41 protein-coding genes, 1 tRNA gene and 2 pseudogenes (1 of these 44 running past the window's edge) are annotated in these 57,671 nt (G+C 69.8%); 29 read left to right on the top strand and 15 right to left on the bottom strand.

The features are described 5' to 3' along the window. Positions 1-136 (top strand): annotated as a pseudogene (locus FMP39_RS21100) (IS3 family transposase); the annotation flags it as partial. Here FMP39_RS21100 and FMP39_RS21105 read toward each other — a convergent pair. Beyond that, positions 135-1,529, bottom strand: coding sequence for an IS30 family transposase (locus FMP39_RS21105; RefSeq protein WP_141592103.1), 1,395 nt, complete (start codon positions 1,527-1,529; stop codon positions 135-137). The pseudogene FMP39_RS21100 and the gene FMP39_RS21105 sit on opposite strands and share 2 nt — an antisense overlap. 43 nt (positions 1,530-1,572) lie before the next feature. Here FMP39_RS21105 and FMP39_RS21110 point away from each other — a divergent pair. After that, positions 1,573-1,854, top strand: a pseudogene (locus FMP39_RS21110) (transposase); the annotation flags it as partial. A 580-nt stretch (positions 1,855-2,434) separates the two neighbouring features. On the opposite strand, the gene FMP39_RS21115 reads toward FMP39_RS21110, so the two are convergent. The 3 genes from FMP39_RS21115 to FMP39_RS21125 form a co-directional block, all read right to left on the bottom strand. After that, complete coding sequence (locus tag FMP39_RS21115) at positions 2,435-3,055, bottom strand: VapE domain-containing protein (RefSeq protein ID WP_141592140.1); 621 nt, start codon at positions 3,053-3,055, stop codon at positions 2,435-2,437. Positions 3,056-3,078: 23 nt separating this feature from the next. Next, positions 3,079-3,177, bottom strand: a tRNA-Sec gene (locus tag FMP39_RS21120). 51 nt (positions 3,178-3,228) lie between these two features. Then, a complete protein-coding gene (locus FMP39_RS21125) occupies positions 3,229-3,927 on the bottom strand; it encodes a TetR/AcrR family transcriptional regulator (RefSeq protein WP_141592104.1) in 699 nt (232 codons plus the stop codon). Between the two features lie 46 nt (positions 3,928-3,973). On the opposite strand from FMP39_RS21125, the gene FMP39_RS21130 reads away from it, so the two are divergent. Beyond that, complete coding sequence (locus FMP39_RS21130) at positions 3,974-4,951, top strand: NAD-dependent epimerase/dehydratase family protein (RefSeq protein ID WP_141592105.1); 978 nt, start codon at positions 3,974-3,976, stop codon at positions 4,949-4,951. On the opposite strand, the gene FMP39_RS21135 is transcribed toward FMP39_RS21130, so the two are convergent. Further along, a complete protein-coding gene (locus FMP39_RS21135; RefSeq protein WP_194858501.1) occupies positions 4,905-5,975 on the bottom strand; it encodes a metallopeptidase family protein in 1,071 nt (356 codons plus the stop codon). The two genes, FMP39_RS21130 and FMP39_RS21135, sit on opposite strands and share 47 nt — an antisense overlap. Positions 5,976-6,067: 92 nt before the next feature. Here FMP39_RS21135 and FMP39_RS21140 point away from each other — a divergent pair, with 92 nt between their 5' ends. Both FMP39_RS21140 and groL read left to right on the top strand, forming a co-directional pair. Further along, entirely contained in the window at positions 6,068-6,424 is a 357-nt protein-coding gene (locus FMP39_RS21140; protein ID WP_002639463.1) for a response regulator, read from the top strand. 168 nt (positions 6,425-6,592) lie between these two features. Further along, complete coding sequence (gene groL / locus FMP39_RS21145) at positions 6,593-8,236, top strand: chaperonin GroEL (RefSeq protein ID WP_141592107.1); 1,644 nt, start codon at positions 6,593-6,595, stop codon at positions 8,234-8,236. 121 nt (positions 8,237-8,357) lie between these two features. Here the strand turns inward: groL and sinM are convergent, their stop codons facing one another. Both sinM and sinK read right to left on the bottom strand, forming a co-directional pair. Further along, positions 8,358-9,461: a signal integration modulator SinM gene (gene sinM, locus FMP39_RS21150; protein WP_141592108.1), complete on the bottom strand. Its 1,104-nt coding sequence runs from the start codon at positions 9,459-9,461 to the stop codon at positions 8,358-8,360. After that, the gene (gene sinK / locus FMP39_RS21155; protein ID WP_153881176.1) at positions 9,458-10,975 is read right to left on the bottom strand and encodes a hybrid histidine protein kinase/response regulator SinK; all 1,518 of its coding nucleotides are present in this window, start codon (positions 10,973-10,975) and stop codon (positions 9,458-9,460) included. Before sinK ends, sinM begins: the two co-directional genes overlap by 4 nt. Before the next feature lie 149 nt (positions 10,976-11,124). Here sinK and encC point away from each other — a divergent pair, with 149 nt between their 5' ends. Then, the gene (gene encC / locus FMP39_RS21160; protein WP_020478352.1) at positions 11,125-11,517 is read left to right on the top strand and encodes an encapsulin nanocompartment cargo protein EncC; all 393 of its coding nucleotides are present in this window, start codon (positions 11,125-11,127) and stop codon (positions 11,515-11,517) included. Between the two features lie 3 nt (positions 11,518-11,520). Here encC and FMP39_RS21165 read toward each other — a convergent pair whose 3' ends face one another. After that, the gene (locus tag FMP39_RS21165) at positions 11,521-12,894 is read right to left on the bottom strand and encodes a diguanylate cyclase (RefSeq protein WP_141252812.1); all 1,374 of its coding nucleotides are present in this window, start codon (positions 12,892-12,894) and stop codon (positions 11,521-11,523) included. Positions 12,895-12,944: 50 nt separating this feature from the next. Here FMP39_RS21165 and FMP39_RS21170 point away from each other — a divergent pair, with 50 nt between their 5' ends. The 4 genes from FMP39_RS21170 to nadC all read left to right on the top strand — a co-directional run bounded on the left by FMP39_RS21170 (position 12,945) and on the right by nadC (position 20,053). After that, complete coding sequence (locus FMP39_RS21170) at positions 12,945-13,760, top strand: chemotaxis protein CheW (protein WP_141592110.1); 816 nt, start codon at positions 12,945-12,947, stop codon at positions 13,758-13,760. Between the two features lie 116 nt (positions 13,761-13,876). Then, positions 13,877-15,139: a motility regulator RomR gene (gene romR / locus FMP39_RS21175; protein WP_141592111.1), complete on the top strand. Its 1,263-nt coding sequence runs from the start codon at positions 13,877-13,879 to the stop codon at positions 15,137-15,139. A 64-nt stretch (positions 15,140-15,203) separates the two neighbouring features. After that, positions 15,204-19,157: a valine--tRNA ligase gene (locus FMP39_RS21180; RefSeq protein ID WP_141592112.1), complete on the top strand. Its 3,954-nt coding sequence runs from the start codon at positions 15,204-15,206 to the stop codon at positions 19,155-19,157. 11 nt (positions 19,158-19,168) lie between these two features. After that, positions 19,169-20,053: a carboxylating nicotinate-nucleotide diphosphorylase gene (gene nadC, locus FMP39_RS21185; RefSeq protein WP_090490856.1), complete on the top strand. Its 885-nt coding sequence runs from the start codon at positions 19,169-19,171 to the stop codon at positions 20,051-20,053. A gap of 153 nt (positions 20,054-20,206) precedes the next feature. Here the strand turns inward: nadC and FMP39_RS21190 are convergent, their stop codons facing one another. Continuing rightward, entirely contained in the window at positions 20,207-21,820 is a 1,614-nt protein-coding gene (locus FMP39_RS21190; RefSeq protein WP_194858502.1) for an alkaline phosphatase family protein, read from the bottom strand. Positions 21,821-21,918: 98 nt separating this feature from the next. On the opposite strand from FMP39_RS21190, the gene FMP39_RS21195 reads away from it, so the two are divergent. The 4 genes from FMP39_RS21195 (at position 21,919) to FMP39_RS37505 (ending at position 24,399) form a co-directional block, all read left to right on the top strand. Continuing rightward, positions 21,919-22,347, top strand: a complete 429-nt coding sequence (locus FMP39_RS21195) for a thioesterase family protein (RefSeq protein WP_011554454.1) — start codon at positions 21,919-21,921, stop codon at positions 22,345-22,347. 30 nt (positions 22,348-22,377) lie between these two features. Then, positions 22,378-23,343 carry a class II fructose-bisphosphatase gene (glpX, locus tag FMP39_RS21200; protein WP_090490853.1) on the top strand — a complete coding sequence of 322 codons (966 nt, stop codon included), beginning with the start codon at positions 22,378-22,380 and terminating at the stop codon, positions 23,341-23,343. A gap of 41 nt (positions 23,344-23,384) precedes the next feature. Next, a complete protein-coding gene (locus FMP39_RS21205; protein WP_090490852.1) occupies positions 23,385-23,810 on the top strand; it encodes a type II toxin-antitoxin system RatA family toxin in 426 nt (141 codons plus the stop codon). Between the two features lie 412 nt (positions 23,811-24,222). Then, a complete protein-coding gene (locus FMP39_RS37505) occupies positions 24,223-24,399 on the top strand; it encodes a hypothetical protein (protein ID WP_002639449.1) in 177 nt (58 codons plus the stop codon). A gap of 99 nt (positions 24,400-24,498) precedes the next feature. Here FMP39_RS37505 and FMP39_RS21210 read toward each other — a convergent pair whose 3' ends face one another. Beyond that, a complete protein-coding gene (locus tag FMP39_RS21210; RefSeq protein ID WP_194858503.1) occupies positions 24,499-25,569 on the bottom strand; it encodes an ADP-ribosylglycohydrolase family protein in 1,071 nt (356 codons plus the stop codon). A gap of 79 nt (positions 25,570-25,648) precedes the next feature. On the opposite strand from FMP39_RS21210, the gene eno reads away from it, so the two are divergent. The 5 genes from eno (at position 25,649) to FMP39_RS21235 (ending at position 31,020) form a co-directional block, all read left to right on the top strand. After that, positions 25,649-26,947 carry a phosphopyruvate hydratase gene (gene eno / locus FMP39_RS21215; RefSeq protein ID WP_141592114.1) on the top strand — a complete coding sequence of 433 codons (1,299 nt, stop codon included), beginning with the start codon at positions 25,649-25,651 and terminating at the stop codon, positions 26,945-26,947. 4 nt (positions 26,948-26,951) lie between these two features. After that, complete coding sequence (gene surE, locus FMP39_RS21220) at positions 26,952-27,740, top strand: 5'/3'-nucleotidase SurE (RefSeq protein ID WP_141592115.1); 789 nt, start codon at positions 26,952-26,954, stop codon at positions 27,738-27,740. Positions 27,741-27,742: 2 nt separating this feature from the next. Next, positions 27,743-28,678, top strand: a complete 936-nt coding sequence (locus tag FMP39_RS21225) for a M23 family metallopeptidase (RefSeq protein WP_141592116.1) — start codon at positions 27,743-27,745, stop codon at positions 28,676-28,678. Between the two features lie 62 nt (positions 28,679-28,740). Further along, a complete protein-coding gene (locus tag FMP39_RS21230; RefSeq protein ID WP_141592117.1) occupies positions 28,741-29,862 on the top strand; it encodes a hypothetical protein in 1,122 nt (373 codons plus the stop codon). Between the two features lie 15 nt (positions 29,863-29,877). After that, a complete protein-coding gene (locus FMP39_RS21235) occupies positions 29,878-31,020 on the top strand; it encodes a lipopolysaccharide assembly protein LapB (RefSeq protein ID WP_141592118.1) in 1,143 nt (380 codons plus the stop codon). Between the two features lie 43 nt (positions 31,021-31,063). On the opposite strand, the gene lexA is transcribed toward FMP39_RS21235, so the two are convergent. Then, the gene (gene lexA / locus FMP39_RS21240; RefSeq protein WP_011554445.1) at positions 31,064-31,732 is read right to left on the bottom strand and encodes a transcriptional repressor LexA; all 669 of its coding nucleotides are present in this window, start codon (positions 31,730-31,732) and stop codon (positions 31,064-31,066) included. Positions 31,733-31,928: 196 nt separating this feature from the next. Here lexA and FMP39_RS21245 point away from each other — a divergent pair, with 196 nt between their 5' ends. The 7 genes from FMP39_RS21245 to FMP39_RS21275 all read left to right on the top strand — a co-directional run bounded on the left by FMP39_RS21245 (position 31,929) and on the right by FMP39_RS21275 (position 48,650). Next, positions 31,929-35,258 (top strand): response regulator, encoded by a 3,330-nt coding sequence (locus FMP39_RS21245; RefSeq protein WP_141592119.1) that lies wholly within the window; start codon positions 31,929-31,931, stop codon positions 35,256-35,258. Further along, complete coding sequence (locus FMP39_RS21250; protein ID WP_141592120.1) at positions 35,255-37,102, top strand: sensor histidine kinase; 1,848 nt, start codon at positions 35,255-35,257, stop codon at positions 37,100-37,102. Before FMP39_RS21245 ends, FMP39_RS21250 begins: the two co-directional genes overlap by 4 nt. Before the next feature lie 39 nt (positions 37,103-37,141). Next, positions 37,142-38,104, top strand: coding sequence for a FecR domain-containing protein (locus FMP39_RS21255; RefSeq protein WP_141592121.1), 963 nt, complete (start codon positions 37,142-37,144; stop codon positions 38,102-38,104). 248 nt (positions 38,105-38,352) lie between these two features. After that, complete coding sequence (locus FMP39_RS21260) at positions 38,353-40,014, top strand: hypothetical protein (protein ID WP_228558188.1); 1,662 nt, start codon at positions 38,353-38,355, stop codon at positions 40,012-40,014. 36 nt (positions 40,015-40,050) lie between these two features. Beyond that, positions 40,051-41,952 (top strand): hypothetical protein, encoded by a 1,902-nt coding sequence (locus FMP39_RS21265; RefSeq protein ID WP_141592122.1) that lies wholly within the window; start codon positions 40,051-40,053, stop codon positions 41,950-41,952. Then, positions 41,949-45,545, top strand: a complete 3,597-nt coding sequence (locus FMP39_RS21270; RefSeq protein ID WP_141592123.1) for a flagellar motor protein — start codon at positions 41,949-41,951, stop codon at positions 45,543-45,545. Before FMP39_RS21265 ends, FMP39_RS21270 begins: the two co-directional genes overlap by 4 nt. 9 nt (positions 45,546-45,554) lie before the next feature. Further along, entirely contained in the window at positions 45,555-48,650 is a 3,096-nt protein-coding gene (locus FMP39_RS21275) for an MYXO-CTERM sorting domain-containing protein (RefSeq protein ID WP_141592124.1), read from the top strand. Between the two features lie 8 nt (positions 48,651-48,658). Here the strand turns inward: FMP39_RS21275 and FMP39_RS21280 are convergent, their stop codons facing one another. Further along, positions 48,659-50,047: a DUF4388 domain-containing protein gene (locus FMP39_RS21280; RefSeq protein WP_141592142.1), complete on the bottom strand. Its 1,389-nt coding sequence runs from the start codon at positions 50,045-50,047 to the stop codon at positions 48,659-48,661. 12 nt (positions 50,048-50,059) lie between these two features. On the opposite strand from FMP39_RS21280, the gene FMP39_RS21285 reads away from it, so the two are divergent. Both FMP39_RS21285 and FMP39_RS21290 read left to right on the top strand, forming a co-directional pair. Then, complete coding sequence (locus tag FMP39_RS21285; protein WP_141592125.1) at positions 50,060-50,446, top strand: VOC family protein; 387 nt, start codon at positions 50,060-50,062, stop codon at positions 50,444-50,446. A 65-nt stretch (positions 50,447-50,511) separates the two neighbouring features. Further along, positions 50,512-51,807, top strand: a complete 1,296-nt coding sequence (locus FMP39_RS21290) for a general secretion pathway protein GspE (protein WP_141592126.1) — start codon at positions 50,512-50,514, stop codon at positions 51,805-51,807. A 27-nt stretch (positions 51,808-51,834) separates the two neighbouring features. Here FMP39_RS21290 and FMP39_RS21295 read toward each other — a convergent pair whose 3' ends face one another. The 3 genes from FMP39_RS21295 to FMP39_RS21305 all read right to left on the bottom strand — a co-directional run bounded on the left by FMP39_RS21295 (position 51,835) and on the right by FMP39_RS21305 (position 56,792). Beyond that, positions 51,835-53,094, bottom strand: coding sequence for a trans-acting enoyl reductase family protein (locus tag FMP39_RS21295; protein WP_141592127.1), 1,260 nt, complete (start codon positions 53,092-53,094; stop codon positions 51,835-51,837). A gap of 84 nt (positions 53,095-53,178) precedes the next feature. Continuing rightward, a complete protein-coding gene (locus FMP39_RS21300) occupies positions 53,179-55,377 on the bottom strand; it encodes a PEGA domain-containing protein (protein ID WP_141592128.1) in 2,199 nt (732 codons plus the stop codon). Between the two features lie 68 nt (positions 55,378-55,445). Further along, positions 55,446-56,792: a trypsin-like peptidase domain-containing protein gene (locus FMP39_RS21305; protein WP_141592129.1), complete on the bottom strand. Its 1,347-nt coding sequence runs from the start codon at positions 56,790-56,792 to the stop codon at positions 55,446-55,448. Positions 56,793-57,035: 243 nt separating this feature from the next. Between FMP39_RS21305 and FMP39_RS21310 the strand changes: the two genes are divergently transcribed. After that, a protein-coding gene (locus FMP39_RS21310; RefSeq protein ID WP_141592130.1) for a response regulator crosses the window boundary here: on the top strand, positions 57,036-57,671 show its 5' portion. Its footprint extends 363 nt past the window's final position; only the first 636 of its 999 coding nucleotides appear in the window; it begins with the start codon at positions 57,036-57,038; the stop codon falls past the right edge of the window.

The following is a 57,671-nucleotide window of genomic DNA, read 5'->3' on the forward strand; positions in this document are numbered from 1 at the left end:
CCGTAAAGTCGTCGGCTGGGCCATGGCTGGCCACCTCAAGACGGAGCTCGTCGTGCAGGCACTCGACATGGCTGTGGGGCAGCGTCAGCCCCAAAGCGTCGTGCACCACAGCGACCAAGGGACGCAGCTCGGATTCAAGCGGTCGTCGCAACGCCGTCTGGTTGAATTAAGTATAGATAAGAACTGAGAGCCTCGGCAGGTGTTTTCCAGCCAAGCGTCTTGCGTGGCCGGCTGTTGAGGGCAAGGGCGACAGTGGCCAACTCCGCACGAGAGTAGCGGGACAGGTCCGTCCCTTTCGGGAAGTACTGACGGAGCAGTCCGTTGGTGTTCTCGTTCGTGCCTCGCTGCCATGGACTGTGCGGGTCACAGAAGTAGATGGCCAAGCCCGTGTCGGCGCGCAGGAGGGCATGCTGAGCCATCTCGGCCCCTTGGTCCCACGTGAGTGTCCGGCGCATCCGCTCCGGCAACGTTGTGAGCGAGGAGGTGATGGCACCTCGGACCGCTTCGGAACCATGTCCTGCCAGCGCAGGGCCGTTCTTGACGCGAGGTTGGCCGTGGGCGTCCATGCGTGGCAGATGCAGCAGCAGCGTAAACCGCGTGGTGCGCTCGACCAGCGTGCCAATGGCGGAGCTGCCCAGCCCCAAGATGAGATCACCTTCCCAGTGTCCCGGCACTCGGCGGTCCGTGATTTCGGGGGGACGCTGGCTGAGTCTGCATTCGGCGCCGACAAATTTCTTGCCGTGCGTACGGGTCCGCGCCCTCGGCACACGCAGTGCCCGCCCAGTTCGCAGGCAGCTGACCAGTTCGCGTCGCAGTGCGCCGCGGTTTTGTACGTAGAGAGCCTGGTAGATGGCCTCGTGGGATACCCTCATCGACGCATCCACGGGGAAGTCCACTCGAAGCCTGTTGGCAATCTGCTCTGGACTCCAGGCGGTCGCCCAACGGCGGTCTTTTCGTGGCCCGTGGCGCCGCCCCTTCCATCGCACTTCTGGGCCGGGCACTGCCGCCCCGTCAGTAGCGGTAAGTACTCCGGCCAGTCGCTCCTGCACGTACCTTCGCAGCGCGCCGTTCGCGGCCAGCTTCGCGACCTTTGGGCGTCGTGCACGTCGGTCCGCGTGCCACTGGGCGGTCGTAGCGCGATACTCCAGGGCACCGCCACGAGTTGCCGCATTACGACGCAACTCCCTCGAGATGGTCGAGGGTGAACGACGGAGCCGGCGAGCTATCGCGCGAATCCCAACGTGCTGGGCGTGCAAAATCGCGACTTCTTCTCGCTCGGCAAACGACAGGTACCGCCCCGACAGCGGGGCCAGACTTCTTGACGGCATGCCTCCACTCTCTCGGAACCACCTGCATCCCACCACCGGAGATACGCCGGCCACCCTTCCAGCATCTTCGCTCGAAAGTCCGCGGGCGATTGCTTCCCAGAATCGTTGTCGGTGCTCACGCCTTCCCACCGGCGGACGCCCAGGCGACGACATAGGCGGGCGTCCAGCACGGTCAGCCCGTCGACTCTTGTTGTTCCCCATCGCAACTCCTCAACGTCGAGTGTTGCGACGACCCGTTGAATCCACCCAGTACACCTCGATTGGCTTCGGGCTTCGGTGCAAGGAAGCCGGCGTGCGCCCATCCATGGGCAGCGTCGGCGACGCGTACGATAACGCGATGTGTGAAAGCTTCTTCGCCACGCTCGAGTGCGAACTGCTCGCACGCCGCCGCTTCACGTCTCACGCCGAGGTGCGGATGGCAGTCTTCCGCTTCATCGAGGGCTGGTACAATCCGCTCCGGCGCCACTCCGCGCTCGACTACGAGTCACCCGCTGGTTACGAGAAGAAGCACCGCGCTGTTGCTTGAGGGCGCAAGCGCGGAACGCTCTGCGGAACCGGGGCAACTTCAAACACTCTCTTGAATGGGGACACTTTCCGCGAGTGGCCCCGCGGTCGGCCTTGTCCGCATTGCCCATCTCCTGGCCTAGCGTGCTCCCTTCTCTGGTGCCCCAAGGGCAGACTTGAGCTTCTCATTGTGGTAAGTTGCGGTGTATGAACCTAAGTCTGCGCGCAGTTGGAGTGCTCGGTTTGGCGACGACCTCGTTGGGATGTGTCTCTTACAGCTATACCCGGACGACCAATGCGGTAGCAGAGGCAAAGCCCGCGACGTGCCAGCCTGAGGCGCTTACCATCCGGCCAGAGCGCTCTTTCGTCGAGCTAGGCGTGCTTGAGCCCGTAGGCTTTTATACCCGGTCGATTGGTCGCTTCCTTGAGGATGTTGGCCCTCAGGTCTGCGCGGCAGGGGGCGACGCAGTTCTTGCCCAGATGGATGGGAGTGGCCAGATTATTCGCGGCACGATCATTCGCTTCAATCAGGTCGATGCCGCTCCCGCTACCCCTTGATTTGCTATGCCGAGGGGTTGCGAAAGTCATGTGGTGGGGGCAATTCATGACTCCAGCGTGTGCGTTGTCCTGGTGAGCACCACCGGACTGGGACGTGCCATGCTTAGCGGCTGCTGAGGGGCGTAGCGGATGTTCTCCGGCGGCAGGTAGACCCACGTTGGGACGCCGGCAATCCGCCGCTGGGTGCGTTGGAATCCCAGGCGTCGGAGGGAGCGGCCGATGTCGAGGCGCACGCCGCGCGGAATCTGCCCAGGCGTCGTGAGGAGAAGCGCGTCGCGGGCCACCAGCTCCGTCGTCACCTCGTTGCGCTTCTCGGGCGGCACGCTCAACACCCACTGGAGGATGGTGTCGTCCGGTCCTCCGTCCGTCTCGCTTCGCTCCTGCGCGTGACTCTCCGCGCGCTGGGCCTGCTCCTCTTCAAGCCACCACTTCTCACCCATCTGGAAGCGCGCTACGGCCTCCGCCCAGAGCTGGCCTCTGTCACGCTTGAGTCCTTCGATGTCGATGCGCGTGCACCGTACCGGCCACCAGCGGCGGTAGCCGCTCGCGTCCGCGCGCAGGTACTCCAGGGAATTGGTCGTCCCGACGAAGACGCAGCGGCGCGGCGTCTTCACTGTGACGCGCCCGTAGGGTGGCCGGTAGGTGTCCTCGTTGCGCGCAGTGATGGGGCGTAACCCCTCGGAAGTATTGGCGGTAGGGCACGGGAATCGAACTCGCCAGGGACGCCTCTCGGCGCCCCTCACCGGTTTTGAAGACCGGGCCGGCCACCAGGTCCGGAGTCCCTACCGTCTGCGATTACGCCGAACCCTCCGGACCCCGTCAACCTGGGGCCACGGGCTCACCGGGTCTTCTTCTGCGCACGTTCCGCCTTCAACCCCGGCAAGCCCCTCACGAGCGTCGTCACCAGCACCTGCGTCAGCTCCTCCGCGTGCGTGCCCGGAAACCCCGTGCACGTGAGCCTCAAGCTCACGATGCCGTGAACCCCCGCCCACAGCACCTCCGCGAGCTGCTCCGGCTTCGTGCCTTCCGCCAGCCTCCCGGCCGCCAGCAGGTCCACGAACACCTGCACCAGCACCCCGAAGGACCTCGGCCCCGCGCCCTCCGGGTGGTCCCCGAATAGCGCGGTGGAGAGCTTCGGGTCCTCCATAAAGATCAGCCGGTACGTCTCCGGGTGCTCCAGGCCAAAGCGAACGTAGGCCTCCGCCAGCTTGGGCAACCGCTCCAGCGGGTCCTCCACCTGGGCCGCGGGCTCCAGCATGGCCAGCAGGTCCTGGAAGCCGCGCACGCACAGCTCCTTCGCGATGGCCTCCCGGTTCTCGAAGTGGAGGTAGAGCGTCGCCGGCGCGTATTCCACCGCGTCCGCCAGCTTGCGCATCGAGAGGGCAGGGAAGCCCTCCTTCACCACGATGTCCCGGGCGACTCGCAGAATCTGCTCGCGCAGCTCCGCCCGCTGTCGCTCCTTCCGCTCCGCAATCCCCATGCTCCCAGTGTAGGCCTTGACCCACTGAACGCCCAGCAGTAGATGAACGGTGTTCATGAGCGGTGTTCACAAACCACTCGCCGTTCGGAAGAGGGACCAGGACATGGGCACGGTCGCGTTGTTCGGCGCCACGGGCGTCGTCGGACACAGCATCGCGCAGGCGCTGCGGGGGCAGGGGCGGGGCTACCGCGTGGTGGGACGCTCCCGGGAGGGACTCCAGCGGGAGTTCGGGGCGGACCCGCAGGCGGAGATCGTCACCTGGAATCCCGACGACATCGCCTCCATCCAGGCCGCGGCCCGGGGCGTCCAGACGCTCGTCTATCTGGTCGGCGTGCCTTATTGGCAGTTCCACCTCCACCCGGAGCTGATGAAGCGCACGCTCGACGCCGCCATTGCCGAGGGCGTGGAGCGCATCGTCTTCATCGCCAGCGTGTACCCCTACGGCCGGCCGCGCACGGACGTCGTCAACGAGTCCCACCCCCGCGTGCCGCACACGAACAAGGGCCGCTTGCGCAAGGCTCAGGAGGACCTGCTGCTCGCGGCGGACAAGGCGGGCTCCATCCAAGTCACCATCCTCCGCCTGCCGGACTTCTACGGCCCGGGCGTGGAGAACAGCTTCCTCCACCGCGCCTTCGTCGCCGCCTCACAGGGCAAGCGCGCCCAGCTCATCGGCCCCATCGACACGCCCCACGAGTTCGTCTTCGTACCCGACGTGGGCCCCACCGTGACGGCGCTCATGGGCCATCCGGGCGCCTACGGCCGCTTCTGGAACCTCGGGGGCGCGGGCGTCACCTCCCAGGCGGCCCTGGTGGAGGACATCTACGCCCAGGCCGGCCACCCCGCGAAGTACTCAGTGCTGGGGCCGGGGATGGTGCGCCTCATCGGCCTCTTCAGCCCGTTCATGCGCGAGCTGGGGGAGATGCACTACCTGCACACCTCGCCCGTCATCATGGACGACTCGGCGTTGAGGGCGCTGCTCGGCGACATCCGGAAGACGCCGTACCGTGACGGCATCCGCCAGACGCTCGCGGCGCTCAGTCCAGCCCCCGTTGCCACAGGTCATCCTCATCCAGTCCCATGAGGTGACCGACCTCGTGCATGACGGTGATGCCAATCTGCTCGATGAGCTCCTCGCGGGTGCGGGCGAAGCGCTCCAGGTTCTTCTGGTACAGCACGATGGACGCGGGGACGTGGTCGAACGCGTTCGTCACGCTGCGCTCGCCCACCGCCAGGCCGCGGAACACCCCGAGGATGCTCGGTGACAGGGGAGGGTCCTCACCCAGCAGGTCCTCATCCGCCGGCAGGTCCTCCACCGCGATGGTGACGTTGTCCAGGTACTGCTTCGCGTGGCCGGGCAGGGACTGCACCGCGGCCTCCACCGCGCGGTCGAACTCGGCCTCGCCCAGCTCCACCGGCGGGAAGAACTCCGTCGGCACCAGCGCCTGGGCCTTGGCGAAGCGACGCTGGGCCTCCTTCTCGTCGCCCCGGCGCTCCGCCATCAGCCCCAGGTACTGGTGAGCCCAGGCCTCGTCGGGCGTATCCTGCAGCACCTTGTCGAAGGCGCCCTTCGCGTCGTCGAAGCGGCACAGCTCGAACAGGGCGATGCCCCGCTCCAACTGCGCGTCCACCGAGTGCGGCATGTGCCCCAGCGCCGCGTCCAGGCTCGCCAGAGCCGCGCGGCACTCGCCCACCTGGTTCAGGCCCATGCCCTCCAGGAGGAGGAACTCGTAGAGCAGCTCCACGTCGCCGGCCTTCTGCGCCAGGCGCTTGCCCTTCGCGCAGAAGCCCAGGCCTTCCTCCACGGCCTCCCGGTCCTCGCCCGCGCGGCAGATGAGGCAGTCCACGGTGCCCAGGAGCACCTCCAGGTCGTCCGGGGACACCCTCAGCGCTGCGCCGAAGGCCCGGCCGGCTTCCTCCAGGCGGCCCAGCTCCACCAGGGCGGCGGCGCGCATGTGCAGGGCGTCCACCGAGTCCGGGGCCTGGGCCAGGCTGCGGTCGGCGGCGGCCAGGGCCGCCTCGAAGTCGCCCGTCTCGAAGGCCTCTGCTGCCGCGTCCAGCGCCTCCATCCCGCTCACCCCCGTTCGCTTCGACGTCCGCATCCCCATGGGGCCGCGACATATGAAGCCGCGCACTTCGTTGTCAACGCCGCGCACGGCTGCTACGTTCCTTGGCCCGTCCTGGTGCGGCGCTCAGTCCCGTGAACATCCTTGTCGTCGACGACGATCTCGAACTCTGCACGATGCTCTCTCGCTTCTTGGAGATGCATGGGTTCACGGTCTACTCGGCGTCCGACGCGCTCCAGGCGCTCGACGTGCTGGAACGCAACCAGGTCAGCATGGTCATCACCGACTACGTGATGCCCCATATGGACGGCATCCAGTTCACGGAGATGCTCAAGGCGGACCCCCGTTTCCAGAGCGTCCCGGTGCTGCTGATGACGGGCAGCGAGGACGGCTCGGTGACGGACCGCGGCCTGCGCAAGGGCGTAGCCCTGACGCTCCACAAGCCCCTGGACATGGGCCAACTGCTCACCCTGGTCCGCTTCGCGCAATAGCCCACGGCGCCCCTCCCGGCAGGGTGCCTCGGGCCGTCCGCTCGCCTACACGCCCACCCTTCCTGGTTGACATCGTTCGGGCGGCCCTTATGTTGGCGCTCGCCATGGCCGAGTGCTAACGGCCCGTGTCGTATCAGTAAAATCCCCCAGTGAATTCAGGAGGTTGCGATGGCAGCGAAGGAGATTTTCTTCCATCAGTCCGCGCGTGAGGCCATCCTGCGCGGCGTCCGCACCCTGTCGGACGCGGTCGCGGTGACCCTCGGCCCCAAGGGCCGTAACGTGGTCATCGAGAAGAGCTTCGGCTCCCCCACGATCACCAAGGACGGCGTCACCGTCGCCAAGGAGATCGACCTCGAGAACAAGTTCGAGAACATGGGCGCGCAGATGGTGAAGGAGGTCGCGTCCAAGACCTCCGACAAGGCCGGCGACGGCACCACCACCGCCACGGTGCTGGCGCGCGCCATCTATGAGGAGGGCCTCAAGCTGGTGGCCGCCGGCCACAGCCCGATGGACCTCAAGCGCGGCATCGACAAGGCCGTCGAGGTCGTCGTGGGCGAGCTGAAGAGCCTGTCCAAGCCCACCGCCGACAAGAAGGCCATCACCCAGGTGGGGACCATCTCCGCCAACGGCGATGAGACCATCGGCGCCATCATCGCGGACGCGATGGAGAAGGTCGGCAAGGAGGGCGTCATCACCGTCGAGGAGGCGAAGGGCCTCGAGACGACGCTCGACGTGGTCGAGGGCATGCAGTTCGACCGCGGCTACGTGTCCCCGTACTTCGTGACCAACCGCGAGCGGATGGAGGCCGTCCTGGACGACCCCTACATCCTCATCAGCGAGAAGAAGGTCTCGTCGATGCAGGACATGATTCCGCTGCTCGAGCAGGTGGCCCGCTCCGGCAAGCCGCTGCTCATCATCGCCGACGACATCGAGGGCGAGGCCCTGGCCACCCTGGTGGTCAACAAGATCCGCGGCGTGCTGAACGTGTGCGCGGTGAAGGCCCCCGGCTTTGGTGACCGCCGCAAGGAGATGCTGCAGGACATCGCCGTCCTCACCGGCGGCACGGTGGTCAGCGAGGACCTGGGCCACAAGTTCGAGACGCTGTCGCTGACCGACCTGGGCCGCTCCAAGCGCGCCACGGTGGACAAGGACAACACCACCATCGTGGACGGCGTGGGCACGAAGGCGGCCATCGAGGGCCGCATCAAGCTCATCCGCACGCAGATTGACTCCGTCACCAGCGACTACGACCGCGAGAAGCTCCAGGAGCGTCTGGCGAAGCTGGTGGGCGGCGTGGCCGTCATCAACGTCGGCGCGGCCACCGAGACGGAGATGAAGGAGAAGAAGGCCCGCGTGGAGGACGCGCTGCACGCGACCCGCGCGGCCGTCGAAGAGGGCATCGTCCCTGGCGGCGGCGTGGCCTACCTCCGCGCGCTGCCCGCGCTGGAGAAGCTGAAGCCGGGCGGTGAGCAGGACTTCGGCGTGGCCATCATCCGCCGTGCGCTCCAGGAGCCGCTGCGGAAGATTGCCAGCAACGCCGGCGTCGAGGGCGCCGTGGTCATCAACAAGGTCCGCGAGGGCACCGGCGCGTTCGGCTACAACGCCCGCACGGAGGTCTACGAGGACCTGGAGAAGGCCGGCGTCATCGACCCGACGAAGGTGGAGCGCACCGCGCTGCAGAACGCCGCCTCCGTCGCCTCGCTGCTGCTGACCACCGAGGCCATGGTCGCCGAGCGCCCGAAGGGCAAGGCCAAGGGCGGCGGCGCTGGCGCCGGCATGCCGGACTACGGCGGCGACGACATGGACTACTGAGCCGCTCCGGAGGGCTCGGGACGTGAGTCCCGGGCCGTCTGGGCCTCGGCAGTCAGCGGCCCCGGATGCCTCGTCAGGAGGCGCCGGGGCCGTTGTCGTTCCAGCGGGGGCTGCCTGGCGGTCAGGGCACGCGGCCCACGACGCCGCCGGTGCCGCTCTCCTGCGACGTGTAGAGCAGGGTGTCGCCGTCCACCAGCAGGCCACCGGGCCCCACGCCCTCTGGGCCCACGGGCTCCAGGGCGCCGGGCGTGCAGGTGCTCACGCGGCGGAGGAAGCCCGTGCCGCCGGTGCTGACGTCCTTGAAGTAGAGCGTGCCATTCAGCTCCACCGGGAAGGCGGGCCCCTGGAGGCCCGTGGCCACGACTTCCGCCGCGCCGCCCTCGCGGGGCAGGCGCAGCACGCGGCCGTTTCCGCCGCCTCCTTCGGTGACGAGGAAGTGCGTGGGCGTGACTTCCAACGAGGTGCCGGCGGTGATGGTGCCGTCGCGCAGCGTGGCCGGGGCACTGCCGTCCAGCGGCACGCTGTAGAGGCCGGGGCTCTCTCCCGCGGCAACCAGGAACCACACGTCCTGGCCCACCACGCGGGCTCCCCGCACCTGCGTGTAGCCCGTGCCGGCGTAGAGCTCCTGGCGGTTGCCGCCCGAGGCGTCCACGCGCACCAGCCGGCGGTGCGACGTCGCGATGACCACCACGTCCCGGTCACCCATCCGCGCGGGCAGGACGTCCGTGCCGCCAATGGTGACGTTGTTCACCGTGGCATCGAGCGGCCGTGCGTCCTTCGTTCCCGTCGCCTTGTCCACCCGCCACAGCCCGTCCAGGTCGAGCACGTAGACGGAGTCCGCCACCACGGCGATGGCATCCGGCGCCCGGAAGCCCGTGGCCACGGACACCGCGTCACCGCCCGCGCGTGGCAGCCGGAGGAGCCGCCCGGGGCCCGGCTGGGGCTGCTGCGGATTCAGGGAGTGGGACTCGGCGATGTAGAGGTCCGTTTCGTCCGCCGCGAGCCTGCGGGGCGTGTTCAACCCGGTGAGCAGTGGGGTGCCCGGACCCGAGGCCAGTGGCTCGCAACCCGCGTCGCCGCTGCCCGCATCGTCTGTCCCGGTGCCCGCGTCGTCTGTCCGGGTGCCCGCGTCGCCACGGCCCGCGTCCGGCCCGTCCTGCAGCGGAGGCTTGTCGGAGGAGCAAGCAACACCCAGCAGCAGGACGGACAGGAGCGCGAGTCTCATGGGGCCTCTCGTTTGAATGCGCGGTTCAACTCTCGGCTGAGCGCCGACGCGTCGGACATCAGCTTGGGAAGGCACGCGGCGGCGCCCGCACGCAGGGACTCCAGCGCCGTCTCCATGGTGAGGTGCTCGGCCAGCACCACGAAGGGCGCGCCCTGGGCCAGCGCCTTGCCCAGCTCCAGCGCCTTGCGCCCGTAGGCGGGCGTGAAGTCCCAGCTCACCACCACGCCCGCGGGCGGCTCCAGCGCGGCCAGCTCCGTCGTCGTCAGGATGCGCGCCTCCAGTCCCACCAGGGACAGGGCGTGGGTGATTTGTGCCGCCGCCGCCGGGTTGTCCTCCAGCACGTCCACCCGGCGCATCGCGGGGTTCGTCTCCAGCGGCGCGGGGACGGGCTTCCGGGCCAGCGTGGAGCGCAGCAGGGCGCGCACCTCGCGGATGTCGTCGAAGGGCTTGAGCAGGTAGTCCACCACGCCCAGCTCCAGCGCCTGCTGCGTCGTCACCAGCGACGGGTAGCCCGTCATCAGGATGACGCGCGAGTCCGTGTGCAGCCGCCGCGCCTGCTGCGCCAGCTCCAGGCCGGACATGCCGGGCAGGTTCTTGTCGGTGACGATGAGGTCCACCGGCGCCTGTTGCAGCAGGTCCAGGGCCTCCTCGCCGCTTGCCGCTTCGATGATCTCGCACTCCTTGCCCATCAGGTCGCGGAAGACCATGCGGATGATGATTTCGTCGTCCACCACCAGGACCCGGTGCTTCTGCGTGGGCGGCGCGTCCGTCGCGGGGAAGAGCACGCGGAACACGGTGGCCGGGGGCGGGACGTCGCGAATGACGCCCTGCGGGGCCAGCTCGAGGCGCGCGTGGTGCTCGCGGGCGATGCGCTGGCACACCGACAAGCCCAGTCCAGTGCCTCGCTTGTTGGCGGTGATGTAGGGCTCGAAGATGCGCGCTCGCAGCTCCTCGGGGATGCCCGGACCCCAGTCCGCCACGTAGAGGGCGGGGGAGGGGCCCTCCATCGTGAGCACCACCTTCACCCGGCCGCGCCCCGCCATGGCGTCGCGCGCGTTGTTGAGCAGGTTCAGGGTGAGCTGCTCGATGAGGCGCGCGTTGCCCTGGATGGTGATGTCCTCCGGGGCCTCCACCTCCAGGGAGATGCGCGAGGAGTCCGGGTTGATGCTGAAGTGCTTCGCCGCCGCCCAGATGGGGGCCGCCAGGGAGAGGCGCTGTTGGGACGCCGGTCGCTCGCTCGACAGGCGGATGAAGTCGGAGACGATCTGCTCCATCCGCTCCACCTGGGCCAGCAGCAGGCGCAGGGGCCCGGGGGCGGCGCCGTCCTCCGCGAGCAGTTGGGCGTAGGCCTTCACGCCGAGCAGCGGTTGTCGCAGCTCGTGCAGCACCTCCGCCGCCAGCTGTGAGGTCTGTGCTCCCGCACGTTGCAGTGCCGCCGCCGCTGTTCGCGCGGCCGTCAGGTCCCCTGCCTCCACGGCCTGGAGCAGTTGGGCGAGCGGCACGGGTGTTTCCATGTGACGAGCATGGCGGAGGCAACCGCTTGTACGCAACGCACCTGGAGGGAATCCGTTGACCCGGACCGTGCCGGCGCGGATGCTGGCCGCGTTCTCATCGCACCGTCCGGAAATCCGGATATCGCGACACCGGCCTCGGGAGGGCCTTCATGCCGCAGACCAACCCGTTCCACTCGCTGGTCCCCCGCAAGATGACGGACACTGAGCTGGCCCGCTCCATCCGTCTCAACATCGAGGCGGAGCTGGACGCCATCAACCTCTACGCGGCCCATATCGACGCGACGGACAACGAGGACGCCAAGGCCATCCTCCAGCACGTCATGGACGAGGAGCGCGAGCACGCCGCCCTCTTCTGGGAGCTCATCGCCCGGTTGGATCCAGAGCAGGCCGCGCACGCGAAGGAGGCCGTGGAGAAGTACCGGCTCATCACCTCCGGCGCGTCGCACGAGGCCGTGGAGGCCGTGGGCAAGGAGGGCGCGGCGCCGTCTCCGGCGGACGTCACCCCGGAGAAGCGCCTCACCGTGGGCAGCCTGCGCCGGTAGCCGTCAGGACGCGGAGTGGGCCTGCCGGCGCTCGGCCGGTGGGGCCTCCAGGTCCTTCGCCGCCATGTAGACGACGTTCCGCGAGCCCCGCTTGCCGCGGTACATGGCCCGGTCCGACAGGTCCAACAGCGTGGCCTTGTCCTGGGCGTGCTCGGGGAAGCTGGCCACGCCGATACACGTGGTGAGCTTGAGCGACAGGCCTTCGCGCGCCAGGAAGTTGTGCGTCTCCATGGTGCGCCGGATGCGCTCGGCCACCTTGAGCGCGCCGCCGGAGTCGGTGTTGCGCAGCACCACCACGTATTCGTCCCCGCCGTAGCGCGCGACGACGTCGTGGTCTCTCACGCAGCCCTTCACCACGCGCGCCGCCTCCACCAGCACCTTGGAGCCCACGAGGTGGCCATGGGTGTCGTTGATGGACTTGAAGTGGTCCAGGTCCAGGAACAGCAGGCTGAAGGTGCGCTGTGACTGGAGCGCGTCCTGGACCTCGCGGTCCACCACCAGGTGCAGGTAGCGGGTGTTGAACAGGCGCGTGAGGTCGTCGACGTACGCCAGGTCCTCCACCGCGGCGAAGCGGCCGAGGTTGCGCAGCGCGAGCGCCCAGTTGCGCACCAGGAAGCTGGCCGTCTCGCCCGCCCACTCCGCGCCCGTGCCGCCGAAGAAGAGCACCGCGTGTCCCAGCACGGCGTCGCCCTCCAGCGCGGGGAAGGAGACGGCGCGAGGGAAGGGCGCGTCCAGGCCGTCCAGTTCGCGCGGACCGCGTTCGTTCGTCAGGCGTTCGATGAGCTCGGCGATGAGCGGCTCTTCCAGCGCGGTGGACAGGCCGCTGGTGCCGTGGCGCCGCAGCGCGAAGGCGGAGTCGCGCTCCAGCAGGACCACGGCGCTGGCGGAGGCCATGCTCTGCAGCGCGCTGGCGGTGGCCGCGGCCAGCTTCTCGCGGTCCAGGGTGGTGGCGATGCGTTGCCCCGCCTCCAGCATGGCCACATGGCGGCGCAGCGACGCGTTCTCCTGCATCAGGTCGCGCGTGGTGAGCGCGCGGCGCACGGCGTGCTGCAGCGCCTCCGGGGCCACCGGCTTGACGAGGTACTCCGCGGCGCCGCTCTTGATGGCGCGCACGGCGGGGTCCACCTTCTCCAGGCCGGTGATGACCACCACCTCCACGCCCGGGTGGTGTTCCCGCACGTGCCGCAGGACCTCCATGCCGTCGCCACCGGGGAGGATGAGGTCCGTCACCACCGCGTCGAAGCGGTCGCCCGCGAGTGCTTCCTTTGCCTCTTGTAGCGTGCCCACCGCCGTGACGGCGTGTCCCACGGCGGTGAGGTAGTCGCCGTACAGGGTGCGGGCGATCTTTTCGTCGTCGACGAGGAGGATTCGCGCCATCTCCCATCGGCTTAGCACCAACCGATGGAAGGCTGCTAGGGTCGGCCCCCGTGTCCCCCTTCGAAAGCGGCCGTCGGCTCTGCCTTCTCGTTGAGGCCGGGGAAACCCGTTACGCCGTGGAAGCGACGTCTGTCATGGAAGTAGCGATGCCGGGCGCCAACGGCAGCAGCCTGCGGGGTGTGCTGGAGGTGAAGGACCTCTGCGCGCTGCTGGGCGGGCCGCCCGAGGAAGGCCCGGGCATGGTGGTGGTGCTCGACGTGAGTCCCACCCTGGCGGTGCGCGTGCGCTCCGTGGTGGAGGTGGCGGACGTGGCCCGCGCGCCGTTCTTCCTGCTGCCACCGGGACTGGCGGACTCGCTGGCGCCGCTGAGCCGGGGCGCGGTGCTGCACAAGTCGCGGCTGTACCTGGAGCTCATCGCGGAGGCGCTGCCGCACCGGGTGGGGTCGATGTCGCCGGCGGTTGCCGCCCGGCCCGTGCACTGGGCGGAGGCGGCTCCGGATCGCGCGCTCGTCTTCGAGTCTCAGAGCCGACTGTTCGGAGTTCCCCTGGGCCTGGTGTCGCAGGTCATCAGCCGGGGAGAGGCCTTCTGCGTCCTGCCCGTGCCGAGTGGACCGGTGGCCGGTATTTTTCCGCATGATCAGGTGCTGTGGCCTGTCTGCTCGGTCCCCGCGTTGTTGGGGGAAGCGCCCATCCCGGAGTCCTTCATCGTCCTCACGGAGCTGGCCGGGCGGAACGTGGGGCTGACGGCCACGCGGGTGCTCGGCGTCATGCAACGATTCGAGCCGGACGACACCGCGGGGAGCTTCCGTGCTCCCGGGTTGAGCGAGCCTGTGGCGTTCCTGGACCTGCAACGCATGTTTTCTTGATCGTCCCAGAGGGCAACTCGTAAGCTGCCCCGCTTGTCAGACTGCCGCGAGTCAACCCTCGTGGCGGGAATCACCAACGAATTCAGGGGAGTGGATGCTCCCCGAGGCCCGAACCGATGCCCAAGAATCTGCTGGTCGCCGATGACTCGCTCACCATCCGCAAGGTGATCGGGATGATCTTCGCGACCGAGGACTTTCAGGTGACCGCGGTGGACAACGGGCTGGACGCCATCTCCCGCACCCGCGAGCTGCGTCCGGACGTCGTCCTCGCGGACGTCATGATGCCGGGCAAGAGCGGCTATGAGGTCTGCGAAGCGCTGAAGAACGACCCGGCCACCCAGGGCATCCCGGTGGTGCTGCTGGCCGGCACGTTCGAAGCGTTCGACGAGAATCGCGCTCGCGCCGCCCGCGCTGATGACCACGTCACCAAGCCCTTCGAGAGCCAGGTGCTGCTCGACAAGGTGAAGGCGCTGGTCGGCCAGAAGTCCAACACGATGCCCGCGTCGGCCGCCACGCAGGTGCGCCACGCGCCTCCTCAGCCCGCCTCGGCGCCCGCGCCCGTCGCCGCCGCTGCTCCGCCGGGGGCTCGTCCCGCGCCTCCGCCGGGCGCTCGTCCGGGTGTTCCTCCGGGGCCGGGCGTGCCGCGTCCGCCGGGTGCGGGTGTGCCGCCGCCGGGCGCGCGTCCTCCGGGACCTGGGATGCCGCCGGGCATGGCGCGTCCTCCGGGGCCGGGCATGCCGCCGCCGGGTGCTCCGGGCGCGCCGCGTCCTCCGGGACCTGGGATGCCGCCGGGCATGGCGCGTCCTCCGGGGCCGGGCATGCCTCCGGGCGCGCGTCCTCCGGGGCCTGGGATGCCTCCGGGTGCCCGTCCGGGTGTGCCGCCTCCGCCGGGTGGTCCCGCGCCGGGTCTTCCGCCGCGTCCGGGAATGCCGCCGGGCGCCGTGGCGCGTCCGGGTGTGCCGCCTCCGCCGGGTGGTCCCGCGCCGGGTGGCTTCGCGCGTCCGCCGGTTGGCGCGCCGCAGCCTCCTCCTGGGGCGGCGCCGCAGCCCGCCGCACGGGGCAGGGATCCGTTCGGTCTGGGTGCGCCCGCGCCCGCCGCGGCCCAGCCGTCGATCAGCATCGAGGACTCGCTGCCCGACCAGGGTGACGCCGAGGAGATCTCGCTGGACATCGCCACCCCCGCGCCCGTCGCGGCCAGGCCGGCGAGCGCCCGCGCGCCTGCCGCAGATGGGGGCGAGGCCCTGCTGCGCGAGGCGCTTTCGAAGGCTTCCCGCGAGGTCATCGAGAAGATTGCCTGGGAGGTGGTACCGCAGCTCGCGGAGACCATCATCCGTGAGGAGCTCGAGCGGCTCATCAAGGACCGAGAGACCCAGCACTGAGGCGCCTGGCGCCGTAACCTCCTGACCTTTTGCCGGCCCCGGTCTCCGGGGCCGGCCGTTTTCAATGACCGATACCACTGAACTTTCGAAGGCCTACGAGCCCACCGAGGTCGAGGCTCGCCGCTACGCATTCTGGCTGGAGCGCAACTACTTCCGCGCCGAGGCGCCTTCCGACAAGCCGCCGTTCTCCATGGTGCTGCCGCCGCCCAACGTCACGGGCAGCCTGCACATCGGTCATGCGCTGACGGCCACCATCCAGGACATCCTCATCCGCTGGAAGCGGATGAGCGGCTTCAACGCCCTGTGGCTCCCTGGTACGGACCACGCCGGCATCGCCACGCAGATGGTGGTGGAGCGGGAGCTGAAGCAGACGGAGGGCAAGAGCCGCCACGACCTGGGCCGCGAGGCCTTCCTCGAGCGCGTCTGGGAGTGGAAGGGCAAGTTCGGCGCTCGTATCGGCGAGCAGCACCGCTACCTGGGCGCGTCCCTGGACTGGAGCCGCGAGCGCTTCACCATGGACGAGCAGTCCTCCGCCGCGGTGCGCGAGGTCTTCGTCCGGCTGTACGAAGAGGGCCTGATGTACCGGGCCCAGAAGCTCATCAACTGGTGTCCTTCGTGCCACACGGCGCTTAGCGACCTGGAAGTGGAGCACCAGGAGAAGAACGGCTCCATCTGGCACATCCGCTACCCGGTGAAGGACACCGACCGCACGCTCACCGTGGCCACCACGCGCCCGGAGACGATGCTGGGCGACACCGCCGTGGCCGTCCACCCGGAGGACGAGCGCTACCAGGACCTGATTGGCAAGCACGTGGTGCTGCCGCTCAGCGGCCGCGAGATTCCCATCATCGCGGACGCCGAACTGGTGGATCCGAAGTTCGGCACCGGCGTGGTGAAGGTCACGCCCGCGCACGACTTCAACGACTACCAGACGGGCCTGCGTCACAAGTTGCCGATGCTGTCCATCTTGGACGAATCGGCCCGGATGACGAAGGAGACCGGCAAGTACGCCGGCCTGGATCGCTTTGAGGCGCGCAAGCAGGTGCTGGCGGACCTCCAGGAGCAGGGGCTGCTGGAGAAGGAGGAGCCGCACAAGCTGTCCGTCGGCACGTGCCAGCGCAGCACCACGGTGGTGGAGCCGCGCCTGTCGCCGCAGTGGTTCGTGAAGATTGAACCGCTGGCGAAGCCGGCCATCGAGGCGGTGGAGCAGGGCCGCACGAAGTTCGTCCCCGAGTCATGGACGAACACCTACTTCCACTGGATGCGCAACATCCACGACTGGTGCGTCAGCCGCCAGCTCTGGTGGGGCCACCAGATTCCTGCGTACTACTGCACCGCGTGCAGCCCTCGGTTGGGGGACGACACCGACCTGCCGCTTGATTCCGCGACGGTGAAGGTGGGCGGCGTGGACTTCGCGCGCGCGGAGCCGATTGTCGCGCGTGAGCAGCCCTCATCCTGCCCGAAGTGCGGCGGCGCCACGTTCATCCAAGACCCGGACGTGCTGGACACGTGGTTCTCGTCCGCGCTGTGGCCCTTCTCCACGCTGGGCTGGCCGCGCAACACGCCGGAGCTCCAGACGTTCTACCCGACGTCCGTCATGGAGACGGGCCACGACATCATCTTCTTCTGGGTCGCCCGGATGATGATGATGGGCCTGCACTTCATGGGGGATGTGCCCTTCCGCACCGTGTACCTGCACGCGATGGTGCGCGACGAAAAGGGCGAGAAGATGTCGAAGACGAAGAAGAACGTCATCGACCCCTTGGACGTCATCCTCGGCGCCCCCGCGGACAAGCTTGAGCCGACGCTCAGGAACAAGTTCCCGCAGGGCATGCCTGCCTTCGGCGCGGACGCGCTGCGCTTCACGCTCGCGTCGCTCACCCAGCAGGGCCGGGACATCAAGCTGTCCATGGACCGGATGGCTGGCTACAAGGCCTTCTGCAACAAGCTGTGGAACGCCAGCCGCTTCGCCCTGATGAACATGGGCGAGTTCACGCTGGATGAGCGTCCGCTGAAGGAGCGTCCGTTGACGCTGGCGGACCGCTGGATTCTCTCGCGGCTCCAGCGCGCCACCACCGAGGCCCGCGCCTCGCTGGAGACGTACGGCTTCGCCGAGGCGGCGTCCACGCTGTACCAGTTCCTGTGGGCCGAGTTCTGCGACTGGTACATCGAGCTGGCGAAGGGCTCGCTCTACGGCACCGATGAGCAGGCGAAGGACTCCGCGCGCGCGGTGCTGGTGTACTCGCTGGATCGCATCCTGCGGCTGCTCCACCCGTTCATGCCGTTCATCACCGAGGAGATCTGGCAGAAGCTGCCGATGTCCCGGTCGGTGGACAGCATCATGATCGCGTCGTACCCGGAGCCCGACGCGGACCTGGTGGACGAGGCCGCCGAGGCGGAGATGGCCCCGGTCATCGCCTCCATCGAGGGCCTGCGCACCATCCGCGGCGAGAGCAACCTGTCGCCCGCGACGAAGGTGAAGGCGGTGGTGCAGAGCCCGGACGCTCGCACTCGCGAGCTGCTGGAGCGCTGGCGCGCGTACCTGATGCCGCTGGCCGGCCTGTCCGACGTGGAGATTGGCGCGCCTGGCACCAAGCCGCCGCAGGCCGCCGCCTTCGTGGGCACGAACCTGGAAATCTACGTGCCGCTGGCGGGTCTCATCGACCTGGACGCGGAACGCGACCGCCTCCGCAAGGAGATTGCGCGCACCGAGCAGGAGGCCGCTGGTGTGCTGCGCAAGCTGGAGAACCCCAACTTCGTGGCCAAGGCGCCCCCGGACGTGGTCGAGAAGGACCGCGCCCGCGTGGAGGAGTTGAAGGAGCGCAAGGCCAAGCTTCAGGACCATCTGCAGCGCATTGCCCCGGAGCCCGCCATGCCCGCAGCGCCGCCGTCCGAGAGCCGCACGCCGACCGAAAGCGTTGAGCCGACCGAAAGCGTTGAGCCGACCGAGGCCGACATCGCGACCGAAGCCGACGTCGCGACCGAGCCCGTCACGCCGCCCGAGAGCGCTGCTCGATTAGAGACGCCGCCTCCGGCCGAGGGGGGCGCTGAATACGAGACGCTCGCCGAGTCCACCGAGGAGGAGGAGGCTGCCGCCGCTCCGGCCGAGGTGAAGGCCGCGCCGGATGCGGAAGCCGAGGAGAACGTCGACCTGGCCGAGGAGTTGAAGGACGAGCTCGAGGCCGTGGGCGGCGTGCCCGAAGCCGCGGACCCCCAGGTGCAGGACGCCCTGGAGAAGCTGCGCGCGGGGACGAAGGAAGGCCTGTCTCCGGCCGACCATCACGACCTCGGCGTTGCGTACATGAGCATGGGCCTCGTCGACGACGCGATGCGGGAGTTCAACACGGCGCGCGCCGGTGGCGACGCCCGTGAGGTGCCCGCCGCCGCCGAGCAGACGGTGGCCTCCACCGCGAAGGCCGTGGTGAAGGCCACCCTGGCCGCCGTGAAGAAGGCGTCGTCCATCGCGAAGGACACGGTGGTGGCGGCTGTCTCCGCTTCCGACGAGGACGAGGAGCCTGCCGCTCCGGTGAAGGCGCGTCCCGCGAAGAAGGCCGCGGGCAAGAAGGCGCCTGCCGCCGCGAAGAAGGCCCCGGCCCGGAAGGCCGCGGGCGCGAAGGGCGCTGCCAAGAAGGCCGCTGCGAAGAAGGCTCCGGCCAAGGGCGCGGCGAAGAAGGCCGCTGCGAAGAATGCTCCGGCGAAGGGCGCGAAGGGCGCTGCCAAGGGCGCGGCGAAGAAGGCCGCTGCGAAGAAGGCTCCGGCCAAGGTCGCCGCGAAGAAGGCTGCCACGAAGAAGTCCGCCGCGAAGAAGGCGCCTGCCAAGGGCGCGGCGAAGAAGGCCGCTGCGAAGAAGGCTCCGGCCAAGGTCGCCGCGAAGAAGGCTGCCACGAAGAAGGGGGCCGCGAAGAAGGTCGCTGCCGCCGCCAGCAAGAAGCCGGTGAAGAAGGCGGCGGGCCGGAAGGCTCCCGCGAAGAAGGGCACCGGGGCGAAACCCAAGGCGCGGGCAAAGGCCCGGCGGTAGCAGGAGGAGACGTGCAGCAGCAGGATTACCTCGACCGGCTCATCGCGCTCGCACTCGATGAGGACCTGGGGGCGGCGGGTGACGTCACCTCGCAGGCCCTCATCCCTCCTGACTACGAGGGCAGCGCGGAACTGGTCGCCAAGGAGCAGTTGGTGCTCGCGGGACTGGACGCCTTCGTCCGTGTCTTCAAGACGGTCGACCCGAACGTCGAGGTGGAGCTGTTGCGCCGCGACGGTCAGGAGATCAAACCGAAGATGGTCGCCGCGCGGTGTTACGGCCGGATGCGCTCGCTGCTCGCGGCGGAGCGCACCGCGCTCAACATCGTGCAGCGGGCCGCGGGCATCGCGACGCTGGCGCAGCAGGCCGTCACGTCCGTGCGTGGCTCCAATCTGCGCGTCCTGGACACGCGGAAGACGCCGCCGGGAATGCGGACGGTGGCCAAGGAGGCCGTCCGCATGGGCGGTGCCTCCAACCACCGCTTCGGCCTCTTCGACGGCGTCCTCATCAAGGACAACCACATCGCCGCCGTGGGGGGTTCCATCGCGGAGGCGCTGCGCCGCGCGAAGCTCAACGGGCCTCGGCTGACGAAGGTCGAAATCGAGGTCACCAACCTCAAGCAGCTCGCGGAGGCCATCGAGCACGGCGCCGACGTGGTGATGCTCGACAACATGGACGATGCGCAGATTCGCGAGGCCGTGAAGCTGGCGGCGGGCCGCGTGCCGCTCGAGGTGTCGGGCGGCGTCACGCTGGACCGGCTGCCTCGGTTGGCGAAGCTGGGCATCGACTTCGTGTCCATGGGCGCGCTGACGCACTCCGCGCGGGCCATGGACCTGTCGCTGGAAATCACCGCCGCGGCGAAGCGGCCCGCGCGCAGCAAGCAGCCGAAGCCAGCGTAGCGCGCGGACACGGAGGCGCTCCTGGCTCCAGCGCCTCCGCGTCGAAGGGCGTCCCGGCATCCCGCCTGGACGCGCCGAGCCCTCTCTTCAAGGCATACGGACCGCAGCGGACGGCGCCGTCAGAGCGCGTGTCCGCTGCGCTGACGCGTTCGCTCACTTGCCCGTGAGGACCTCCGCGCGGGGCTTGCCCTCCGCCGAAGCGGGCATGCCCATCTCCATCAGCGCCGACAGGGTCGGGGCGAAGTCCACGGGGTCGATCTCCTCCAGGTACAGGCCCGGCTTCACGCCCTTGCCCGCGAAGAGGACGGGCACTTGTGAATCATAGGAATGCGGCGTGCCGTGGCTGGTGCCGGTGGGGATGTAGTGGAGCATGTGGAAGGGCCGGAGCATGAAGAGCACGTCGCCGCTGCGCCCGGGGTAGTAGCTCTTGCGCATGAGCGTCAGGTAGCCCTCGGTGTCCGGCGCGGTGAACAGGTCATCATGGGCCACGGCCGTGATGACCGACGGGTGCTTCGTCAGCCACGCCGCCGCCGCGCGCCGCACCGCCACGTCCACCGCGCCCCCCTGGTGCGTCTTGCCGCCCAGGTACACGTCCAGTTGTTCGAGCGTGGCCGTCACGTCGCCGCCGAACTGCTGACGCAGCGCCTGCGTCAGGCTCTCCGCCAGCTCCCTCGAGCTCACCCGCTTCGCGGCGAGCCCCTTGGCGGCCCACTGCTCCGGCATCGCCGCGCCGCCGTGGTCCGCGGACAGCGCGATGACCAGGTTGCCGCGTCCACCCGCCGCGCGCTCGGCCGCGGCGATGAGGTTGCCCATCGCCTTGTCCAGCCGCAGCAGCGTGTCCTGCATCTCCCACGAGTAGGGCCCGTACTCATGGAACACCAGGTCCGTGCCGCTGAAGCTCACGGCCAGCAGATCGGGCACGTCGTCCTGGCCCAGTCCCTCGCCGGCGATGGCCGCCTTGGCCGCCTCCACCAGCAGGTCATGCGAGTCCGGTGAGAGGGCGAACGCCTGGTAGAAGGTAGGGCCCGGCGACGGCAGCCCGCCGTCCAGCGGGTGGGGGAAGGTGCGGCCCAGGCCGTAGACGTCCGCCTCAGCGAGGCCTTCGTCCTCGCCCACGTACTCCGCGGCCGGCCGCATCAGCTCCCACTTCTTGCCGAAGGAGGCCTCCGGCAGCTTCCGCGCGTTCAGCGCCTTCAGCCACGCCGGGAACTCCTTCGTGTACCAGGTGCCGGTGACGAACTTCCCCTCGCCCTTGTCGAACCACCACGCCTGTCCCGCACGCCCGGCCAGGGCGATGGACGCGTGGGGTTTGATGGACAACGCCACCGCCTTGCCGCGCTCCTGCGTCGTCACGCGCAGCCGGTCCGCCAGCGTCTCCACCATGAGGTGGGCGGGGCCGGAGTCCTGGCCCGGCTTCAGCGGCACCTCCAGCACCGGGTGGGCCGCGTCCGCGAAGGCCATCACGCGCTTCATCGTCGAGCGGTCCACCCACCGGTTGTCCACGATGCCGTGCCGCCAGGGGTTGGCGCCCGTGGAGAGGGTGGCGTGGCCGGGAGCGGTGCGGCATTCGGCGTAGCCGTAGCGCGCATAAGGAAAGTACGCGCCCTGGTTGATCAGCTGGTGCAGGCCGCCCTTCAGGCGCGGACGGTTGCGTAGCAACACGTCGCTGCCGAGCGCGTCCACGCTGATGACGAGCGTCAGCCTGGGAGGTCGGGCAAAAGCGGGCAGGGTGGCCAGCGCCACGGCAAGGGAAAGTGCACGAATCATTGGGATGAGAACCATCTCCGCCGGGATGGTGAGAAGCAACCAACAACGCGTGTCACTGCTTGGACGCCGCACATCGCGCTGTTAGGGTCGCTCGATTCATGGTCGAGGCCCGCCTTCGCGTCATCTACGGCGACACGGATCAGATGGGTGTCGTCTACTACGCGAATTACTTCCGCTATTTCGAGTTCGCGCGCAGTGAGTACTTCCGCGCCCGGGGTGGCAGCTACGCCGAGCTGGAGCGCTCTGGTGCCCTGCTACCCGTGGCCGAGGCGAGCTGTCAGTACAAGGCATCCGCGCGCTACGACGATCTGTTGGTCATCCAAACCACCGTGAGTGAGTTGCGCCGCGCGTCCATCGTGTTCACCTACGCGCTGTTTCGTGACGGTGCGCCACGCACGCTGCTCTGCACCGGTATGACCCGTCACGCCTGCGTGGGGCGGGACGGCAAGCCGACGCGGCTGCCGGACTCCCTCATCCGGCTGCTCGAAACGACCGGGCCTTCCCCGGGCTCTTCCCCTTCCACCTGAACCCTTCCGGCATACGCAAGGAGCACACACATGGATCGCAACCTGGCAATGGAGGTCGTGCGCGTCACCGAGATGGCGGCCATCGCCTCCGCACGACTGATGGGCCGCGGCAACAAGGACGAGTCGGATCAGGCCGCCGTGGACGCCATGCGCCGCGCCTTCGACGCGCTGCAGATTGATGGCACCGTCGTCATCGGCGAGGGCGAGCGCGACGAGGCGCCCATGCTCTACATCGGCGAGAAGGTGGGCAAGCGGGGCGAGGGGGCGCCCGAGGTGGACATCGCCCTGGACCCGCTGGAGGGCACCAACCTGTGCGCCTACGGCCGTCCGGGTTCCATCGCCGTGGTGGCCATGGCGGGCAAGGGCGGGCTGCTCAACGCCCCCGACACGTACATGGAGAAGATGGCCGTGGGCCCGCGTGCCCGGGGCGCCATCGACCTGCGCAAGACGCCCACGGAGAACCTCCGCTCCATCGCGGAGAAGATGAAGGTCTACGTGGAAGACCTCACCGTGGTGGTGCTGGACCGCGAGCGTCACACCGACCTCATCAAGGAGATTCGCGCGGCGGGCGCCCGCATCCGGCTCATCGAGGACGGTGACGTGGCCGGCGCCATCGCCACGTGTTTCGAGGACACGGGCGTGGAGGTGCTGATGGGCATCGGCGGCGCGCCCGAGGGCGTCATCGCCGCGGCGGCCATCCGCGCCACCGGCGGTGACATGCAGGGCCGGCTGGTTCCCCGCAACCAGGGCGAAATCGAACGCGCCAAGTCGATGGGCATCACCGACATCTCGAAGATCTACACCGCCGAGGAGCTGGCCAAGGGCGAGGTCATGTTCGCCGCCTCCGGCGTCACCACCGGCGACTTCCTCAAGGGCGTGCGCTTCTTCGGCGGCGGCTGCGAGACGCACTCCGTCGTCATGCGCAGCAAGACGGGCACCGTCCGCTTCATCCAGTCGGTGCACAAGTTCGACAAGAAGCCGGGGTACGCTTTCTAGGCCGCAGCTCCCACCCTGACTCATGTCCCCTGGAGACACCCATGCCTGGCGCCTCGCGAACCATCGTCGTCAACGCCCCCATCGAGAAGGTCTTCGACGTCATCACCCAGTATGAGCGGTACCCGGAGTTCCTTCCCGAGGTGAAGGGCATCCGGACCGAGAACCGCAAGGGCAACACGGTGGACGTCCACTACAAGGTGGATGTGGTGAAGACCATCAACTACTCCATCCACGTCACGGAGGAGCGGCCCACCCGCATGTCCTGGACCTACATCAAGGGTGAGTTCATGAAGGACAACCGGGGCAGCTGGGTCCTGGAGCCCGAGGGCGAAGGCAAGACGAAGGCCACCTACACCGTGGAGATGGCCCTGGGCGCGCTGGTGCCCAAGAGCGTCGTCTCCGCGCTGGTGGAGACCTCGTTGCCGAAGATGCTGGACGCCTTCAAGCGCCGCTTCGAGGCGCCCTGAATCACACCTCCGGGCGGCTTCTTGGCGGGCGACTCCACCATCGCCCGCCGGCCGTCAGGAGCCTTCGGAGACCCGGATGCTCCGCGCGCCGCAGCAGGCGGGCGGACGAGGCCAAATCGAAGGGGCTTGCGACGCCGGATACGAGGAGTATGCCCATGGGACGGTCCGCTTGCGGGCCGCTTCGAGGGCATTAAAATGAACACCATCCCGACGGATTTTCGGCCTCCACGACATTTCTGCCCTGGGTGCCCTGGCCCGGGTGTCGGGTGGCAGACGAGCAACCGTGCGAGATGGCTGCAACGTACCCAGCGCGGAACCGGGGTTCTTAATTTGCATCTGATATTGGTGGAAATGGTATTGGGGCGGGATGGGCGTACATCGGGGTACGTAGGCTGAGGGAGACGGAAGACCCATGCTCGACGCCTTCATCATCGAAGAAATCAAGCGCCGTGAGCGCCGCCGTGAGGAGCATGACAGGCCGGTGGTGGAGCTTCCGCTCCCCGTGCCGGATGATCGCCCGCGTCGCCGCACGGAGACCGAGGACGACAAGCCCCAGCGGGGCGTGGTGGTCATCGACCTGCTGTCCTGACCCTGGCGAGCGGCCTGACGGCCGCGCCAGTGTGTCCCCGAGCCCGCGGTGGCGGTCCTTCCCAGGACGGCCCCGCGGGCTTCGCGCATTCAGGCGCCCTCAGGCGTTGCTCAGGGCCAGCAGGTGCCGGGGGTGATAGACATCCCACAGTGGCCCCTTGACGGTGCTCAGGGCCTCCAGGACCTGCTTTCGCCACTCCTCGGGCAGGGCCTGCTCGCCATGGAAGGCGCCCACGAGCGCGCCGGTGATGGTGGCGTGGGCCTCCGTGTCGCCGCCCCGGTGGACGACGTCCAGGAGCGCGGCCTCGGCGCTGGGCGCGTGGAGCAGCTCCCAGAAGGCCAGTCGGAAGGCGACGCGCACCGCGTGCAGGGGGCGGTGGAGGTGCAGCTCCGGTCCGTACAGCATCGGGTCCTCTTGCTGGGCGATGGCCAGGTCCTCGCGCAGGAGCGACGCGGCGAAGGACACCTCCTGCACGTAGTCACTGGCGGAACGCCCGAGCGCCGCGCCGGCCAGCAGCAGGCCCGACTCCGCGGCGGGGATGAGGTCGGCGGCCTTGAGGCCCGCGCCATGGGTGACGGCGTGGCCGATGGCCGCGTTGAAGGCCGCGCAGGCGAGCTGACAGCGTGGGTCGAAGTGGGTGAGGGCGGAGTCCTCCAGCGAGGCCTGGGTGAGCGCGTGGGCGTCACCCGCCAGGTACACGCCCAGTGGCGCCGCGCGGGCCAGGCTCCCTGGGTCCGCGGGCTTCCGGTACGCACGCAGCCACACGCGCCTGCCCGCGCCCAGGGGCGGGAATCCCGACGTCTGGCAGTCCTCGAAGACCTCCGCCATGGGCTCGCTAACGTCGAAGGCGTGCGGCTGCCAGGCGCGGTAACGACGCAGTGCGTCCGCGGCATCGTAACGCTTCATGGCCCGGAGGCTGTGGCTCAGGCAGGCCGCGAGCTGGACCTCTTCTGTCACTTGGCCACGGCGCAGCTCATGCGGACCACCGCCCATCAGCTTCATGTAGGGCCCCTCCGCCTGCTTGGGAAACGGAACGGCCATGAAGGGCCGGTGCGCGGTGGGGACGGACAGGGCATTGCCCACGGCCATGCCGAGCAGCGCGCCGCGGCGCCGTTGAGCGAGCAATGGGTCAGGCCCCTTCAAGGCGGGGCGGCGTTGGGGCGGAGGCATTCGACGGGTGGACACTGTAGCAGCGCGGGCCGCGAGCACGCTTGCCCGACCCGGAGGGCTCTTCTAGAAACGGCAACCTATGACCGAGATTTCTCAGATTCTGGCGCGCGAAGTGCTCGACTCCCGTGGCAACCCCACCGTGGAGGCGGAGGTCCAGCTTGCCGGAGGCGCTCGTGGCCGCGCCGCGGTGCCGTCCGGTGCGTCCACGGGTGAGCATGAGGCCATCGAGCTGCGCGACGGCGACAAGCATCGCTACCTGGGCAAGGGCGTGCAGAAGGCCGTGAAGAACGTGGTCGACGTGCTCGCGCCCGCGCTGGTGGGCATGGACGCGGCGGATCAGTTCGCGGTGGACCAGCGGATGCTGGAGCTGGACGGCACCGCCACCAAGGGCAAGCTGGGTGCCAACGCCATCCTCGCGGTGTCCATGGCGGCCGCTCGCGCCGCGGCGGACGCGCACGGGCTGCCGCTGTACCGCTACGTGGGCGGCGTGCAGGCGCGCACGCTGCCGGTGCCGCTGATGAACATCCTCAACGGCGGCGCGCACGCGGACACCCGCGTGGACGTGCAGGAGTTCATGGTGGTGCCCGCCGGTGCGTCCTCCTTCGCGGAGGGCCTGCGCTGGGGCGCCGAGGTGTTCCACGCGCTGAAGAAGATTCTCAAGGGCCGCAAGCTGGCCACGGGCGTGGGCGACGAGGGCGGCTACGCCCCGGACCTGCCGGCGAACGAAGAGGCGCTGAAGCTCATCATGGAGGCCATCGACCAGGCGGGCTTCAAGGCCGGTGAGCAGCTCTTCCTGGCCCTGGACGTGGCGGCCAGCGAGTTCTTCGACAAGGGCAGCAAGAAGTACAAGCTGAAGGGCGAGGGCAAGGAGTACGACTCGACCGGCCTGCTCGAGTACTACCGGGGTCTCTCGGAGCGCTACCCCATCATCTCCATCGAAGACGGCATGGCGGAGGATGACTGGGAGGGCTGGAAGAAGCTCACCGACGTGCTGGGTTCGCGCATGCAGTTGGTGGGTGACGACCTCTTCGTCACCAATGTGGAGCGCCTGGGCCGCGGCATCGAGACGGGCACGGCCAACTCCATCCTGGTGAAGGTGAACCAGATTGGCACCCTGACGGAGACGTTCGACGCCGTGCGCATGGCGCACCGCGCCGGTTACACGTCCGTCATGAGCCACCGCTCCGGCGAGACGGAGGACACCACCATCGCCGACCTGGCGGTGGCGCTGGACTGCGGGCAGATCAAGACGGGCTCCGCGTCCCGCTCCGACCGCGTGGCCAAGTACAACCAGTTGCTGCGCATCGAAGGCGAGCTGGGGGCCGCGGCCCGCTACGCTGGCAAGTCGGTGTTCCGCGCCTTGAACCAGAAGAAGTGAGCCCGTGAGCCACAAGCCCAAGCGCATCCTGGTTTCCAACGACGACGGCTATTTCTCAGAGGGGCTTCAGGCGCTGGTCGAGGCCGTGAGCCCCCTGGGGGAGGTGTGGGTGGTGGCTCCCGATAGGGAGCAGAGCGCCGCCTCCCACGCCATCTCCCTGCACCGGCCGCTGCGCATCAAGGAGGTGCGGGAGCGGTGGTTCGCCGTCGACGGAACCCCCGCGGACTGCGCTTATCTGGCGATCAACCATCTCCTGAAGGATGATCGCCCGGTACTCATGGTTTCCGGCATCAATCACGGCGCGAATCTGGCCGAAGACATCATGTACTCCGGCACGGTGGCCGCGGCGATGGAGGGTGCGCTCCTGGGCGTGCCCGCCATTGCCTTCAGCCTGGTGGCCCGGCGGAACTTCGACTTCGCGCCGGGGGCCCGGTTCGCCCGTTCGCTGGTGTCCAGTGCCCTGTCGCGTCCGCTCCCGCCGCGGATGCTCCTCAACGTGAACATCCCTGGGGGCGTGGAACCGGAGGGCTACGTCGTCACCCGCCAGGGCCGTCACTCGTATGGCTTCGAGGTGGTGGAGAACGAAGACCCTCGTGGCCGGAAGTACTACTGGATTGGCGGTAGCGACTACCAGCACGAGGACATCCCGGGCAGCGACTGCAATGCCGTGTTCCGGGACAAGCGCGTCTCCGTCACTCCGCTGCACTTCGAGCTGACGGACCATGGCCGGCTCCCGGACCTCTCCGGGTGGCAGGTCGATGGCTTCAACCGGCATGAACCGGACGGTGCCTAGCGTTGGCGCCGTGCGTGTCCAGCCGAGCGCGTGGGGCGCTCCGGGTGTTCCTCCTGGCCGTGCTGCTGAGCGGCTGCGTGGGCACCCGGGCATCCTCCGTTGCCGGGCCGGACACCGGGTTGGACGCCGTTTCGCGTGAAGAGGAGACGGCGGAAGTCACCGACGCGGCGGAGCGGACCACGCCGCTGCCGTTCAATCTGCGGGGCGTCCACGAAGAACCGGAGTTGGTGGCCGTGCGCCACCGCGTGGCACCGGGCGAGACGATGTACCGCATCTCCCGCACCTACGGCCTCACGGTGGAGGAGCTGGGGGCGGCCAACGGCATCAAGGCGCCGTGGGCGTTGGCGGTGGGGCAGGAGCTCACCATCCCTGGTGTCGAGCGCAGCGTGCCCGTGCGGGCCCTGGCGGAGGCGGACCCGGAGCCGGTACGGACCTCTACGTCGGCTGGGGGGCGGCGCAGCGTGCCGACCCTGGGGCGCCGTGAGGAGCCCCCGTCGCGCAGCCGGTCCATGTCGCGTCCGGCGAGCGCCGCGGGCCGGCCTCGTGTGGCCACGCAGGGGCAGCTTGACTGGCCTATGAGAGGCGTCCTGTACGGCCGCTTCGGGAAGAAGGGGAAGGAGCCGCACGACGGCATCGATCTGGCTGCGCCCTCCGGGACGCCCGTGAAGACGGCGCAGGCAGGCACGGTGCTCTACGCGGGCGAGCAGCGTGGCTACGGCAACATCGTCATCGTCGAGCACACGAACAAGCTGATCACCCTGTACGCGCACAACCGCGACCTGCGCGTGCGCACCGGACAGAAGGTGCGCCGCGAGCAGGTGATTGCCACCGTCGGCGAGTCGGGCCGGACGTCCGGGCCCCATCTGCACTTCGAGGTGCGCCTGGACGGCAAGCCGGTGGACCCGCTCGACTTCCTGGGGCCGATGCCCTCCTCGTAGGCGAGGCGGCGCGGGCCCGGCTGCCTTCCTGCTCCAGGCGGCGGGGCAGGGCGCTACGTCGTGTGACGTCTGGGCCTCGGTGCCGGGCCCGGGTGAAGGTAGAGTGCCGGCCCGTGTCGCGCTTCGTGTCCTGGTGGCTCTCCTGTTTCGTCTTGCTGGCTTCGGCGGCGCATGCCCAGGCGCCAGCCCCTGTGTCACAGGCCGCCGCGGTCCAGGCGAGCACGACCGATGCGGCCGGGCCCGTCGTCGTGGCGGTGCTGATGCTGGAGGCCAACGAGGCGGGCCGCGACGCGGCGCCGGGCGTCACCTCGCTCATCACCTCGCGGCTGGCGGAGTCGCCGCGGCTGCGAGTCCTCTCGCAGTGGGACGTCGAGGCCGCCCTGGACGACGAGCGCCAGAAGCAGCTCCAGGGCCTCAAGACGTGTGACCGGGGAGACTGCCTCCAGGAACTGGTGGCCCTCACCGGCGCCCGCTACGTCGTGGCCGGCCGCCTGGATCGCTTCGGCGACCAGTACCTGCTCACCGCCAACCTGTTGGACGCCGCGGGCGGGCGGATCCTGGCCCGGCCTCGCGCGGAGGCCCCCGAAGCGGAGGACCTGCTGCGCACCGCGAAGGCCGTCTCCGACCAGCTCTTCGCCGCGCTCGCCCCGCCGGAGGAGTCCGTGGCGGCCCGCCCGCTGCTGGGGGGCTCCGCGCGCACGGGGGGCGGAGGCCTGCTGCTGGGCCTGCGCGTCAACAACAACTTCATTGAGAAGCTCTCCAACGTGAACCCCGGTGGCGACATCGAGGTGGGCTACTGGTTCCACCCCGAATGGGTCGGCTTCCTCCAGGTGGGCTTCAGCTACGTGCGCTCCACGCAGGACGGCGTGCGCAGTGGCCTCAACGTGCTGCCCAGCGTCGTGGGCGCGCGCCACTACCACAACGTGGAGAAGTCCCTGCGGCCCTACTGGGGTTTCGGCCTGGGCGTGCAGCTGTCCTTCGGTGACTTCGGTATCTTCCAGTCCACCGGCCCGCTGCCCACCGTCGTGGGCTTCGCGGGCCTGGAGTACCTCATCGCCGGTTCGGTGGGCTTCCAGGTCGAGTTGGGCACCAACATCGCGCAGGCGGTGCTGGGGCTTTCGGAATCGAAGCTGGGAGACGGCCTCAACCTGGACCTCAACGCAGGCATCGCGTACCACTTCTGAGCCTCGGAGCCCCTCATGTTCCCGCGACCGCGCGCCCTCTCCCTGATTGCCCTGCTCGCCCTGACGGGCTGTGACGACGAGACACCTCGCGTCAAACCGAAGGACCACGCGGAGGGCCTCTACGTCAAAGGCACCGCCGAGTACCTCCAGGGCCATTTCGACGCCGCCCTGGCCTCCTTCGAGGCCATGCAGCAGATTGCCCCGGACGACCCGCGCCTGCCCGCCGCGCGCGGCGAGGTGTACCTCTCCATGGGCCGGCTGACGGACGCCGCCGCCGCCTTCGAGGCCGCCCTCAAGCTGGAGCCCAAGCGCTCCACCAACTGGAGCCGCCTGGGCTTCATCCAGACGCAGTTGGGCCAGGTGGTCGAAGCCCAGAGCTCGCTGCGCAAGGCCCTGGCCCTCTTCCCTCAGGACTTCAACGCCCTGGAGTCGCTGGGCGACCTGGACCTCAAGAAGGGCGACCACGACGCGGCCGTGCGGCACTTCACGCTCGCGTCCAACGCGGCGCCCTCCCCGGAGCAGAAGTCCGCGCTCATCATGCGCGCGCTGGACGTCCTGTCCTCGAAGCAGCGCTACCCGGAGCTGCTGGCCACTGCCCAGAAGGCCGTGGATGACGGCATCCACACCGCGGACGTGCTCGCCACCCTGGGAGACGCCCTGGTGCGCGCCGGCAGCCTCACCGAGGCCGCCAACGCCTACCGCGACGCCGCCAGCCGCTCGCCTCGGGATCCCACGCTCTGGGAGCTCGTCGGCGAAATCCAGATGAAGCTGGACAAGCCCGGGGACGCCATCAGCGCGTACAAGGAGTCCCTGCGCGTGAAGGACCGCGCCATCGTCCACGTGGCGCTGGCCCGTATCCACCTGGCGAGGAAGGACGACTCGGCCGCGAAGGAGGAGCTGGCCGCGGCGCTGGAGTCCGTGTCCGGCCAGGACATCCGCGAGCTGCGGGAGCTGGCAAGCCTGCTGGCCACCATGGACCGCAAGCCGGACGCGCTGCGCATCCTCGCCAACCTCAGCGCGGAGCAGGACCACGCGAAGGACGCCGAGCTGCACGTCGTCACCGCCCAGTTGGCGCGGGAACTCAAGGAAACCGGCGTCCTGCAGGCCGCCTGCGCGCGGGCGACGGCGGCTGACGCCACCCTGAAGAAATGCCCTTGAGCCACGCCCGGGCCAGGAAACGGCCCGGGACGGGTGGGGTGGACTACGGGGTGCGGCCGCCCTGGAGCTTGCGGTACACGCCCACCACCTGGCCCAGAATCATCGTGGACCGGAACTCCGCGCGGCTCACGTAGATGGGCTGCATGGTGGCGTTGGCCGGCTGGAAGCGGATGCGGTCCCCTTCCGGGTAGTAGCGCTTCACCGTGGCCTCGTCCTCGATGAGGGCCACCACGATTTCACCCGGCTGGGCGGACGGCGTCTTCTTCACGAAGAGGTAGTCCCCGTCGTGGATGCCGTCGTCAATCATCGACTGCCCCTTCACGCGCAGGGCGAAGACCTCGCGGCCATTCACACCTCCGAGCAGGAAGCTGTCGATCTTGACGGAGTCCTCCATGTTCTCCTGCGCAAGCAGCGGCGCGCCGGCGGCGACCTTGCCCAGCAGGGGAATCTCCACCATGCCCGAGTCCTTGCGAGCCCCCAGGCCGAGCAGCAACCGCGCGCGCTTGGTGGCCACCAGGGAGCGGCTCTGCTGCTCGCCCCGGTTCAGGTAGCCCTTGCGCTCCAGCGCCTTCAGGTGGTCGTTGACGCCGTTCGTCGAGCGGATGTCCATGTGCTCCCCGATTTCGCGAATCGTCGGCGGGAAGCCCCGGGTCTCCGTCTCCTTGACGATGAAGCTGAGAATCTCGCGCTGGCGTTCCGTGAGCTCTTCCATGCGCTCCCTCACTCGTCTGCCGTCCTGCCGGGGAGTCGTTCCCCCCAGGCAACAGGCTTTCAGTGTCACTCTCCCTGAACAGACGTGTAGAGTCAACTCGTCCGGTGTCACCCTGCACACTCGCGGTGTGCCCCGTTCCGTCCTGTTTCCCACTTCTTGAGGTGGGGGGACGAACTCGACGTACACTTCGGCCGCTTTGTCCGAGCTCCGCCACACGCTGCTCTTCGTCGACGACGAGGCCGACGTCCTGGACATCCTCACGCGGATGTTCCAGCGCCGGTACCGCGTCCTCACGGCCCGAAGCGGTTCCGCCGCGCTGGAAATCCTGAGGAAGGAGCCGGTGGACGTCCTCATCACGGACCAGCGGATGCCCGAGATGACGGGCATCGAGCTGGTGGCCACCGCGCGCGCGGAGGGCTTCGACGTCACCGCGCTGCTGCTCACGGGGTACACCCACCCGGACGACATCATCGCGGCCATCAACCAGGGGCAGGTGTACCGGTACATCACCAAGCCCTGGGACGTGAACGACCTGCTCATCACCGTGAAGAACGCGGTGGAGTACACGCAGCTGCGCAAGGACAAGGAGCGGCTGATCCGCCAGCTCCACCAGCGCGTAGAGGCGCTCTTCGTCCTGTACGAGGTCAGCCGCGCCAGCGCGAATGATCCGGCCAGCTACGACAACATCATCGACCGCGTGCTCATCGCCGTGGCGCGCGTGCTGCCGTACGACTGTGGCGCGGCGCTCATCGCACCGGACGAGGCGCGCAGCGCGACGCTGCGGCTGCGCTGTCAGGGCATGGTGGGGGAGAAGGCGCTGCTGGGCGTGAAGGAGTCCATGCTCGGTGCGTACCGCAAGAGCAGCGGTCTCCTGCTGCCCGAGGACCGCGTCATCACCCGCGTGGCGGGCACCACCACCCAGGACGCGGCGGCGCCGTCGGTGTACCCCAGCCAGCTCACGGTGAACCTGGTCGCCGGTGGTCGCCCGGTGGGCATGCTGTCGCTGTTCAGCCAGAGGCCGGACGCCTTCTCCGAGGACGACGGCGTGTTGCTGGACGTGCTCGCCAACCAGACGGCGGACGCCATCCAATCCCTGCGCTCGGCGGAGGAGGAAGCCCGCCACCGCATGGAGCGGATGGTGGAGTCCATGGCCGACGGCGTGGTCCTCACCGACGAGAAGAACGACATCGTGGTGATGAACCCGGCGGCGCGGCGGCTGCTGCACGCGGGGGAGAACCCCGAGGAGCAGACGACGCGGCTGATGGAGGAGCGCCTGGGCTTCCAGCCCTTCCACCTGGTGCGCGGTTGGGAGTACGGCGGCGGGCAGGTGCTGCGCGAGGAGGTGAAGCTCTTCGACCGGCACGTCCAGACGACGGTGACGCCCGTGACGGACGCGCGGAACACGCTGCGTGGCGTGTGCGTGGTGCTGCGCGACATCACCGAGCAGAAGCGGTTGGAGGAGCGCAAGGACGAGTTCGTCTCCATGGTGAGCCACGAGCTGCGCACGCCGCTGACGTCCATCTCCGGCGCGCTGGACCTGGTGCTCAACTTCATGGCCGGCGACATCAACGAGCGGCAGCGCCGCTACCTGTCGCTGGCGCGGGACTCCACGGAGAAGCTCAACGCCATCGTGGACGACCTGCTGGACCTGTCGAAGTTCGCCAAGGGCCGGCTGCGGATGAACTTCGAGGTGTCGTACCTCGACGAGCTCGTCCAGCGCGTGGTGGAGAAGTACGGCCCGGCCTTCGGCGAGAAGCGCGTGCTGGTGAAGCCCGTGTTGCCGCGCCATCCGCTGCGCGTCCTGGCGGACCCGAACCGCTTGGACCAGGTGCTCAACAACCTGCTCAACAACGCGGTGAAGTTCACCCCGGAGGGCGGGGAGGTGCGGGTGGAGATCCACGCCACCTCCAGCCTGCCGGGCTACGTGGTGGTGTCCTGCTGGAACAGCGGAGACCCCATCGCGGAGGAGAGCCTGGAGCGCATCTTCGACCGCTTCGAGCAGGCGCGCACCAAGGCCAACCGCACCGTGCGAGGCACCGGCCTGGGGCTGGCCATCTGCCGCAACATCGTGGAGGCCCACGGAGGCCGCATCTGGTGCGAGCCGTGTACGGACGGCGTGCGCTTCATGGTGGTGCTGCCTACCGAGCCGCCGCCGGAGCTGCGCCGCGGCGACGACGTGGCGGACGCCATCCAGCTCCCGCGCCGGCAGGAGAGCCGCGGCCGGGTGCTCATCATTGATGGCGAGCCCGAGGTGGCCTTCATCGCGAAGGCGCTGATGACCGGGCGTGGCTACGACGTGCGGCTGGCCTTCGACGCGGAAGACGGCCTCGCCGCCGCGCGCCGGTATGCCCCCGACACGGTGATGGTGTCCGTGCGCCTGCCGGACGTGGACGGGCTGCGGCTGGCGGAAATCCTCCGGCACGACCCGGAGACGCGCCGCGCGCCGCTGCTGGTGTCCTCCGCCTTCGACGAGCGTCAGCGCGCCTTCCGCGCGGGCGCGGATGCCTTCCTGGTGCGCCCGTTGGCGCCGGACAAGCTGCTGGCCACGGTGGACTCGCTGGTGCGCGGCCGCCAGGGCCCGGCGCACGGCCGCGTGCTGGTGGTGGACGACGACGCGAAGATCGCCGCCATCTGCCGCGAGGTGCTGGAGAACATCGGCTTCGACGTGGCGCTGGCGGGCTCCATCGAGGAGGGACGCCGCTCCCTGCGCGAGCGCCGGCCGGACGTCGTGCTGCTGGACGTGACGCTGCCGGACGGCGACGGCTTCGTCTTCCTGGAGGAGATCAAGGCGGAGAGCGCCGGTGGCCACATCTCCGTCATCTTCATCTCCGCCCGCGCGGAGACGTCCTCCAAGGTGCGCGCGCTCAAGCTGGGCGGTGACGACTACCTCACCAAGCCCTTCGACGCGCTGGAGCTGGGCGCGCGCGTGGAGAGCGTGATGCGGCGCAAGGAGCAGGAGCTGTCGGCCTCTCCCACCACGCAGCTCCCGGGCTCCACCGCCATCGAGCGCGAGGTGCAGCGGCGCCTCTCCGCGCGCCGGCCCTTCGCCTTCTGCTACCTGGACCTGGACAACCTCAAGGCCTACAACGACTACTACGGCTTCGCGAAGGCGGACGGCGTGGTGCGCCAGACGGGTGACCTGATGCGCGAGGTGTTCGCGCAGGACGGCGCGCCCGGTGACTTCCTGGGCCACGTGGCCGGTGACGACTTCGTCTTCATCACCTCGCCGGAGTCGGTGGACCGCATCTGCCAGAAGGCCATTGAGACGTTCGACCGCATCATCCCGCTTTACTACGACCGGCAGGACCGGGAGCGTGGCCACATCGAGGCGGAGGACCGCTACGGGGAGAAGCGGCAGTTCCCCATCATGAGCGTGTCCGTGGTGGCGGTGATGACGGACGGAACGCAGGACCATGCGGAGTTGGCGCGGCGCGCCGCGGACATGAAGAAGCGCGCCAAGGCGATTGCGGGCTCCGTCTTCCTGCGCAGTGACCAGGAGCGGGTGGTACGCTCCGTGGCCGGATGAGGCTCTACCAGCAACTCGTCCTGTTCATGCTCGCCGCGACGGTGCTTCCCCTGGCCGCGGTCGGTTTCCTGTTGCTTTCGCGCGCCGAGGCCGAGTTGGCCGCCCGAATCGACGCGGAGCAGCGCGCGCAGGCGGTCGCCACCGCCGAGTCCGTGGGCGCCACCATGATGGAGGTGGTGGACGCGCTGGCCCGCTCGGCGGAGCTCATCGACTGGCAGGCCGCGAGCGACGCGGAGACGCAGGGCGCGCTGCGGCTGCTTTACGGCCAGTCTCCCGCGGTGAGCGCGGTGCTGAAGCTGGACTCGGAGGGCCGTCCACTGGGCGCGCCCGTCTTCCGTGCGCAGGCCATCGACGGGCACCCGGCCTTCTCCCTGGAGTCCCTGGACCGGCTGGTGCGCTCCATTCCCGTGCAGACGCTGCGAGGCGGCGGCAAGGGCCAGGCGGCGCTGGGCAGCGCGTACGTGCACTCGGACGACGGGCGCTCGGCGGTCGCCGTGGCGGTGAAGCTGGCGGAAGGCGAGGGCGCGCCCTTCGCCGTCGCCGAGGTCGTGCTCCATCCGCTGGAGGCGGTGCTGCGCAGGCGCCTGGGCGAAGGGCTGGGACGCATCCACCTGGTGGACGAGGAGCGGCGCGTGCTCGCCAGCACCGCGTCGGAGCGCCGGGGGCAGGCACTGGCGCCGGAGCTGAGCGCGCACCTGCTGGCCCCGGCGCTGCCGCTGACGGCGCTGGTGCGCAGCTTCCGCGTGGAGTCACCGGCCCGGCGGGTCAGCGTGGCGCGCGTCCCCAACGGCATGCGCTTCGACGTGCTGGTGGAAGTGGATGAGTCCACCGCGCTGGCGCCCGTGCATGGCATGCGGCGCACGGTGCTGCTGTCCATTGGCGCCACCTTCCTGGTGCTGCTCGGGCTGGGAGCCCTCTTCACGCGCCGCCTCAACGTGCGGCTGGCGGAGGTAGTGCGCGGCGCGGAGGCCTACGGGCGTGGCGAGCTGGACACGCGCTTAAAAGTTTCCGGCCAGGATGAACTGAGCGAGCTGGCCACCACCTTCAACCGCATGGGCGAGGAGCTGGAGGCGGCGCGTGCCCGGATGCTGCGCTGGAACGACGACTTGCGCGTTCGCGTGGAGGAGGCCACCGCGGACCTGAAGGCGGCCCAGGCGCAGTTGGTGGAGGCGCAGAAGCTGGCCGCGGTGGGGCAGCTCGGCGCGGGCGTGGCGCACGAAATCAACAACCCGCTGGCGGGCATCCTCGGCAACGTGCAGTTGCTGATGCTCGACCGAAGCGCCGCCGACCCGGATTTGGAGTCGCTGCGGAAAATCGAGCAGAGCGCCAAGCGCTGCAAGGAAATCACCCAGAACCTGCTGCGCTTCTCCCAGCAGCGCGAGCGCGCGGAGCTGCGGCCGGTGGACCTCAACGCGGTGGTGCGTGACGCGCTCAGCCTCACGGAGCATCAGCTTCGCGGCGATGGCGTGGCGCTCACCAGCGTGCTGGGAGACGGGCTCGCGCGAGTGCGTGCCGACCCGGGGCACTTGTCGCAGGTGGTGCTGGCGCTGGTGTCCAACGCGCGCACCGCGATGCTGAATTCACCCGAGAAGCGGCTCACCCTGCGCACGGGCGAAGTCGGCGGCTTCGGCTTCCTGGAGGTGGAGGACACGGGGAAGGGGATTGCCCCCAACGTCCGCTCCCGCATCTTCGAGCCCTTCTTCACGACGAAGGACGTGTGGTCCAACGTGGGGTTGGGGCTCAGTGTGGCCTGGCGTGTGGTGACGGAAGCGGGCGGGAGCATCGAAGTCCGCTCGGAAGTCGAGCAGGGCAGTTGCTTCACCGTGAAGCTGCCGAAGGCGTGAGGCCCCTTGGGGGGCCTGTGATAGCTAACGAGGCTGCCCATGGCTGATTCCCGCCCATCGCGCCGTCAGGCGCCTTTCTTCATTGGCCTCGTGCTGATTCTCGCGGCGTTGCCAGTGGGGTGGTTCGTCTTCCTGCGCCCGCCACCTCCGCCGCCGCTTCCTCCCGCCGCGCCCCCCGTCGTCGAGGCGCCCGTGGCGCAGAAGCCGCTGGTGCTGGAGCTCACGCAGGTGTCCGGCAAGGTGGAGGTGCAGAACACGGACGGCTCATGGCGCGAGGCCACGGTGGGCATGGCGCTGCGCCGGGATGAGCGCGTGCGCACCGATGACGGTTCGTACGCCATGCTGATTGGCGGCGAGGCGGTGGAAGTGCACATGGACCCGGGCACGGAGATTTCCGTGGACGAGCTGACCGAGTCGCTGTCCCGCATCCTTCTCTCGCGCGGTATGGCCACCGCCGTCGTGCGGCCGGGGCAGCGCCACACCTTCGAGGTGAAGGCGGCGAACGCGGACGCCAAGGCCACGTTGCAGCAGGCCGGTGCCTTCACCATGAGCAACAACGGCGACGGCACCGTGGCGGTGGGGACGCGTGAAGGCGAGGTGACGCTGCTTGGTCAGGGCAAGGTCGTCATCGTCCGCGCGGGACAGCAGGCCGTCGTCCGCCCGGGGCAGGCGCCGTCGGAGCCGTCACCCATCCCCACCAGTCTCCTGCTCAAGGTGGACTGGCCCACCGAGCGCACCCGCCGCGAGCGTGAGCTCGTCGTGCGCGGGCAGACGTCACCGGGCAGCCGCGTGGAGGTGGATGGCGTCAGCGTCAAATCCGATGCGGAGGGAAACTTCCAGCGAAAGGTGGTTCTTCGCGAAGGCCGCAACACCGTCGATGTCCAGGCCTATGGCGTGGGGCGGACGCAACAGAAGGACAGCAAGGACGTCGTCGTCGACACCACGCCGCCACCGCTCAAGACGGATACCGAGAACATCTGGAATCAGCCGCGCGACGAGTGACACAGCAGCCATGGGTGCGAGCGGGTGTTCGCCTTGACCCACGGCGAGGGGGCTCCCTACACTTCGGGGAGGATTCATTCCTGTTCAAGGGCAATCCCGGGCGAAAGCCCAGGTGCGCAAAGCCGCGGGGCCTGAAGTCCGGCCGGCCGTGACCGCCGTGGGAAGTCAGCACCGGACAAGTTCCGGGCCCACTGCGCCTTGGGCGGGGCATGGGTCTTCATTTCGGAACCCCCGGGAGGTCCTATCCGATGCTGCGGACACTGGCCCTGAGTTGCTGCCTGTCTTCCCCGCTCGCCTTCGCCTCCACACCGGAGCTCCGCACCCTGACGGGCACCCTGCACGTGGTGGCCGGCGGCCCGGGTGACCAGACGGACCCGCACGTCAGCGGACCGCTGGTGGCCTATACGAACGAGTCCCGCGGCACGAGCGAGATTCGCTACCACGACCTGCGGACCTCCGCGGATGCGGCCATCCCCAATGGGGGCGCGTTCGACTTCGTGTCGGACATCTCGGACGGCACCATCGTCTTCACGCGCGTGAGTACGTCGAGCGCCATCTACACGTTCGACGTGGCCGTGGACGCGGCGCCGCGGGAGCTGGCACCGGAGGCGGGAAGCAGCCGGCGCTCCGCGGTGATTGGCGGCCGCACGGTGGCGTGGCAGGACTTCGGCTACACCGGCGTGACGTCGCAGCCGGAGATTGCCGTGTATGACCTGGACCAGGGCACGCTGACCCGGCTCACGGATGACACGTTCCAGGACCGTGCGCCCGCGGTGTCGCCGGATGGCTCGACGGTGGTCTGGGCCAAGTGCGACGAGCAGGGCCTGCGTTGCGACATCTGGCAGGCGCGGCGAAGCGCCTACGGATTCAGCTCACAGGCGCTGACGGGCAGCGAGGGCGAGGAGTCGCAGCCGGACACCAACGGGGACATCGCCGTCTACGCCAGCACGCGGACCTTCGATGGCGTGACGGACCGGGACATCTACTGGAAGCCCCTGAACGGCGGCACGGAGCAGCGGCTGGCGCTGCCGGGCATGGACGCGAATCCCAGCATCAGCGGCTCGCTGATCGCCTTCGAACGCAGGGACCCGGTGAAGAACGACTTCGACATCTTGCTCTACGACTTGAGCACCGAGACGCTCTACGCCATCACCGAGACGCCGGAGAACGAGAGCCTCACCGACCTGAGCGTGGATGCGGATGGCACGGTGCGCGTGGTGTGGACCGTCTCGGAGAACGGCGACTTCAACGTCCATGCCTTCACCTTCAAGTTGGATGATGAGCCCGGGTGCAAGCTCGCGGCGCTGGACACGCCGTCCCCCGAGGCGGTCTGCGCGCGGCCCGGTACCTGGCCGCTGCTCGCGGCGCTGGAGGTCGCGCGCACCAGTGGCCAGCCCAACGGCGTGGCGCTCGGGTTCGCGGGCACGGGGGAGGGCGTGTTGTGCGTGGACAACGGCTACAACGGCGAGGACTCCACCGCGGGCTGGGTGTGGATCAACGGCCGCGAGCTGGTGGACCCGTCTCGCTTCAAGCAGGGGGTTCCGCTGGTGGCCACGCGCGCGCCGCTGGATGGGCACAACTCGCTGGCGGCGCTCATCTCCGGCAAGCCCGGCAGTGCCTTCCGGCTGCGCGTCTATGGTCCCCCCGCCGTGTGTCAGCCCGTGGCGGACACCTCCACGGGAGCCCGCGTCATTCCGGGGCGTGCGCTGAAGGCGGTGTCATCTTCGTCCTCGGCGGTGTCGCCGGCGACCTTCGTGCCCGAAGGGCCGGTGCATGACACAGCGCTTCGGGGCTGTAGCACGGGCGGCGGGCCGTTGACGCTTTCCGGGGTGATCCTGTTGCTGGCGTGCTGGCTGCGTCCGAGCGCGCGGATGCGGAAGGCGCTTCGGCACAGCCACCGTGCCCTGTAGACTGACGCGGCCCTGAACCGGTTTCTCCTCTTCGGATTGTTGCTGCTGTGTGCCCCGGCCTGGGCGGACACGCTCGAGATACTCGGGCCGTCGTCCGCCGTGGCGCCGGATGGATTCCCCGTGGCGCTCGTCCGCAAGGATTCGGCGGGCCGTCCGGTTCCGATGGGAAAGCCTTCGGTGCAGGCAGACGGCGCGGAGCTGCGAGAGGACACCGCGGAGCCGCCGCTGCGCACATTCGTGGTGACGCCGCGTCCGGGCGCGCGTGACGTCGTGGTCCGCGCGAGCGTGGATGGACTGGCGGCCCAGGCGCGCTACGTGCTGGGGCCACCGGCCGCCGAGGTGCGGCTGGCGCTGGAGCCGCCCGCACCCGTGAAGGGCAAGGACACGGAAGCGCGGCTCACCGTCCAGTTGGTCCGGCCGGATGGCACCGCGGATGACAGCGGCGCGCCGCCCGTGGTGCGGGTGAGCGTGGGCCGCGTGGAAGGGCTGGAGCGGACGGGGCCCGGCACGTATCGCGCGCGCTACGTCCTGCCGGACACGCGTTACCCCGAAGTGGCCATCCTGGTGGCCTTCTCCGCGTGGCCCAGTCCGCAGTCGGTGCATGGGGCTTACGGGCGCGTGCTCGTTCCGCTGGCCGCGTCCGTGAATCTGCCGGGAACGACGGAGCCCGACGCGGAGATTGCCATCGACATCGCGGGCCAGACGTTCGGTCCGGCGGTGGCCGGGCATGACGGCCGCTTCCGGGTGCCCATCATCGTGCCGCCCGGACATCGCATCGGGCAGGGGCGGGTGGTGGACAAGGTGGGCAACGTGCGGCGGATGCCCATCGACCTGAGGCTGCCGCCCACGGATGGCCTGGCCTGTGTGCTTCAGCCGCAGCGGCTCCCCTCGGACGGCGTGTCCCAGGCCCGGCTGGTCTGCGCGACGAGTGATGCCATGGGCCAGCCCGTGGGCGATGCGCGCGTCACGACGCAGGTCCGCCACGGCACCTTGCGCGGCCCCACGCGCGCGCCGGGAGGACTGCTGGAGTGGCGTTACACCGCGCCGCGGAAGTTGGTGAACGACGAGCGCATCGAGGTTGCGTGGCCTCAGCGCGGGCCCGGCTCGCGCGAGTCTCCGGCGCTGGAGTTGGTGCAGGGGCCCGTCGCGACGACCCGCCTCGAAGTGGGTGAAGCGCTGGTGCACCACGGGGCTCGCACGCGTGTGGAGGTGACGGCGCGGGATGCCTTCGACCGTCCCCGGCCGGGTGCGACGGTGGAGCTGAGCGCGCCTGTGGGAACCTTCGCTCCAACGGAGGAGCGACAGCCGGGGACCTTCATCAGCGCCTGGGCTCCGCCGGCCACGGGTGCGGCGACGGAAGTGGACCTGCGTGCGCGCGCGTGGGGGCCTTCGGGCAATGAGCCGGCGCGCATCACCGTGTGGCGGGCCGCGGGCGAGCTGTACGCGGGTGTGTCCGACCTGGCGGGTCTGCCGGTGCCGGGCCAGCCGCTGCGTGTGGATGGCCGCGAGGTGACGACGGGCACGGACGGCACGGTGCGCCTGGGGCCCGCGCGCGCGGGAACGTTGGAGATTTCGCACGGCGTGTGGACGGGCTTGACGCGGACGGTTCACGTGTTGGGCCCGGATGGGCCTGTGTTTCCGTTGGAGCGCCCGCTGGTGTCGTCCGCCACGTCCCAACGCGTGCGACTGGAACCTGAGATTCCGGTGAACGTGCGGCTCGAGGTGAGCGGGGCTCGGGTGACGTACTGGGTGGAGGATGCGAACGGGCAGGTGCTGACGGGGCGCGAGGTGTTCGTCTCGTTGACGGGTGGTCAGCGAGCCGATGAGCGGGTGGAGGAGGGGCGCACCTCCTTCATCGTGCGAGCGCCGGGACCGGTGAGTGTCTCCGTCGCGGATGTCGCCACGGGCGTCACGGCGTTGGCCGAGGTGCGCCCATGATGCGAATGCTGGCCTGCCTGTTCTCCGCCGCGATGCTGGTGCCGCTGAGCACCTGGGCGCAGGCGCTGTCGCAGGACACTCCGTCGCAGGCCTCCACCATCGCGGGCCGGGTGTGCCAGGACATGGACGGTGATGGGCTGTGCGGCGCGGATGAGCCGGGCCTGCCCGACGTGCGGTTGGTGCTCACCACCGGCCGCGATGTCCGCACGGACGCGCGGGGCCGCTTCCACATCACCGGCGTCGATGCCCGCGTGCCGGATTCGGTGGGTGGGCTGCACCTGCGGCCAGGGCGTCAGCGGTTGAAGGTGGACACGCGCTCGTTGCCGGTCTCCAGCCGGGTCAGCCCGGAGGCGGCGACGGTCGAGGTCCCCTGGGGCGCCGTCGTCCTCCAGGACTTCGCCGTGCGCAGCGTCGCGGTGGAAGCCGCGCCCGTGCAGCTCTCATTCACCAAGACACCGCCCATGGCGGAAGTCGCGCCAGGGCAGGGCGTCGTGCGCTTCCGTGTCGCAGGACAGGCCTCCGCGGGCGACGCCGTCACCGTGTCGGGTGTGGCAGCCCAGGTGGACGAGAAGGGCGCATGGCAGGCGCAGGTGCCGCTCGTCGCGGGAGAGAACCCGCTGTCCATCACCGCCACGGGGGCCCAGGGCACGGTGCGCCTGTACCGCCAGCGCGTGGACGTGGTGCCGCGTGACGGCGGCTGGTTGGTGGCCCCCAGGCCGATGCTGCCCCTCGCCACGCTCCAGTTGCCCGCGGGCAGTGACGCGCCCGCGGCCAGTGGCGCCTCCCGCGTGCAGGTCGAGGCGCCCGTGGGGACGCGCGTCCGCACGCCCGAGGGCGAAGTCGTGGTGGGGCCCGAAGGCCGTGTGGATGTCCCGGTGGTGTTGTCCCCGGGGCGCAACCAGGTGCCCGTGCGGCTGTCGCCGCCGGATGCTCCGCCTCGTGACGAGACGCTGGAGATTGTCGCCGCGGTACGTCCCTTCGCCGTGGGCCTGCTGGACCTGGAGGCCACCTATGCGCCGCGAAATGGCGACGTGCAGTTGCGGGGACGCGGCTCTGCTCACGCGGAGCTCCGGCTGGGCGCGGTGGACCTGGTGGGCGAGCTGGACCTGCGCGACACGGATGGCCGCACGCTGAACGGTGCCAGCCTGCCGGACTGGCTCCGCCCGCGCATGCCGGAGCGCTTCGACCGCGCCGCCGACCCGGACCTCGCGCCCGCGGAGTGGGGTGACGACTCGGTGTCACTGACGCCCAATGCCTCGGAGGCACGTCTTCGGTTTGAGGCTCGCCACGCGGAGCACGGCCGCGCGGGCCTGGGCACCTACCGCGCGCAGCTTCACGACCGTGAAGTGGGCCGTTATCACCGTCCGCTTTTCGGCCCCTACGCGGAGATTCATGCCGGCGAGGAGGCGGCGCGCGTGGGCGTGAAGGCGTTTGGCGGGAGCCTGACGGACCCGGTGCGGCAGGTGTCCGCGGTGCCCGCGCACGAGGAGCTGCGCGCCACGGGCGGAAGCCTCTACTACCTGGGCGCGGCCTCGGTGGCGGAGGGGTCCGAGCTGGTGCGCGTGGAGCTGCGGGACGGCGTCACCGGCCTGCCGCTGGGCGAGCGGCACCTCATTCGCGGCATCGACTACGACATCGACTACTTCGCCGGCCGTATCCTCCTGGCGCGTCCGCTCTCCTTCCTCGCGGGCGAAGCCTGGCTGCGGACCAGCGCGCCCACGGAGTCACCCGAGCCGGTGCTGGTGGTGGACTACGCCGCGCTGCGCATCGCGGACGCGGGCGACACGGCGGGCGGTGAGGTGTGGGGCGAGTGGCGCGGCTCGCGGGTGGGACTGGGCGCGGTACGCGAGGGCCGGGAGGGACGGCCGTACACGCTCTACACGGGACGCGCGAGCACGGCGCTCGGTGGTTACCGCATGGCGGCGGAAGTCGCGTCCAGCCGTGGCACCGCCGTGGATGCTTCGTTCTTCGGCGTCTCGGATGACGGTGGCCTCAGCTTCATCCGTCCCCGGCAGGACGTGGGCACCGGCGCGGAGGCTCTGAGTCTCCAGCTCTCAGGCCCCGGGCTTCACGGCGAGGGCACGGTGAACGCGGCGTTCCGCCTGCGCGGGCGGGGCTTCTCCGATGGCGCACACACCGACGCGGCGCGCTTCCGGCAGTCGTCAATCCGTGTGAGCCAGCCGCTGGGCCGGCTCCGGTTGACGTTGCTGGCGGACGAGCGGAGCTCGGCCGATCCGCGTGAGCCGTTCGTGGACAGCCCGTTCTCCGCTCGCGTCCTGGCCGCGGGTGTGGGTTGGGAAGAGGCGCGCTGGGGCGTGCGTGCGGAGGTCCGTGACTCGCGGTTGAACGCGGCGCGGGTGGCGGGCGTGGGGCCCACGCTCTTCGGCGGTCGCACCTCCGCGGGCGTGGCGGGCTCGCTGCGGGTGTTCGAGCGGCTTCAGCTTCGCGCAGCGCACCGGCAGGCCCTGGCCCTGCATGGCGAAGGGCCCGGACGCTTCGATGACACCTTCACGTCCGCGGGCGTGGATGTCGAGGTGGACCGGACCACGCGCGCTGGGGTGTTCGGAGGCTGGGGACCGGAGCTGGGCCCCCGGGCGTGGGCCAACGTCGAGTCGCGGCGGGGGCAGGACGTGTTCTACGGCGGTTACTCCGTCGACGTGGACGGCCCTGACTTCGGCGCGGGACGGACGCTGACGGGCGCCCGCACGGAGCTGCCGGAGAGTGGCACCGCGCTCTTCGTGGAGGATGTGGGCTCGCACGACGCGACGGCTGTGCGGCTGGCTCGCGCCGTGGGCTTCCAGCAGCAGGTGACGGGCGGTTTCAGCGTGGGCGCGCGCTACGAGCGCGGCGTGCGCAGCCTGTTGGACGTGGACAGCCCGCTGCGGCGCGAGGCGGGCGGTGTCTTCGGGCAGCTCGTCCTGGCGCGCTTGCGGCTGGACGGGCGTGTGGAGCTTCGCCGGGAGGAGGGCACGCCGGAGCGAGGCGCGGCCACCTCGGTGGACCGGGTGCAAGCGGTGGTGGCGCTGGCCGCGCAGGCGCAGTTGCTGGAGGACGTGACGGCCTCCGGGCGGGTGGACTTCGCGCGCACCGTCAACGCGGACGTGCTGGAGACGCGGATGGTGGAAGGCTACGCCGCGGTGGCGTGGCGGCCGGGGCCCTGGCTGGTGGTGGCGCGTTACGGCATCACCCGCGAGCTGTTGCCCGGCGTCCGGTCCGCCTTTGGAGACCGGGCCTTGCAGACCCTCTCTCTCTTGCCAGCGGTGCGCCTGGGCGACCGGCTCTCCGTGGCGGCGGGCCTGCATGCGGGGCACACCCGGGCGGAGGACTCGGGGAGTTGGGTGTGGACGGGCACCCTCCGTCCCGCGGTGCGAATCGTGGGCGGTCTGGAGCTGGGGGCAGAGCTGGCACGGCGGACGGCGTCTCCCGAGGGCGAGCGGCTGACCGCGCTCCGTGCGGAAGTCGCCTATCGGGTCGATGAACGGCTGCGCTTGGCCACCGGGTACACACTCCTGGGCTTCAGCGGCTTGGGTTTGTCCCCCGACTCGTCGGACAATCAGGACCGGCTCTACCTGCGAGCCGAAGTGGCCTACTAGGAGCAATCCGTGCGTCCCCTCGTCATCATCAGCCTCTGCCTGGGTGTTGCCACCGCGGCACGCGCCGACTGGGACGTGAATGAGGTGCCGGGCATCGCCCGCAGTGTGGACGTCTTCGCTCCGGGCATCTACTCGGTGAGCACCTCGACGCAGACGGAGCTGTTCGAGAACGGCATCCAGTCCGCCGTCTTCCTGCACAGCGACGTCTTCGGCACGTTCTTGTCTCCGATGGGCTGCTTCGCCGTCGTCGTGCGCCCGGGTGACGTCATCAGTCACCAGAACTGCCGTGCGGCTGGAAACATCATCCCCCCGGACCCGGTGAACACCGTGGTGGGTATCCGGCGGGTGAAGCACACCCCGTCTGGTACGGGCTATGCCGCGGTGGCCCTCTCTGACGGTGGACTCTCACTGCTGACGGCATCAGCGGGGCTCGCAGGCCCCACGCCCTGGACGTTGCTGAGTGCCGGCGCGGGCCTCTTGTCCTCCACGGACGTGCTGGGCGTGGTGGAGACTTCGGATGGCGCGCCCCATGCGCTCTTCAGTGTCACCGGTGTCACCCGGACGGAGTTCCTCTGGTACACGCGGGACAGGCGTCAGGCGCAGATGGTCGTGCCGTCGCACCTGACCAGCAAATCCCCGCGCACGGTGGACCTCTTCGCTGGAAGCGGACCGCATCCCATCGCGTTGTTCGGCAATTCGGACGGCCTGTTCCGCGGACAGTTGGACCCGGCCGGGACGACCTTCTCCGCCGTGATGTTGCCCGACGGCATGAGCGACGTCAGCATCACCTCGGTGGACGTGAACACGGGCAACGGCAGCGTCCATGGCGAAGGCTTTGGCCTCGCGGTGGGCGTGGATCCCAGCGGGGAGCCCGTGGTGCTGGGGGCCGTGCCCGCGAGCAGCGCGGACAACGCGGGGACTCAGTGGCGGGTCCACCCGGTCTTCGAGGGCTCGGCGCTTCCGGGCGCTTCGCAGGCGACGCCGCTCGAGGTGTCGTGCATCGGCTCCTCGTTCTGCCTGTTCATCCTGGACCAGCCGAGCTTCAACGTCGTGACGTACGTCAACGCCAACGCCCCCGTGCTGGACGTGGGGCCCTCGCCCATCGTGGTGAACGAAACGGGGACGGCGACGGCTCGGTTCTCCGCCACCGACGCCGACTCCGATGCGGTGCGCGTGTCGGTGGATGCATCGTCAACGCCGGGCGGCGACCTGGTTGGCGTCAACATCGTGGAGCACCCCGACCAGCTCGACGTGACGCTCGTTCCGCAGCGGCCCGTCTGCAAGGACGAAGAGGGGTTCCTGCGGGTCTACGCCTCGGACGGGCTCGCGTCCCACGACGTGCAGGCCACGGTGGCCTACCGGGTGGTGAACACCAAAGGGCCCGCGCAGCCCACGGTGTTGCCCTCACGGGAGTCGACCACCGCGTCGGGCGCGTCGCGGGTGTTCACCGCGCAGCCGGCGAGCGAGGCCTGTCCGGCGGTGCGCTACGTCTGGTCTCCCGTCTCAGGACAGTCGGGCGCACCGCTGCTCTCCACCGATGGCGGCGCCCAGGCGACCTTCACGCCGCCGGAGGTGCTGTGCCAGGAGTCGGGTACCAGCTACGCGTACGAGGTCCGTGGCGTGGATGAAGGCGGCCTGACGTCCAGCGCCGCCGCCATCTTCACCGTGGACGTCGCGCCCTGGGGCCGGCCGCTGGTGCCCTTCGCCTCGGGCTCGGAGCGGACGCTCACGTCGGGCCCAGGGGCCAGCGTGGACGTGGTCCCCGATGCGCTGCACACCTGCGAGGGGACGTCCGGATTGCCGACCGTGGACACGGAGTGGCGGCTGAGCGCTTCCGGTTCGGGCATTCCCGACGGTGTCACGGTGAGGACCGCGGACGGAACGGCCGTCACGTTGCACTCGCCGGTGTCGAGTGAGCGCCTGCGCGTCGAGGCCGCGGAGTGCGCGCACGGGACGCTGGCCCTCACCGCCAGGAATCGCATTCCCGTCGCCGGCGGTGGCACGCAGGACAGCGCTGACGCCGAGCTCCGCGTTCGGGTGGAGCCTTCCTTGGAGGACGTGGCCACGGGCAGCCTGGAGCTGGGCGTGGTGCCGTCGGGCGAAGGGGACGTGGACATCGCCCTGGACACGTCGCTGAACTGCGTGGACGTGCGCACGCTGAAGGCGCGGATGTTCCTGGAGACACTGGGCGGCGAGGCACTGGATTCAGCGGTGGTGCCGGTACCCGGGACGTGGCGCCCCGCGCTCCCGCGCTCCTGCACCCTCGAGTCCTACCGCGTGCGCGGCGAGCTCTTCGACGACAGTGAGGGGCCGGTGCGAGAGGGCGGGCGTGCCCAGGTGGAGATTCCCAACCAGCCCCTGCCGGCGCGGCTGGGAGCGCTCGAAGCCGGGGCCCTGGTGGCACGCTGTGGCGAAGGCGCGAGCGCCACCCTGACGCAGACGATTCCGGCGAATGCCTGCGGCGACGTGGCCATCTCCTGGTCCCAGGTGGCGGGGCCCGCGCTGTCAGAGGTCTCCCTGGCGGGCCCGAGCGTCACGGTGAGCACGCAAGAGACAGGGCTGGAGGCGCTGGTGGGTCAGGCCATCACCCTGCGCGTCCTCGCCGACGCGGGCGGCAGCAACACCGCGACCACGGATTACGTGCTGCCGATTACCTCCGAGCGCTTCGTGGACGTGCGTCACGCGATGGAGTCGCCCACGGCGTCGGAGAAGGGGCTGGTGGGCGTGGTGGTGGAGCTGCGCAACACCTCCGATTGCGAGGTCGGCGGCCTCCACTACCTGGAGAACGTGGACGGGCTGGAGTGGGTGCCCGGCAGCGTGAAGCTGGACGGCGTCGCGGTGGAGGCGCGGGCGGTGGACGGTGGCTTCCGGGTGGAGGACATCCGGCTGCCCGCGCAGGGCACGCAGACGCTGACGTACGTGGGCCGCTCGCCGCTGCTGTCCACGCCACGGCTGGGCGGGGAGATGACCCTCAACGGCGTGCCCGTTTCGGGGGATGCCGCGGTGCCGCCTCCGACGTCGGGATGCGGCTGCTCGGGAGGGGGTTCGGGCGCGGCCGTCTTCGGGCTGGCGGCGCTGGCGCGGGTGCTGCGCCGCCGGAAGTAGGGCGGTGGTTACAGCCCGAAGCTGATGCGGTGACGGCGGCTCGGCGTGTCGGGCCTCTCCTCCAGTACACCGAGGAGCTCCAGTCCCCGCAGCGTGGCCAGCGTCTGCCGCTCCGGCAGGTCGGTGAGGGCGAGCAGGTCCTCCACCGTCTTGCTGCCGTCCGCATATGCCAGCACCAGGGCCTGGGCCCCTTCGAGCTTCAGCTCGTGCAGGCCATAGGGCGCGTCGGCGGTGGGGAACAGCCGGCGCGAGCGCGGCATGTGCCGACGCAGCGTCACCAGCGTCTCCGTCTTCGCCACGCCCTCCAGCACCAGGTCACCGGGGAAGACGGACAGCTTCACCAGGTCCGTGCGGCGGGGGCGCATGGCACTGAAGCCGTAGCCGCCTTCCTTCCACGTGAAGGTGGACCAGATGATCTCCTTCACCTGCTCCACCAGCAGTTGCGCTCGCTGGGCCGCGTCCATCAGGCCCATGCGCAGCATGGCCTCGCCGGTGCGCAGGCCGTGCTCCTTCGCGAAGGCGGCGACCTCGGCGAGCCGGGCCTCGGGCAGCACACCCTGGCGGATGCAGAAGCGGCCGAAGCGCTCGGCGGCGAGGTTGGACGCGGCGTACACGACGCGGCCGGACTCGAAGTAGACGACCTTGAGCACCTGGCCCTGCTGAAGCTTCAGCTCGCCGTGGTGGCGGGCCTCGTAATAGGCGTTGAGCAGCCGCGCGACGGTGGCGTCCTCCAGGACGCCGCCCAGGGACCAGTCGGGCAGTGCGCGCTTGGGCGGCGGCGGAGTCGAAGGCGCGGTGCTTTCGCTCCAGACCTGCTCGCGCCGGCCGAAGGGCAGGGGGAGGGCGTGCTCCGTGTCCGCGGGCTCTGGCAACGGGTCGGTACTGGGGACGACCTGCAGGGGCTCGGCGGCGTCGCTGGGCTCAGGGGGGAACTCTTCCAGCACGATGAGGTCCTCGGTATCGAGCAGCTCGTCCAGCAGCACGCTCTCCGCGATGGGCGGGGGAGCGCGGGGTTGAGGAGCAACGCCACCGGCCTGCTCCAGGGCCTCCATGACGGTGATGAGCTCGAACGGTTTCTCGAAGAAGGTCCGGGCGCCGTGGACCTGCACGGCCTCCTGGGCGAAACGGTCCCCTTTGTACACACCGCTGACGGCGATGGCGGGGATGCCATGGGCACGCAGGGCGGCCAGCACCTCGCTGCCCCGGATGTCCGGGAGCAGCAGGTCCACCAGGGCCGCGTCCCAGTGTTGTCCGGGGCCGAGCGTCTCTAGCGCGGCCTCTCCAGTGGCCGCGGCTTTCGCGTCGTGTCCCCGGCTTTGCGCCAGGGCGACGATGAGGGAGGCCAGCTCGTGGTTGTCTTCGACGATGAGCAGTCGCGCCATGGGCGCGCAGACCATAGCATCCGCGTCATGGACGTTCAGGGCTTCCACCACGTGGCCATCCAGGCGCGGGACATCGAGTGTGTCACCGGCTTCTACAGAGACCTGCTGGGCTTTCCGGAGTTGACCCGTCATCTCCGCCCGGACGGCTCCTTGCGGAGCATCTGGGTGGGCGTGCCTGGGGGCGGCTTCCTGGCTATCGAGGCGGCGGGCGGCGAGCCCGTCTCCACGCCGTTCCGCCACGAGGCGCCGGGCCTCTTGATGCTGGCGTTCCGGATTCCGAAGGCCGCTCGGGCGGGCGTGGTCGACACCTTCACCCGCGCGGGTGTGCCGCTGGAGCATGAGACGCGGTGGTCGGTGTACGTCCGGGACCCCGAAGGCAACCGCGTGGCGCTCAGTCATCACCCGGAGGACTAGACGCACCGTCCCACGGGTGCGGGTGTGCTTGCGGAGCGGGACGGGGCACGGCTACAAGCGGCCCCATGCGCCTGGGTGAGCAGCTCCTGAAGGATGGTCTCGTCACCGCCGAGGGACTCGAGGAAGCGCTCGAGGCCCAGGTGGTGCATGGCGGGCGGCTGGGAACGAACCTGGTGGAGCTGGGCCTGCTGTCGGAGGTGGACCTGGCGAAGGCGCTGGGCAAGGTCCACAACAGCGCGTTCGCGTCCGGGGAGATGGTTCCGGACCCCAAGGCGATGGAGCTGGTCTCCTCGAACCATGCGGACGACAAGGAGTACCTGCCCATGCGGGTGGACGCGACGCGGCTGAGCATCGCCGTCGTGAACCCGCACGACTTCTCGACGCTGGACGCGATTGCCTTCAAGACGGGCAAGCGCGTGGTGCCGGTGGTCATCCCCGAGTTCCGGATGAACCAACTGCTGCGCCGTTACTGCAAGGCGTTCCGGCCGCTGCGCGCCATCGACATGAACGCGGTGCGGCCGCGTCCCTCGGCGGGCTCGCAGGCCGAGCTGGCCAAGGCCGCGGAGACGCCGCCAGACTTGATGAGCGAGGAGGAGTTCCAGTCCGTCTACGCCTCCGCCCTGCGCGGCGGCGCCGACTACGACGGGGACATGGGCGAGGAGGAGATCATCACCGGCGTGGAGGTGCTCGAGGCCGCGCCCGAGCCTCCGCCGGCGACTGTCCGGCCGCAGGTGCCCGTGGCTCCGCCGCCGCCACCTCAGGCCATCGCTGTTCCACCGCAGAGGGTTCAGCCGCCCGTGCCGCCCCCGGCGCCCGAGCTGGGCGGTACGCCACCGCCTGTGGAGGTGCCGCGCGCGCCGGAGCCGCCGCCGACGCCGCTGACCTTCGCGGAAGCACAGGCGGAGCTGGCGCGCAGCTCGGACCGCGAGGACGTGGCGCGCACGGTGCTGCGCTTCGCGCTGGGCAAGTGGAAGCGGAACCTGCTGCTGTCGGTGCAGGGCAGCCTCGTGACGGGCTGGCACGGCATGGGGGTGGGGGTTCGCGACGCGGTGGTGCGCCGTATCGGTGTGCCGCTTCGGGAGCAGAGCACCTTCCGGCTCGTGCGGGACACGCGCTCGCACTACATCGGGCCCGTTCGCCGTGATGCGGCCATGGGCGTGTTCTACAAGCTGCTGGGGGACGGGTTCCCGAAGACGGCCGTCATCCTCCCGCTGCTGGTGCGCGGCAAGGTCGTGCACCTGCTCTACGTGGACAACGGCCCGGACCAGCTCACTCCGCCCGACGTGGGTGAGCTGCTCATCCTCTCGCAGAGCGTGGGCCGCTCGTACGAGGCGATGATGCGGCGCCGCAAGAGCGCGTAGGACGTCGCGCGCTCGCGGCGGAATGGCTCAGGTGGACAGCTCCTCCACCTGGAACGTCATGCCCGCGCGGCGCAGCCGCTCCACCAGTCGCATGCCCATGGCGGAGGCTGGCGTGAGCACGCCGCCCGTCGTCGGATTGTCGTCGAAGGCGAGGCACAGCGCGGACTCGGCGAGCATCCGGGACGTGGCCGCGTAGCCCGGATCTCCCTGCGCCGCCACCTTGCCCTTCAGCCGCACCTGCTTGCCCGTGCGGGGGGAGGTGCCTTCGCCGCGAAGCTGCGTGACGAAGAAGCCTTTCTCCCGGGCCTCCGGTGACGGGCCTTCACCCGGCGCGGGCAGGACCTTCTTCTCCAGCAGCGTGCGCAGGGGCTTCACCTGCATCGCGGCGACGACGCCTCCCAGGCCCGCGGTGACGCCCGTGGCGCGCAGCAGGCCCTTGGGCCCGGCGCCATAGCTGGCGACCTCCGCGTACCGGAAGTTCTCTCCCCACGGGTGACCGAGCAGCGCGTTGCTGCGCCGGACGACGCGCGTGTTCACGGTCGCCATGAAGAACGGGCCGGTCCACTGGCCCAGCTCCTGGCTGTAGTGGATGCCCAGCGCGTCCTTGGACTCGGGCCTCCAGCGGCCTGGGACGGGGTCCAGCGCATGCGGGTGGGCCATGATTCGCCGCACCGAGCGGTCCGTTGAGGCTTCTTCCATCGCCTGCACCATGCTCGCGGCCGTGCCACCGCTGGCGCCTCCGCGCATGGGACCCATGTAGAGGCGGACGGCGTCCAGGTGGCCGCCGTGTCGCTCCCGCATGTGCTCCTGCATCATCAACACGCCCAGGTCTGACGGAATCGAGTCGAAGCCACAGGTGTGGACGATGCGTGCGCCGCTCTGCCGCGCCTGCTCGTGGTGGGCGTCAATCATTCGCCGCATCCACTGCACTTCACCCGTCAGGTCGCAGTAGCTGACGCCGGCCCGAACACACGCCGCGACGAGCTCGCTGCCGTAACGTGCGTAGGGGCCCACCGTGGTGCAGACCACGCGGGTGCGAGGGACCAGGGCATCCAGCGACGCGGCGTCGCGTGCATCCGCGACGAGCAGCGGTAGCTCCGCGGAGGAGGGCGCAATCGCCGCCAGCCCCTGCCGGACCTTCTCCAGCTTGCCGAGGTCGCGTCCCGCCAGAGCCCACCGTGCGCGGTGGCTGTCCTGGGTCCTGGCGAGATATTCGGCGACCAGTCGCCCGGTGAAGCCGGTGGCGCCCCAGGCGATGATGTCGAACTCCGTGGCGGAGGTGTTCATGGGCGCGGGAGTCTGGTCGCGCCCCGAAAGCACCGCAACCGCGGCGTGAAACGAGTGTTCACGCCGCGGAGATTGCTACCCCGGTTACTCCTCTTCGGGGTTCTCGAAGTTGACGTCGAAGGTGACGCGCTGGCCCGGCTCCACCTTGAACGTCTTCTGCCACCGGGAGTTGTTCACGATGACCAGGAGCTGGTGCGTGCCTTCGTACAGGTCCAGTTCCTCGATGGGCGCGGCACCGATGAGCCGACCATCCACCGTGACGATGGCGCCCTCCGGGGCGCGTACGTTCGCGAATCCCTTGTTGAGGAAGATCTGCTGCGAGGAACGGCCACCCGCAGGCACGTTGATGACCCGTGTCGTCTGGATGCCGAGCACCGGGTTGCTGAGCGTCAGCACGTGACGGCCCGCGGGCACGGCCGCGGAGACCGGCGTGCGGCCCAGGTACTGGCCAGGAATCGAGACCTCCACGCGCGGGTCCACGGTGACGTCCAGCGTGCCCATGGGAATGCCGGCGTCCGCGGGGCCCGCATCCAACGTCACGCCGGCGTCGACGGGCAGGGCGTCGGTGACGCCCGCGTCCTCGAGCTCGGACTCGATGTTGGAGGGCAGCCGGCTGAGCACGACGGCCCCCGCGCCCACCGTGAGCGCCAGTCCAACGCCCACGAAGGCCATCCAGCTACGTGACGGCTTCTGCGCGGCAGGAGGCGTCGTGGGGGCCGCGTGTGCGCCCGTGCCCGTCGGGCCGGTGGACACAGTGGCCCCTGCTGCGGCCCCCGGGCCCGTGGCGCTGGGATGCGCCTGAGTGCCTGCGCCCGACTGATGCTGTGCGCCCGCGCCGGAGTGGGCCTGTGCGCCAGCCTGGGAAGGAGCGCCCGCGCCGGACTGCGCCTGTGCGCCTGCACCAGCCTGCGCAGGAGCGCCCGCGCCGGACTGCGCCTGTGCGCCTGAGCCTGAATGGGCCTGAGTGCTTGCGCCGGACTGATGCTGTGCGCCCGCGCCGGAGTGGGCCTGTGCGCTTGCGCCCGCCTGTGACTGGCCACCTGCACTGGACTGAGTCTGTGCGCCCGCGCCGGAGTGGGCCTGCGCGCCAGCCTGCGCCTGGCCACCCGCACCGGACTGCGTCTGGGCCCCCACCGAACCAGAGCCGGACTGCCCAGCGCTGCCCGCAGCCGATGCCGCCTGCGCGTTGCCACCGGCCGCCGATCCACTCCCAGCCTGCGCCCCCGAACCATCGGGCGAGCCGGAGGCATGCAACTGTCCCGGCAACTCCGGCCACTTCGCGGGCATCAAGCCCGGGGGCAGGGCGCCGCGCGCGAGGAACTCCGCCACGGCGGGCGGAGAGATGCCCGCCTTCTGCATCACCTCGGCGATGCCCGTTTCAATCACTCGCCGCCGCGTCGCGCGAGCCTCGCTCTCGGGCGGGAAGTACTTCGACAGGAACTCCGAGAACTCCGCATGCGTGGGCAGCGAGCCGACGGCCTCGACCACGGCCTCGCGGAACGCGAGCGCCGTCGGATACCGCTCCTTGGCCCGCTTCGCCGTCGCCCGGCGCAGCACCGCGTCCAACTTCAGCGGCACGTCCTGCGCCATGGGCGGCAGCGAGCGCGTGAGCACGGCCTTGTCCGGGTCCGCCGCATCCTTGAAGGGAATCTTCCCGGAGAGGCACTCGTGCAGCACGAGTCCCAGGAGGAACACGTCCGACTGGACGTTGACCGCCTCGCGTCCACCGAGGAGCTGCTCGGGCGCGCTGTACAAACGCCGGTTCTTCACGCGCTTGCCGCCGCGCTCACGCGGAGCCACGCCGAGCGCGCCGTAGCCCGTCACCTTCGTCAGACCGCCGAAGGAGATCATCAGCGTCTCGGGCCGGACGTCACCGTGCACGAAGGGCGTGCCGTCGTCATTGCCCGCGACGTGCGCGTAGTGCAGACCCACGGCGGCATCCGCCACGACGAGCGCCGCGAAGTGCGGCGGCAGGCGGGGGTGGGCCTCCAACAGGCGACGCAGGGGCTCGCCGTCGGCGAACTCGGTGACACGGGCCAGTCCGCCATCCTGCTCGGCCAAGGCGTGGACACGGAGGATGTGCGGATGCTCGAAGACGAGCGCGCGAGCTGTCTCGCGACGCAAGGTCGCCTTCAGCTCGGGGTTCTGCACGACATCTTGCGGTGCCCAGATGAGCACCACGGGACGGGGAGACGCGCCGTCCTCCAGGGCGAGTCCGAGGAAGGCGCGTGAGCCTTCCCCGGCCAGCAGGGGACCAAGGGATTGGTAACGGACGGAACTCATGACACCGCATGTTAGTGCGAGTCACGCGGGTCCTGAAATACGGGGAGCCCGTCTCCCTTTCCCGGCAGCTACAGCCGGTAGCCTGCTTCCCGTTCGAAGGGCAGCGTCACGTGGTAGCCGTAGCGCCCCCGCCGCACGAGCAACAGGACGCTACGTCCCCGTCGCGCGGTGAGCAGGGCCTCCCGGAAGGCGTCGTTCGTCGTCACGGGCTGGTTGTTCACACGGAGGATGATGTCTCCGGGCTCCAGCCCGATGTCCGCCGCCGCCGAGCCCTGACGCACGCCGGACACGGCCAGGCCGCCGCGAATCTCCTTTACGCGGAGTCCCAGCCGCTCCCACGCCAGCCCCTCGACCATGCGAGCGGGGAACTCCACCGGCGTCACCTGAACGGTGCGCAGGCCGCCGTCGCGGAAGAGCACCACCGGGAAGGCGGAGCGGGCAGGGTAGCCGCGCACGCGGGTGTCGAAGTCCTCGGCGTCCTGGATGCGCGAGCCGCCCAGCTCCGCCACCACGTCCCCGCGCTTCACTCCCGCCTCCGCGGCCGGACTCCCTGCCTCCACCGCCGTCACCAGCGCGCCATAGGCCCGGTCCCACCCGAGCTGCCGGGCGACGCGGACCGGCAGGTCGGCCGTATCGATGCCCACCCACGCCGGGCGCACCTTCCCGAAGCGGGTCAGCTCGTCGACGATGCGGCGCACCTTGTCGGCCGGAATCGCGAAGCCGATGCCCTGCGCGCCGCCGCCGAAGATGGCGGTGTTGATTCCGATGATTTCCCCATCCACGTTGAGCAGCGGGCCGCCCGAGTTGCCCGGGTTGATGGCGGCGTCCGTCTGCACGAAGTCGTTGTAGACGCGGTTGTCGGCGCGGAAGGTGCGGCCCACCGCGGAGACGACGCCCGCGGTGACCGTCTTGCTCAGGCCGAACGGGCTGCCGATGGCGACCACCGTCTCGCCAATCATCAGGTCGGAGCTGGTGCCCAGCTTCGCGATGGGGAGGGCCTCCTTGGCATTGACCTTGAGCACCGCCAGGTCGTTCGCCGCGTCGCTGCCGATGACCTCCGCTTCGAACGAGCGGCCATCCGCCAGGATGACGTGGATGGCGGACGCGCCCCGGATGACGTGGTCATTGGTGACGATGATGCCGCTGGGGTCGATGATGGCGCCGCTGCCCAGGCCGGAGATTCTCTGACGCTCCGGCTCCGCGCCCATGCCACCGAAGAACTCCTCCAGGGGAGAACGGCGTCCACGGAAGCGCGACTCCACCTCCTGTTCGGTGCCGATGTAGACGACGGCGGGGGAGACCTTCTGCACGACCTCGACGATGGCGTCTCGCCGCCGCGCCAGGTCAGCGTTCGCCGTGCCCGAGGTCAGCAGGGCCACCACCAGCAGGCTCCACCTCATGACTGCGTGCTTCATTCCAACCCTCCGTGCACCGCCAGGGATTGTCGAGCGAAGGACATTCTGACTGTTGGGAAGGCCGCAGCCTACCCGGGCCCCCTGGATGCGGTGTCTCGCTCTTCATAAACCACTCCGGTCATCCATGAACGATTGCATCTCTGGGATGCACGTCCTCTCGGGGTCTCAGTACACCGTGGGAGTGGATTGTTATCCTGGCGGCGCGCAAGCAGTCGCGGCGTGCCGAGGCGAGGGAGTGGAAGCATGAGTCTCGTCCTGGTCGCGGACGATGAGCCAGCGGTGTTGGAGGTTCTCAGTCAAGTCGTGGAGGACCTGGGCCACGACGTCTTGAGAGCGCGGGATGGCGAGGAGGCGCTCGGCCTGGCGCGTGCCCGGCATCCTCAGCTGGTGGTGACGGACCACATGATGCCGCGGCTGAGCGGCGTGGAACTCTGCCGCCGGATGAAGCAGGAGGCACAGCTCAAGGACGTGCCCGTCATCCTCCTCAGCGCGGTGCTGCCCCAGGGCGCGCCGGAGGCGTTCGCCTTCCTCCACAAGCCCTTTGAAATCACCGACTTTGAATCGGTCATCCACAAGTCGCTGGCCGCCTCGCCGGAGCCTCGGATGGAGGCGCACGCGGCGTCCCCCTTGAGCGCGCTGGGGCAGTGGGTGGCGCAGGCGCTCCAGGGCCCGCTCGAAACGGCCCGCGAGCAGCTTCGCCGGTTGGAAGGTACGTCCTCCGTGGACCGCGCGGCGCTGGACACGCTGGCGGCGCAGCTCCAGTCCATGGAAGCCGTGGGGCGTCACCTGCGCGAGCTGGCGTGGCTGTCCTCGGGCGAGGCGACGCTGAAGCGAATCGACACGGACGTGGGCCAGCACCTGCGCGACGCGGTGGCGGCA

Origin of the sequence: Myxococcus sp. AB056 (assembly GCF_006547365.1) — a bacterium.
Classification (GTDB): Bacteria; Myxococcota; Myxococcia; order Myxococcales; family Myxococcaceae; genus Myxococcus; species Myxococcus virescens.

Bases quoted from the DNA above. Each gene is read 5' to 3' on its own strand.
- FMP39_RS21195 (WP_011554454.1), top strand. From the start codon at position 21,919: ATGGTCGAGGCCCGCCTTCGCGTCATCTACGGCGACACGGATCAGATG.
- FMP39_RS21210 (WP_194858503.1), bottom strand. From the start codon at position 25,569: ATGCCTCCGCCCCAACGCCGCCCCGCCTTGAAGGGGCCTGACCCATTG.
- FMP39_RS21105 (WP_141592103.1), bottom strand. From the start codon at position 1,529: ATGGGGAACAACAAGAGTCGACGGGCTGACCGTGCTGGACGCCCGCCT.
- FMP39_RS21235 (WP_141592118.1), top strand. From the start codon at position 29,878: ATGTTCCCGCGACCGCGCGCCCTCTCCCTGATTGCCCTGCTCGCCCTG.
- FMP39_RS21250 (WP_141592120.1), top strand. From the start codon at position 35,255: ATGAGGCTCTACCAGCAACTCGTCCTGTTCATGCTCGCCGCGACGGTG.
- encC (WP_020478352.1), top strand. From the start codon at position 11,125: ATGCCGCAGACCAACCCGTTCCACTCGCTGGTCCCCCGCAAGATGACG.
- romR (WP_141592111.1), top strand. From the start codon at position 13,877: ATGCCCAAGAATCTGCTGGTCGCCGATGACTCGCTCACCATCCGCAAG.
- FMP39_RS21270 (WP_141592123.1), top strand. From the start codon at position 41,949: ATGATGCGAATGCTGGCCTGCCTGTTCTCCGCCGCGATGCTGGTGCCG.
- FMP39_RS21180 (WP_141592112.1), top strand. From the start codon at position 15,204: ATGACCGATACCACTGAACTTTCGAAGGCCTACGAGCCCACCGAGGTC.
- FMP39_RS21295 (WP_141592127.1), bottom strand. From the start codon at position 53,094: ATGAACACCTCCGCCACGGAGTTCGACATCATCGCCTGGGGCGCCACC.
- FMP39_RS21300 (WP_141592128.1), bottom strand. From the start codon at position 55,377: ATGAGTTCCGTCCGTTACCAATCCCTTGGTCCCCTGCTGGCCGGGGAA.
- FMP39_RS37505 (WP_002639449.1), top strand. From the start codon at position 24,223: ATGCTCGACGCCTTCATCATCGAAGAAATCAAGCGCCGTGAGCGCCGC.
- FMP39_RS21255 (WP_141592121.1), top strand. From the start codon at position 37,142: ATGGCTGATTCCCGCCCATCGCGCCGTCAGGCGCCTTTCTTCATTGGC.
- FMP39_RS21190 (WP_194858502.1), bottom strand. From the start codon at position 21,820: ATGATTCGTGCACTTTCCCTTGCCGTGGCGCTGGCCACCCTGCCCGCT.
- sinM (WP_141592108.1), bottom strand. From the start codon at position 9,461: ATGAGACTCGCGCTCCTGTCCGTCCTGCTGCTGGGTGTTGCTTGCTCC.
- FMP39_RS21285 (WP_141592125.1), top strand. From the start codon at position 50,060: ATGGACGTTCAGGGCTTCCACCACGTGGCCATCCAGGCGCGGGACATC.
- FMP39_RS21205 (WP_090490852.1), top strand. From the start codon at position 23,385: ATGCCTGGCGCCTCGCGAACCATCGTCGTCAACGCCCCCATCGAGAAG.
- FMP39_RS21290 (WP_141592126.1), top strand. From the start codon at position 50,512: ATGCGCCTGGGTGAGCAGCTCCTGAAGGATGGTCTCGTCACCGCCGAG.
- FMP39_RS21280 (WP_141592142.1), bottom strand. From the start codon at position 50,047: ATGGTCTGCGCGCCCATGGCGCGACTGCTCATCGTCGAAGACAACCAC.
- groL (WP_141592107.1), top strand. From the start codon at position 6,593: ATGGCAGCGAAGGAGATTTTCTTCCATCAGTCCGCGCGTGAGGCCATC.
- FMP39_RS21165 (WP_141252812.1), bottom strand. From the start codon at position 12,894: ATGGCGCGAATCCTCCTCGTCGACGACGAAAAGATCGCCCGCACCCTG.
- FMP39_RS21260 (WP_228558188.1), top strand. From the start codon at position 38,353: ATGCTGCGGACACTGGCCCTGAGTTGCTGCCTGTCTTCCCCGCTCGCC.
- eno (WP_141592114.1), top strand. From the start codon at position 25,649: ATGACCGAGATTTCTCAGATTCTGGCGCGCGAAGTGCTCGACTCCCGT.
- glpX (WP_090490853.1), top strand. From the start codon at position 22,378: ATGGATCGCAACCTGGCAATGGAGGTCGTGCGCGTCACCGAGATGGCG.
- FMP39_RS21135 (WP_194858501.1), bottom strand. From the start codon at position 5,975: ATGGGGATGCGGACGTCGAAGCGAACGGGGGTGAGCGGGATGGAGGCG.
- sinK (WP_153881176.1), bottom strand. From the start codon at position 10,975: ATGGAAACACCCGTGCCGCTCGCCCAACTGCTCCAGGCCGTGGAGGCA.
- FMP39_RS21305 (WP_141592129.1), bottom strand. From the start codon at position 56,792: ATGAAGCACGCAGTCATGAGGTGGAGCCTGCTGGTGGTGGCCCTGCTG.
- lexA (WP_011554445.1), bottom strand. From the start codon at position 31,732: ATGGAAGAGCTCACGGAACGCCAGCGCGAGATTCTCAGCTTCATCGTC.
- FMP39_RS21130 (WP_141592105.1), top strand. From the start codon at position 3,974: ATGGGCACGGTCGCGTTGTTCGGCGCCACGGGCGTCGTCGGACACAGC.
- FMP39_RS21125 (WP_141592104.1), bottom strand. From the start codon at position 3,927: ATGAACACCGTTCATCTACTGCTGGGCGTTCAGTGGGTCAAGGCCTAC.